The organism is Vibrio sp. 14N.309.X.WAT.E.F5, assembly GCF_030397615.1.
Lineage (GTDB): Bacteria > Pseudomonadota > Gammaproteobacteria > Enterobacterales > Vibrionaceae > Vibrio > Vibrio lentus.
The window spans coordinates 1-57,671 of record NZ_JAPNXR010000022.1; the positions used below are offsets into that span (position 1 = coordinate 1).

The 57,671-nt window shown below is 44.6% G+C and carries 33 protein-coding genes and 1 pseudogene (1 of these 34 running past the window's edge); 10 read left to right on the top strand and 24 right to left on the bottom strand.

The window, feature by feature from the left end:
* Positions 1-248: 248 nt before the first annotated feature.
* Entirely contained in the window at positions 249-2,534 is a 2,286-nt protein-coding gene (locus tag OW495_RS19210; protein ID WP_289887810.1) for a glycoside hydrolase family 9 protein, read from the bottom strand.
* Between the two features lie 299 nt (positions 2,535-2,833).
* Here OW495_RS19210 and OW495_RS19215 point away from each other — a divergent pair, with 299 nt between their 5' ends.
* Entirely contained in the window at positions 2,834-3,091 is a 258-nt protein-coding gene (locus tag OW495_RS19215) for a hypothetical protein (RefSeq protein ID WP_016788617.1), read from the top strand.
* Between the two features lie 108 nt (positions 3,092-3,199).
* Here OW495_RS19215 and OW495_RS19220 read toward each other — a convergent pair whose 3' ends face one another.
* The 5 genes from OW495_RS19220 to OW495_RS19240 form a co-directional block, all read right to left on the bottom strand.
* A complete protein-coding gene (locus OW495_RS19220) occupies positions 3,200-3,772 on the bottom strand; it encodes a copper-binding protein (RefSeq protein ID WP_289887811.1) in 573 nt (190 codons plus the stop codon).
* A gap of 103 nt (positions 3,773-3,875) precedes the next feature.
* On the bottom strand, positions 3,876-7,019 hold the full coding sequence (locus OW495_RS19225) for an efflux RND transporter permease subunit (protein WP_289887813.1): 3,144 nt from the start codon (positions 7,017-7,019) through the stop codon (positions 3,876-3,878).
* Entirely contained in the window at positions 7,016-8,764 is a 1,749-nt protein-coding gene (locus tag OW495_RS19230) for an efflux RND transporter periplasmic adaptor subunit (RefSeq protein ID WP_289887815.1), read from the bottom strand. The genes OW495_RS19225 and OW495_RS19230 overlap by 4 nt, the downstream gene beginning before the upstream one ends.
* A 3-nt stretch (positions 8,765-8,767) precedes the next feature.
* Positions 8,768-10,213 carry a TolC family protein gene (locus OW495_RS19235; protein WP_289887874.1) on the bottom strand — a complete coding sequence of 482 codons (1,446 nt, stop codon included), beginning with the start codon at positions 10,211-10,213 and terminating at the stop codon, positions 8,768-8,770.
* Between the two features lie 99 nt (positions 10,214-10,312).
* Complete coding sequence (locus OW495_RS19240) at positions 10,313-10,864, bottom strand: hypothetical protein (protein ID WP_289887816.1); 552 nt, start codon at positions 10,862-10,864, stop codon at positions 10,313-10,315.
* A 233-nt stretch (positions 10,865-11,097) separates the two neighbouring features.
* Between OW495_RS19240 and OW495_RS19245 the strand changes: the two genes are divergently transcribed.
* Positions 11,098-23,514: a VCBS domain-containing protein gene (locus OW495_RS19245; protein WP_102300004.1), complete on the top strand. Its 12,417-nt coding sequence runs from the start codon at positions 11,098-11,100 to the stop codon at positions 23,512-23,514.
* A gap of 254 nt (positions 23,515-23,768) precedes the next feature.
* On the opposite strand, the gene OW495_RS19250 is transcribed toward OW495_RS19245, so the two are convergent.
* The 9 genes from OW495_RS19250 to OW495_RS19290 form a co-directional block, all read right to left on the bottom strand.
* Entirely contained in the window at positions 23,769-25,082 is a 1,314-nt protein-coding gene (locus OW495_RS19250) for an HlyD family type I secretion periplasmic adaptor subunit (protein WP_048614198.1), read from the bottom strand.
* A complete protein-coding gene (locus OW495_RS19255) occupies positions 25,075-27,327 on the bottom strand; it encodes an ABC transporter transmembrane domain-containing protein (RefSeq protein WP_289887817.1) in 2,253 nt (750 codons plus the stop codon). The genes OW495_RS19250 and OW495_RS19255 overlap by 8 nt, the downstream gene beginning before the upstream one ends.
* Positions 27,324-28,970 (bottom strand): ABC transporter ATP-binding protein, encoded by a 1,647-nt coding sequence (locus tag OW495_RS19260; RefSeq protein ID WP_102340618.1) that lies wholly within the window; start codon positions 28,968-28,970, stop codon positions 27,324-27,326. The genes OW495_RS19255 and OW495_RS19260 overlap by 4 nt, the downstream gene beginning before the upstream one ends.
* A gap of 165 nt (positions 28,971-29,135) precedes the next feature.
* Positions 29,136-29,771 (bottom strand): CatB-related O-acetyltransferase, encoded by a 636-nt coding sequence (locus tag OW495_RS19265; RefSeq protein WP_099165615.1) that lies wholly within the window; start codon positions 29,769-29,771, stop codon positions 29,136-29,138.
* A 409-nt stretch (positions 29,772-30,180) separates the two neighbouring features.
* A complete protein-coding gene (locus OW495_RS19270) occupies positions 30,181-31,293 on the bottom strand; it encodes an NADH:flavin oxidoreductase (protein ID WP_099165616.1) in 1,113 nt (370 codons plus the stop codon).
* Positions 31,294-31,552: 259 nt separating this feature from the next.
* Positions 31,553-32,188, bottom strand: coding sequence for an SDR family NAD(P)-dependent oxidoreductase (locus OW495_RS19275; protein WP_289887819.1), 636 nt, complete (start codon positions 32,186-32,188; stop codon positions 31,553-31,555).
* A gap of 390 nt (positions 32,189-32,578) precedes the next feature.
* Positions 32,579-33,259 carry a DUF3313 family protein gene (locus tag OW495_RS19280; protein WP_102578980.1) on the bottom strand — a complete coding sequence of 227 codons (681 nt, stop codon included), beginning with the start codon at positions 33,257-33,259 and terminating at the stop codon, positions 32,579-32,581.
* A 226-nt stretch (positions 33,260-33,485) separates the two neighbouring features.
* Complete coding sequence (locus OW495_RS19285) at positions 33,486-36,527, bottom strand: efflux RND transporter permease subunit (RefSeq protein ID WP_076666630.1); 3,042 nt, start codon at positions 36,525-36,527, stop codon at positions 33,486-33,488.
* Between the two features lie 9 nt (positions 36,528-36,536).
* On the bottom strand, positions 36,537-37,676 hold the full coding sequence (locus tag OW495_RS19290) for an efflux RND transporter periplasmic adaptor subunit (protein WP_065104679.1): 1,140 nt from the start codon (positions 37,674-37,676) through the stop codon (positions 36,537-36,539).
* 245 nt (positions 37,677-37,921) lie between these two features.
* Here OW495_RS19290 and OW495_RS19295 point away from each other — a divergent pair, with 245 nt between their 5' ends.
* The 3 genes from OW495_RS19295 to OW495_RS19305 all read left to right on the top strand — a co-directional run bounded on the left by OW495_RS19295 (position 37,922) and on the right by OW495_RS19305 (position 41,808).
* The gene (locus OW495_RS19295; protein WP_017109456.1) at positions 37,922-38,194 is read left to right on the top strand and encodes a hypothetical protein; all 273 of its coding nucleotides are present in this window, start codon (positions 37,922-37,924) and stop codon (positions 38,192-38,194) included.
* Between the two features lie 109 nt (positions 38,195-38,303).
* Entirely contained in the window at positions 38,304-40,022 is a 1,719-nt protein-coding gene (aspT, locus tag OW495_RS19300) for an aspartate-alanine antiporter (protein WP_065104677.1), read from the top strand.
* Positions 40,023-40,194: 172 nt separating this feature from the next.
* On the top strand, positions 40,195-41,808 hold the full coding sequence (locus tag OW495_RS19305; protein WP_076666632.1) for a bifunctional aspartate transaminase/aspartate 4-decarboxylase: 1,614 nt from the start codon (positions 40,195-40,197) through the stop codon (positions 41,806-41,808).
* Between the two features lie 88 nt (positions 41,809-41,896).
* Here OW495_RS19305 and OW495_RS19310 read toward each other — a convergent pair whose 3' ends face one another.
* The 7 genes from OW495_RS19310 to OW495_RS19340 form a co-directional block, all read right to left on the bottom strand.
* On the bottom strand, positions 41,897-42,586 hold the full coding sequence (locus OW495_RS19310) for a hypothetical protein (RefSeq protein WP_076666634.1): 690 nt from the start codon (positions 42,584-42,586) through the stop codon (positions 41,897-41,899).
* Complete coding sequence (locus OW495_RS19315; protein WP_289887824.1) at positions 42,586-43,761, bottom strand: outer membrane protein transport protein; 1,176 nt, start codon at positions 43,759-43,761, stop codon at positions 42,586-42,588. The genes OW495_RS19310 and OW495_RS19315 overlap by 1 nt, the downstream gene beginning before the upstream one ends.
* 93 nt (positions 43,762-43,854) lie before the next feature.
* Positions 43,855-44,667, bottom strand: a complete 813-nt coding sequence (locus tag OW495_RS19320) for a crotonase/enoyl-CoA hydratase family protein (RefSeq protein ID WP_076666637.1) — start codon at positions 44,665-44,667, stop codon at positions 43,855-43,857.
* A gap of 222 nt (positions 44,668-44,889) precedes the next feature.
* Entirely contained in the window at positions 44,890-46,884 is a 1,995-nt protein-coding gene (gene fhuB / locus OW495_RS19325) for a Fe(3+)-hydroxamate ABC transporter permease FhuB (protein ID WP_076666639.1), read from the bottom strand.
* Between the two features lie 2 nt (positions 46,885-46,886).
* Positions 46,887-47,837 (bottom strand): iron-siderophore ABC transporter substrate-binding protein, encoded by a 951-nt coding sequence (locus OW495_RS19330; RefSeq protein WP_076666641.1) that lies wholly within the window; start codon positions 47,835-47,837, stop codon positions 46,887-46,889.
* 91 nt (positions 47,838-47,928) lie between these two features.
* Complete coding sequence (locus OW495_RS19335) at positions 47,929-50,052, bottom strand: TonB-dependent siderophore receptor (protein ID WP_076653996.1); 2,124 nt, start codon at positions 50,050-50,052, stop codon at positions 47,929-47,931.
* A gap of 206 nt (positions 50,053-50,258) precedes the next feature.
* Complete coding sequence (locus tag OW495_RS19340) at positions 50,259-51,167, bottom strand: AraC family transcriptional regulator (RefSeq protein WP_076666643.1); 909 nt, start codon at positions 51,165-51,167, stop codon at positions 50,259-50,261.
* A gap of 219 nt (positions 51,168-51,386) precedes the next feature.
* Here OW495_RS19340 and OW495_RS19345 point away from each other — a divergent pair, with 219 nt between their 5' ends.
* Both OW495_RS19345 and OW495_RS19350 read left to right on the top strand, forming a co-directional pair.
* Complete coding sequence (locus OW495_RS19345) at positions 51,387-52,148, top strand: siderophore ferric iron reductase (protein WP_076666645.1); 762 nt, start codon at positions 51,387-51,389, stop codon at positions 52,146-52,148.
* A gap of 76 nt (positions 52,149-52,224) precedes the next feature.
* Complete coding sequence (locus OW495_RS19350) at positions 52,225-53,010, top strand: ABC transporter ATP-binding protein (protein WP_076666647.1); 786 nt, start codon at positions 52,225-52,227, stop codon at positions 53,008-53,010.
* A gap of 101 nt (positions 53,011-53,111) precedes the next feature.
* Here the strand turns inward: OW495_RS19350 and OW495_RS19355 are convergent, their stop codons facing one another.
* Positions 53,112-54,305 (bottom strand): multidrug effflux MFS transporter, encoded by a 1,194-nt coding sequence (locus tag OW495_RS19355; protein ID WP_076666649.1) that lies wholly within the window; start codon positions 54,303-54,305, stop codon positions 53,112-53,114.
* A 314-nt stretch (positions 54,306-54,619) separates the two neighbouring features.
* Here OW495_RS19355 and OW495_RS19360 point away from each other — a divergent pair, with 314 nt between their 5' ends.
* The 3 genes and pseudogenes from OW495_RS19360 to OW495_RS19370 all read left to right on the top strand — a co-directional run.
* Entirely contained in the window at positions 54,620-55,711 is a 1,092-nt protein-coding gene (locus OW495_RS19360; RefSeq protein WP_289887834.1) for a PQQ-dependent sugar dehydrogenase, read from the top strand.
* A 494-nt stretch (positions 55,712-56,205) separates the two neighbouring features.
* Complete coding sequence (locus tag OW495_RS19365) at positions 56,206-56,415, top strand: cold-shock protein (protein WP_010430417.1); 210 nt, start codon at positions 56,206-56,208, stop codon at positions 56,413-56,415.
* A 68-nt stretch (positions 56,416-56,483) separates the two neighbouring features.
* Positions 56,484-57,067: pseudogene (locus OW495_RS19370) on the top strand (site-specific integrase); the annotation flags it as partial.
* Positions 57,068-57,221: 154 nt separating this feature from the next.
* Here OW495_RS19370 and OW495_RS19375 read toward each other — a convergent pair.
* On the bottom strand, positions 57,222-57,671 hold the 3' portion of the coding sequence (locus OW495_RS19375) for an AAA family ATPase (RefSeq protein WP_289887835.1). It continues 1,998 nt past the right edge of the window; only the last 450 of its 2,448 coding nucleotides appear in the window; its start codon lies off the right edge, out of view; its stop codon occupies positions 57,222-57,224.

Genomic DNA, 57,671 nt, shown 5'->3' on the forward strand with positions numbered 1-57,671 from the left:
CATCGTATAATGGCTATTACCTCAGCCTTCCAAGCTGATGATGCGGGTTCGATTCCCGCTGCACGCTCCAACTTCTGTTTAGTTTCAAATTTCTTTAGTTACAATACCCCCTTTAGATTCACCATCTCCTCTTAGCTTCAAAACCTAAACCAATTAAAACTGCGCACTTCATTGTGTGATTTTTATATTAAAAAAGAGTAATACCAAATGATATTACTCTTTGAATATTCTTAATTTAATTGATTACCTCAATCAAGCTCCCCTTCATCTAAAGCAGAAGTAACCCATACTAGCGGCGCATTCCAGTTGATGGTTATCTCGTTCAACGTCCAAGCTCCAATATTATCGCTGTAACACGTTTGTCCAACACACTTGCCTTTCATCACAGCGGCAATAGGATCACTAAAACTTACCGAATTTGGGCCTCCAATTAACGCACCCGGTGCTGGTTTTGGTGAACTTTCATCAGCAGCGTAAGCCCAGAATCGATGATGAGGATTCTCAGCAGGTTTCGTTCCATAACCAGTAACATAAGAGATATTCATCGGGTTACCTCCGAGGATATAATCCATCGCACTAGCCGCCGCTTTGATGTATCGAACATCATCAGAAAAATCGTGAGCGTAAATCAAAAAGATACTTCGGTTTACAAGGTTGGAGTTTGAGCCCCACGAATACTCTTCGACGGTATAAGGAATGTTGTAGCCTTCATTGGCAACTTGCTTGGTATAAGATTCTGCCGTTTTAATGATGTTCTTACGTGCTTGTTCAATAACTTGGCTGTCCAATGAGTTAGGTACCACGGCTAAACTCACGGTGCCCGCAGGCGCTATATACTGCCAATACATATCACCATCCGCATTGATGTTCCCCTTCGGCACTTCAAGATAGTGTGGAGAATCAATCAATATTTTTTTGTAAGCCTCATCATTGGTTGTGATAAATAGCTCGGCCGCTGCCCAGTATCGCTCATCACTCAATTCGATATCATCATACGGCCCAGAACCGGTAAAGTTGTCGTAAGCATAGATATCTTGATGTTGATTTGCTGCGTTCCACGCTTTGGTCGCTGAATCCAAACATAACTGCGAGAAATCACTATCGATATCTTTCCAAATACGTGCACACTGAGCGCCGATTGCCGCCAGATTCAATGAAGCCGCGGTAGTAGGATAACCAACATAACGTTTCTGAGTATCTTTGTGTGGCGGTAATGGCATGCCAGTCCAAGACTCATCCGCGATCTTGTGGAATGCCAGCCCTCTCGCGTTAATCTCGGTAAGTTTTAGCTGTTTACTGGCAGACTGATTACCGACAGGAACGGCGATAGGCGTGTCAGAATCAACTTGCATCGCTAACATGAACTCTATGTTCCAGCGAGCTTCAGACAACAGCGGGTTAACGCCATTGGTTGCTTCAGGGATTTTTACTTTACTCTCTGAAAAAGGAAGTGATTTGTTCTCTAAGAACTTACCTCGCTCGTATAAGTTCAGAAGTGTCCATGTTGAGATGCCACTGTTCACCGTGTATTTACCATGATCGCCTGCATCGTACCAACCACCGGTTGCATCAATAGTCAGGTCGCAGCCAGGCCATTTATTTCCCCAACTATCAACTTTATCAAAACATGTTGCAGTATCGGACATGTGACCACCGGGCCTCGCAAGCTCCTCACGTTGAACAAACTCTGGCTTTATTTCAATGCCACTGCGATTTTGATAGAAGTAAGACAACGCATCGAGCTTCAACTTACTAAAAACATCATTTCGAATATCGAATGGATAGCTGACATCGTCGTCGACCTTGACCGTTAAACCTTTCATCGTGTCTGTATATTTTGAAAGGTTTACTCGGTGAATGTGCTCACCCGACGCTTTATTCAAACCGAATACTTCTGTTTTACCGAGATCAAGACTGATCCCTGATTGAGAGACTAATGTCCATTTCAAAGGTGTCGTCGAGATGTTTTCAACAAAGATATATTTATCGGATTTCGGTAAGAAACCTACTTGATTGGCTCGAATAGGCATCTTAGTCGCTACTTTGACAAATGGTTTACCTACGACAGAAACATTGTCTACACAGATGATACCTTCCTTCTGAGCGCCTAGCTGAAACTGGAACTCCGTATCGGCATCACTATCAAGCTCTTGTAAAAAATCAAACGTATAGTTTTGCTTGTCTTCGGATACACCTACTTCGGTTAGAAAATAGTGCGTATAGGGAGGCCCTTCATGTTGAATCAAGGCTTTCATCTCAGTATCAATATTCGCATATGCATCGAACGATACCTGATAGTTTTGACCTTGCTCTAAACCAATACCACTGTGACCTAAAATCACATCCCAAGAATTCTTTCCTGGGTTTTTTATATCAATACACGCTTCATTACTTTCTGTTGCTATGTTGGCGCCAGCATTCCACCAACCATCCATATTGCCTTTAAAGTGACTATTCCTAATCTGCTCTTCAGCATAAGTTGCTCCAGAAGATAAAATCATGACAACCGCGAGAGATAACGTTCCTTTTTGCATCATTATTCCTTAAATATGTTTCATATCTCCAAGGAAACTAGCGAAATAGATTCAATAATAGAGCGTTAACATTCGCAAAAAATGGACTCGTAAAAATAAATATTATGATTTCTTGTGACGTTTAACACTAAGGAACAAGCTCATGAATCAATTGCATGGATAGACAAAACGATATTGTGCTAGTGCTTCTCAATTAAACTCAGATTTCATAAAAGTGAGGGTTTAATAATCTTGGTCAATATCCGAAAAAACAGTTGTGTTAATGTGCGCGCATTAGCAACAACCAAAAATAATTAAAAATGTTTAAAAGCAATGAGTTAACAATAAACATCGAAGCAATCAATGTCGCACTGTCAAAAGTCGAAAATGCGAACAAAATTCAGCTTAATACGTTGAAAGGTTATGTGAGCAGCGAACCAGAACAGGCCGTGCTTGCGTTTCGTTCTTTGAATGAAGTGGAATCGATCGACGACAAGCTTAAGAAGATTATGTCAGAGCTACCACACCTCAGTGGCGAAGCTCACCACCTACTGGAAACATCGATCCTATTACAGTAGTGGCCAAGAAAGATAAGTCTCAACTAGCGTGATGAGCTAAGACTTATCTTTTAGCTTTCTGTTTTTAGTACTTTTCTAGCAGCTATTTCTCGCTCTATTAGATAATGCCTAAAGCGTTATCGACTTCGCCATGCCCGCTTCCGCATGTCCTGGAATATTGCAGGCAAATTCGACTTGATTATCACCGTGGAAATGCCAAAGCATCTGCTTCGCTTTGCCCGGCTTAACTGTAACTGTGCTACCCGAATCATGGGCGTGATTACCCATGTTTTTCATCATTTCACGGTGCTCTAATTGCTCTGAAGCAGAACCAATCGAGAATTCATGATCAATCTTGCCTGTGTTCATCACAACGAACTGCACCACGTCGTTCGGCTCAATATCAACCTTATTCTTAAATGTAATTTTCATATCATCACTTAGTAGGACATGAACCACTTTATCCGGCTTTGCGCCTTGAGCTGGCATCCCAACTTCTGACATACCTTCCATGTCCATCATCTTCGAATGGTCCATCTTTCCATCCTTCATCATGCTGTGATCCATTTTTGAATGATTCATCTCTCCACTCTTCATCATCGAGTGATCCATATTTGAGTGGTCCATATTCGAATGGTCCATTTCAGCAAAAGCCGTTGCAGTAGTTAACATCAGTGCAATCGCAATAAGTGTCTTTTTCATGATCGTTCCTTAGCTTAATTCTGTTTTTTTGTTAGTTTCACATGTTCATGTGGTGCGCCCTTACTCACTCTTTTTTGGCAAGTAAGGGCTAATAATCAATAAGTTATTTGTTTGTCTCGTTTTGGTTATGCGTAATCTCACGCTGTTTCCAGAGCTTAAAGATTGCAGGCAACACCAGTAGGGTAAGCAACAGTGCAGACGCCATTCCGCCTATCATCGGCGCAGCAATTCGCTGCATCACTTCAGAGCCCGTTCCCTCGCCATACATAATTGGAATGAGGCCAATGATCACGGTAAGTACTGTCATCATCACAGGGCGAACACGCAGTCCTGCTCCCTCACGAATCGCATCCGTTAAGTCTTCACTCTGAAGTGCTTGCTGGTTCTGCTCCGCATCCAATTTTTTGTAGTGCCATGCTTGGTTTAGGTAGACCAACATGATCACACCTATCTCAACAGCTACCCCGGCAAGGGCGATAAAGCCCACACCCACCGCAATGGAGAAGTTGTAATTGAGGACATGCATCAGCCATAGGCCACCAACCATTGCGAGTGGCAATGTCAGCATAATCATCATCACCTCACCGACACGGCGGAAGCTTAAGTAGAGCAACAACATGATGATGGCGATGGTGATTGGCACAACGACACTTAAACGTTCTTTGGCGCGCTCCATGTATTCGTATTGACCAGACCACGCCAGTGAATAACCCGCAGGTAAGACGATTTGATCTGTAACGACTTTTTGCGCCTCTGCCACATAAGAACCAAGGTCGCGCCCTTCGATGTCAACGAACACCCAGCCATTAGGACGCGCGTTCTCCGTCTTAATCATTGGTGGCCCATCTTCATAGCGAATATCCGCGACATCAGACAAAGCAATTCGCGCTCCATTTGGTGTCACTAACGGCAGGTTCTGCAACTTAACGACAGAATCACGATAGCTTTGTGGATAACGAACATTGATTGGATAACGCTCTAGCCCCTCAACCGTTTCGCCCACGTTCATGCCACCAACCGCCGTCGAGATAACCTGTTGCACTTCTTTAATGCTCAAGCCATATCGCGCAGCAGAACGACGTTTGATGTCTATCGTGACATAACGACCACCCGCAACACGCTCGGCGTATACAGAAGCTGTACCACTAACGTTGTTAAGAATAGGTTCAAGTTGAGAGCCAATATCTTCTATCACGCTCAGATCCGGGCCAGCGATTTTGATACCAATTGGCGTTTTGATACCGGTCGCTAACATGTCGATACGCGTTTTGATTGGCATGACCCAAGCGTTGGTCAAACCGGGGAATTGAATCAGTTCATCAAACTCTTTTCGTAGTGACTCAGTAGTGACACCGTCACGCCACTCATCTCGCGGCTTAAGCTGAATCACGGTTTCAATCATGGTTAACGGTGCAGGATCGGTTGCAGTCTCTGCTCGACCAATTTTGCCCCACGTGGTTTCGACTTCTGGAATGGTTTTGATGAGCTTATTGGTTTGTTGCAGCAACTCACGTGCCTTACCTATTGAGATGCCCGGATACGTGGTTGGCATGTACATCAGATCCCCTTCGTCCAAAGGAGGGATGAATTCACTACCAAGCTTACTGGTCGGGTAATAAGCAGACGCCATTAAGCCAAGAGCGATAACAATCATCACCTTGGGATACTTTAGGCTGAGGTTTAGAAGCGGTTTGTACATCGCCACTAGGCTACGGTTTACTGGGTTTTTGTGTTCAGGTAGCACGTTGCCGCGAATGAAGTAACCCATTAACACAGGCACAAGCGTGATAGCCAAACCGGCTGCTGCGGCCATCGCATACGTCTTGGTAAACGCAAGTGGCGAGAACATCTTGCCCTCTTGCCCTTCGAGCGCGAACACAGGCACAAAGCTCAAGGTAATGATGATGAGTGAGAAGAACAGCGGTGCGCCAACTTCTTCTGCCGCTTTACCAATCACCTGCCAACGGTTCTTATCGGTCAGAGGAGTTCGTTCTATGTGCTTATGAACGTTCTCTATCATCACTATGGCACCATCCACCATGGCGCCAATCGCAATCGCTATTCCGCCAAGAGACATGATGTTGGCGTTAATACCCTGCCAATGCATTACGATAAACGCACCCAAGATACCAACTGGCAGACTTAGCGCGATAACCAACGACGAGCGGATATGGAACAGGAACAGCGCACACACGATCGCAACCACGATGAACTCTTCAGCCAGCTTCTTCCATAGGTTTTCAACGGCTGAATCAATCAAAGTCGAACGGTCATAAGTCGCGACAATTTCGACACCATCAGGTAAACCCGCTTGCAGTTCAGCGAGTTTGGATTTAACCGAGTCGATCACTTCACTGGCATTTTCACCAAAGCGCATCACGATAACGCCACCAACGGCTTCACCTTCACCATTCAGCTCAGAGATACCACGACGCATTTGTGGTCCAAGGTTAATGTCGGCAATGTCACCTAATAGCAGCGGAGTACCTTTGTCGGTCACTTTTAACGGCAGAGATTGAATGTCTTCAATGCTTGTGAGGTAACCGGTTGTACGAACCATATGCTCGGCTTCGGCAATCTCAACAACAGACGCCCCTGTTTCTTGATTACCATCTTGGATTGCTTTGTTGACCTGTTGAAGCGTTAGGTCATAAGCACGTAGCTTGGCCGGATCAATCTGTACTTGATACTGCTTCACCATGCCGCCAACGGTCGCGACTTCAGACACACCATCTACGGTTTGTAGCTCGTACTTCAAGAACCAATCTTGCAGGCTACGGAGTTCCGCTAAGTCGTGCTGACCAGTTTTGTCTTGCAATACATAGCTGTAAACCCAACCCACACCGGTTGCATCTGGCCCTAATGTTGGCTTAGCACTTGATGGCAAATTAGGCGCCACTTGGCTTAAGTATTCCAACACGCGAGAACGCGCCCAATACATATCAGTATCATCATTGAAGATGATATATACATACGAATCGCCAAAGAACGAGTAGCCACGAACCGTTTCAGCACCCGGCACCGCTAACATGGCTGTGGTCAATGGATAGGTCACCTGATCCTCGACCACTTGTGGCGCTTGACCCGGATAACTGGTTTTGATGATCACCTGAACGTCTGACAAATCAGGAATGGCATCAACAGGTGTATTTTTAACACTGTATAAGCCACCAAATACGATGGCGACCGTGGCAACCAGAACCAAGAATCGGTTACTGATGGACCAACGAATGATTGCATTGATCATAATGTGCCCTCACCCGTGCTATTCGTCGATTCGAGAGATTTGAGAGATTTGAGCACATAATCAGAACCTTGCTTCGCCACTAGAAACCGAATGCTTTGACCCTCGGAAAACTCAGATAAATCAAGGTCATCACTTACTTGGAAGTTCATTTCACCCGCCTTCCAATCCCAGTCAGGCACTGGCTTGTGATTTACCGTGATCATTCCGAAGTCTGCCATCAGCATGGTGATATCTCCCTTTACCCACACTTCGCCCGTCATTTGATGATCGCTTACCTTGTAGTCAACGACTTGATACTGACCTGATTCCGTTTTGATCATTTCAAAATCAATAACTTGACCACGCTTAACGTCTCTCATATCTAAGCCTTCAGCGAAGGTGAAGTTCATCACCATGCCCGGCCAATCCCATTCTGGAACGGGTTGATGGTTAATCGTCACCATGCGGCTGCCTTGCATCACATCGGAAATTTCACCTTTCGCCCACACGGTTTCAGCCTCTTCCTCAACGCCATTGATGCGTGACAGATCAGCCGATTGACTCGATTCAGAATCCAACATGAAGTGTGCAGAAGTGACAATGTCCTCACCTTGCTGCAACCCTTGAATCACCTCTATTTTTTCGCCGGCTTCACGACCAACCTCAATACGCGCGGAACGGTATTTGCCAGCCCCCTCAGACAGCACAACTCGTGTCATGCCACCAGAATGAATCACCGACGATATTGGGATAGTAAGAACAGATTCATCACTGATCGGTTTCAGTGCAATGTTGGCGAACATGTTCGGCTTAAGCTCGCCATGCGGGTTAGAGAACTTCAAACGAACGCGCAAGGTTCGAGTTTTCGGGTCCAGAATTGGGTAGACATAATCTACGTTGCCCTGCCACTCCTTACCGGGAATCGCATCCAGTGTCATTTCGGCATTGCTGCCTGATGAGATCCAGTGTGCTTGGCGTTCAAAGACTTCAGCATCAACCCACACTTCATTTAGAGGCCCTGCACTGATGACCGCTTGAGCAGGCGAAAGATAACCACCCTCACGAATATTGAGGCTAGCGATAACGCCATCTGCGGGTGCTTTAATTTTTATGGTTTGCGAGGCTTTACCTCGGCGAGTGATCGAACGAATCTGCGCTTTATCTACACCTAGGGTGACCAAGCGTTCAGTAGAGCCCTTGACCAATCCTTTACGACCTGTTTTATAAGCACTCAATAACTCTTCTTGTGCCTTTACAAGTTCTGGCGAGTAAAGCGTGAACAGTACATCACCTTTATTCACTTTCTCGCCGACAGCGTTGATATAAAGCTTCTCAACCCAGCCAGCTGCTCTTACGTTGGTTTGCCACAATGTACTTTCATCGAACGCCACATAACCCACGGTTTCAATACGAGGAGACAGCGCTTCGAAGTTAACTTTGGCTGTTTTGACACCCAGATTATTTTCCACCGACGAATCAATGAACACGGTACCGGGCTCATCTTTAACGCCACTTGAGTCATCCGCGTAAACAGGGATTAAATCCATCCCCATAGGTGACTGACCCGGCTTGTCTCGCTGATAATTTGGGTCCATAGGCGCAACCCAATACAGAGGTTGATTGCTTTCGTCAGCTTTGGATTCCGCTCCTTTCATGCCTGCCATCGCTGACATGTTATGTGCTGACCCAACGACAAAGTGATTCACACCAAAACCCAATGCACCACCGACCAACAAAGCGATAGTCGCTACTTTTACTGTATTCATTGTCTATTCCTTTATTGATTGGCTGTTGTTTTGAGTTGCGCTTGTGTTGAGTTGCAGTTCATTAACTTGATAGTCAAAGCCACTGACCAACGATGCCAGTTTGCTATTTACGATGTTGAGATCAGTGATTAAGCGTCGTTGTTCAAGCTGGAGTGCCAGTTCATCCGCTGTCGCTGCAATAACATCGTTAAACTGTGCGGTGTTGTTTTGATAACCTCTTTCCACCGCACTAATTCGTGCGGATGTCTGAGGTAACAAGGTGCTTTGATAGCGTTCTAAACGCTGGGTGAGGTTCGCCTTATCCACCAATAACGCATTCACTTGCGCGTTCATTTGGGAAAGTAAGGTGTCTTTTTGGGATTTAGCGGCGCCAACTTGGTACTGAGCCGCAGACAAATTCTTGTCTTGTCGGTTCCCCGTAAACAAAGGGATATCGACTGTTAGATAAGCGCTGACAAGATCAGAAGCCGGTTCGCCCGCCATGTTGTTCGCTTGTCGATGGGCATACATTACTTCGACACCGAACTGAGGTGTATACGCTTGCTCGGCTAGCTCAACTTGAGTTTGATTGGATGAGATGGTCGCATCTGTGATCTTAACGAGCGGATGCTCCATCAACAGTTGATAGTGCTTGGTTGAATCGATATTGGTCGCTAATTTGCTTTCCAACAACGACCAATCAATTTGGTTAGTCGCATGAAGCCTCCCCTGAGGTTCTAGAGTCTGAGGATCCACAGCCTGAGAGTTAATAGCTTGAGATCCTAACCATTCAGAACCTAGCCACTCAGACAGTTGTGAAATTAAACGGCGTTGAACTTGTTGGTTGGCTTGCAGTTTCTCATCAAGTTTACTGACTTGAAGTTGAGCATTAAGCAAGTCTTGAGCCTCACTTTTACCAATCGAGTAGTTGGTCTGCACATAGTTTTCTAGCTCAACCAATAAGCGTCGGTTCTCATTTATGATGCTTTCTGCAACTTGTTGGTAACCCAATTCAAGCCAAAGCTGCGTCATGCTATTTGCGACGGTCAGTTCGCGAGCCTGCACTTGAAGAGCCAAACCATCCGCTTGCTGCCCCGCTTTTTTCTGCTGTAGATCCAGCGTATCGCCACGTTCAAATTGCTGCATCAGACCAACCGAAATATTGGTCATCGGGTCTTCATCAAACTGGAAGCTATCGACTGGCAGACCACCAAATCCGACTTTTAGTTTCAGATCCATCAAGGTTGCGCTGGCAATACCGGTTTCTCGCATCGCTTGTGACTGAGCAAAGTACTGTTTGCGGTTACCGTCTTGGCTTAAGGCTATCTCAATCAGTGTATTGAGTTGCTGTGACGAGCTTTGCTGAACGGTAGAAGTTAATTCAGCTGTCGCTAATGCAGTGCTTGAAAACAAGACAGCAGCAACCACTAAGCTCGTGTTCATTACAAACACAGAGGTTGTTGGTTTTATATTCACAATGAATGTCCATATCTAGCGTTAAATAACGCGTATAAAAGATTGGCGCATCAGATTTATGAGTCTGATATCGCTATGTTTTTAGATATAGATTTATGCGGAAGGTGGGCGTAGCAAAGATTGAGCGCGTGCGACTTTCTGGCCAATAGTGACCGGCTGAAAACGAGCTAATGAAGAAGAAATTTGGTAGTTGGCTTGGATCGCCTGAATTGTGTGTGATGCTGTAGAACAAACAGAATAGCAACAGATATGAGCAGAATCCGAACCGCCACAACAGTTGTTGCCCATCACATGTTCACCGTGAGCATCCATTGATTCTTGATGCGAAGCCATCTTTTCATCAGCAGATAGCTCAGCATAAATGACGTGTTCATCATGAACAGACGGATCGCTATTAGGAGTGCTTGCATGAACATGATCGTTCATATCGGAATCGCTAACGGTCACATGACAACCAGCAGCAAATTCATAAGCGGCATCAGGATCGCTCGGCGAATCGATGTGCTGGCAGATAGATTTATTCGACATCATCTGCGTTGCCATGATATCGGCCATCATGGCTGAAGAGCTTGAGGCATAGCTAGACATCAACATCGCGATGATGCTGAAAACAGTAATCCAAGTTGTTCGGAGTGTGTTTGTCATAGCTAACCTTTAAATTTATACGGCAACTATAAACATTCCCCTTAGGGTAAGGTCAATGCCATTGTGCCGATATTTGCCTGACCGTTGAAAAAGTATTCATCCTCTCTTTCATCAAAATGAGATAATTCTTCGACTTTGCAGTTTTTTCTTTAAAAATTATCCAATTAGCTAGCGAAACCTCTATCTGTGTATTTTACTTAAGACAGTGCAACCACGATTCACGGATGATAAAAATGGCTAACAAAAAAAACGTCGAAACAAACAAGAAAAATACAGAAATCAAAAATAAGAAAAGTAACGAGATAGAACAAAAGAAACCAACACAAAAAAAGAAGCGCAGACTGCATTCACATCTAAAAGTGAATATCCCACTTTTTCAGTCACTCATGATGATTTTGCCATCATTGGCTAAACACGCTGCTGCAGAAAGTATAGACAATTCCAGCGACGCAGCAGATCAAGTAACCGCAAATAACGTGACCGAAAAAGATGTCACCGATGACCATAACAAGGCGGACTCATCAGCGGTTGCTCTCCAAGAAGCTCAGACGAGTGACAACGACGTAAACTCAACCTTAAGTGCAAGTCATGCCGCCCATGGTTCGAGCTCTCACTTGGTTCCTTCTCATCATTTATCGACGCTTTCTCACCCGCAAGTCCATTACATTCCTTCGGTATCGATGCCGACTATCTCCTCAGGAAGTAACGGTCAGCCGACTCATTCGAATGCGCCTACGACGCCCGCTTTACCCGTCACCTTTATGCCAGAAGTCATAAAAGGTACGTACGGAGAGCTTCATGTTGATGCAAATGGTCAATACACATTCGTATTGAATCCAAATTCTCCTCAATACATCCTGTTAAATCAGCACCAACCAGGTACTGACCATTTTGCGTTACATCTATCTAATGGCTCGAGCATCATTGTCCAGATACCAGTAACAGGTAAGCAAGACACTCCAAGTATTTCTGGAGACTTAACAGGTGTCGTAACAGAAGATCACAATATTGATTCACAAGGCTTGTTACATGCGAACGGAAAAATCGATGTCATAGACCCTGACCAAAATGAAAGTTCGGTTACACCGGAAGTTATCTCGGGTAAATATGGTTCATTAACTATCGATGCTGATGGACATTGGCAGTATCAAGTTGATAACTCGCTCTCTAATGTTCAAGCTTTAACCGCAGCCACTTCAATGCACGAAAGCTTCACTATTCACACCAAAGATGGCACACCGCAAACGATCGATATGACGATTGGCGGAAACGACGACAATGCCGTAATTACGGGTGTGGATGCTGGCACGTTAACTGAAGATTTAACGACACAAGTTCAAGGGCAGCTTTCGGTAACGGACTCTGATCTTGGAGAGGACCACTTTCAAGCCTCACAAGTGACTGGTAATTTCGGTACGCTAAGCATAACCAAAGACGGTGCGTGGACATACAGCTTAAACAACAATAACCCAGTAGTTCAAAGACTTGGCCAAGGTTCAACTGCGACAGACATCGTCACTGTTCACTCAGCTGATGGTACAGCGCATCAAGTTATGGTTACGATCAATGGCACCAACGACCATGCAGTAATCACGAGTAGTACAGCAAATTCACCAAGTTCGTTTTTCGCTATCGGGACAAGTAATGGCTCAAGCCAAGTTACTGAAGATAAAGACCTAACGGTTTCAGGCCAACTCAACATCACCGATATCGACTCAAAAGAGGCGCATTTTTCTAATTCCGACCTCAAGGGGACACTGGGTACTTTACACCTTAAAGACAATGGCGATTGGACCTACGATCTAGATAATAAAAATCCACAAGTTCAGGCTCTTGGTCAAGGCTCTGCGACAACAGACATCATAACCATCCACTCCGCCGACGGCACTCCTCATCAAATTGCAATTACCGTTAACGGCACCAATGATAAAGCCGTGATAAGCGGAACCAGTGCCGGCGTGGTAACCGAAGAGTCCCAACTTCAGACCTCGGGCATACTGACTGTTACGGATGTGGATACCGGTGAAGCGCACTTCGCTACTTCATCCACAGGAAGTACCGATATTGCAGGCTCGTTTGGTACGCTTCATCTGACCGATACTGGTTCTTGGACGTACGATCTTGATAACACTAACCCGACCGTTCAAGCATTAGGTAAAGGCTCGACAGCTACTGATACCATCACCGTTCATTCTGCTGATGGCACGCCGCATCAAGTGACTATCACAGTAAATGGCACTAACGACGCCGCTACTGTCAGCAGTGCAACCGTTGCTATCGATGAAACTGACAAAGCGGTAACCACCTCAGGCACACTAATCAGTACCGACGTAGATAATCCAGATAACACTTTCACACCTGATTCGATTACCGGAGCTAACGGTGACCTGACTATTGATGCTAATGGACATTGGGCGTTCACCGCCAACAGTGCATTTAATCAATTGAACGTTGGCGATAAAGTCGAAGAGACCTTTACTGTGTCGTCTGTTGATGGCACACCTTCGACCATTAAAGTCACGATTAACGGCACTAATGACGCCGCTACTGTCAGCAGTGCGACCGTTGCTATCGATGAGACAGACAAAGTGGTAACGACATCAGGAACATTGACTAGTACCGATGTTGATAATCCAGATAATACCTTCACGCCGGATTCTATTTCAGGCACCAACGGTGACCTGACTATTGATGCCAATGGTCATTGGATGTTCACCGCGAACAGTGCGTTTAACCAATTAAACGTCGGCGACAAAGTCGAAGAAACCTTCACGGTGTCGTCTGTTGATGGCACAGCGTCAACGATCAAAGTGACAATTAATGGCACCAATGACAAAGCCGTGATAAGCGGAACAAGTGCTGGCGTGGTCACCGAAGAATCTCAACTTCAAACCTCTGGCTCACTGACTGTGACTGATGTTGATGCCGGTCAAGCACACTTCTCCAATACCGATATTGCTGGGACTTTGGGCATCTTACACCTCACTAATTCGGGGACATGGACTTACGACTTAGATAACACCAACCCAACCGTTCAAGCGTTAGGCAAAGGAACAACCGCTACCGATACCATTACTGTTCATTCTGCTGACGGCACACCACATCAAATTACTATTACGGTTAATGGCACTAACGACAAGGCCATCATTGGCGGGACAAACTCTGGTGCAGTGACTGAAGAATCTCAACTTCAGACGTCAGGTACACTGACTGTCACTGACGTAGATACTGGTGAAGCACACTTCTCCAACACTGATATTGCAGGCACATTAGGCACTTTACATTTAACTGATACCGGCACTTGGACTTACGATTTAGATAATACGAATCCACAAGTTCAAGCCTTAGGTAAAGGCGCGACAGCGACTGATACTATTACTGTCAACTCAGCAGATGGTACACCGCATCAAATTACCATTACGGTGAATGGGACTAATGATACGGCTGTAATTGGTGGGACTTCTGCAGGCGCAGTGACCGAAGAAACGCAGTTACAAACCTCAGGCTCGCTGACTATTACAGATACCGATACCGGTGAAGCACACTTCTCAAATACTGATATTAAAGGCTCGCTTGGGACATTGCATTTAACCGATGCTGGGCAGTGGACTTACGATTTAGATAACACAAACCCAACGGTGCAAGCCCTAGGTAAAGGCGCTGCAACAACCGATACCATTACAGTTACTTCAGCAGATGGTACAACTCACCAAGTGACCATTGCCGTTAATGGAACTAATGACAAGGCTGTTATTACTGGTACAAATACGGGAGCAGTTACCGAAGATCAAGATTTAACAAATCAGTTGAATGTTCACCCAAACTACATGCTTACACAAGGCAAGCTATTCATTAGCGATGTAGATACGAATGAAGCTACATTTCCGATGCAATCTGGCATTGTTGGCGACCACGGGATCGGCTCATTTACACTTATACCAAGTGGCATTTGGCTATTTTCCGCAGATTCAAAACAAGCGGCTGTTCAGGCTTTAGGTGTTGGTGAAACTTTAACAGAGTCGACAAGAATAACCTCGGTTGATGGCACACAGAAAACTATTTTGGTAACCATCAATGGTACCAATGATGCACCTGTTATCACCCCTGTTGCGACGCAAACGGTAACCGAGGATGGCAGTAAAACCATTACCTTCCATGCAACGGATATTGATACGACGGATACGTTGACCCCGAGTGTGTCAGCGACACACGGTAGTGCCTCGCTGAATGCGCAAGGTGAAATCGTGTTTACGCCTGATGCTAATTACAATGGTCCTGCTTCAGTTGTTCTTTCAGTGACTGATGGGCATACGACAACCAGTCAAACTATCAATGTTGATGTAACACCGGCAAACGATGCGCCTGTTATTAATCCGATTGTGCCAGTGAGCGCCACTGAAGATGGTGCAGTAGTCACAGGTCAACTCACCTCAACGGATATTGATACGGGTGATACTGCAACCTTCACAACCACATCAACACAGGGTGGATTTACACTCAATACAGATGGTAGCTACAACCTAGACCCAACAGATGCAAGCTTCCAACACCTTAAAGCAGGTGAGATAAGCACGTTCACTATCCCTGTTACCGTGACCGATTCTGCAGGTGCAACAGATACTAAAGATTTAGTGATTACGGTGACGGGCACGAATGATACGCCGGTCATTAGTGGTGTAGATACGGGGGCATTAAAAGAAGATGTGAGCGCTAATCCTCAGAGTAATGAACTGACTGCGACAGGTAAGTTAGATATTGTCGATATAGATACAGGTGAAGGTAGTTTTGTATCCCATGGATTTAACAAAACGGCCCTACAAGGTCATTATGGTAAATTGGAGATCAGTCAAGATGGGAGCTGGAGTTACTCTGCCGATAATTCTCAAACAGCGATTCAATCCTTAGGCGAAGGTGAGCAGTTAACAGATACAATTAAAGTGACTTCGAAAGACGGTACAACGCATGATGTCGTGGTAACCATCAATGGCACTAATGATAAAGCCGTGATTGGCGGATCTAATACTGGCGCAGTAACAGAAGAATCTCAACTTCAGACCTCAGGCACACTGACTGTCACCGATGTCGATACAGGCGAAGCACACTTTGCGAATACTGATATCCAAGGCTCCTTAGGTACATTACATCTAACAGATAATGGCGCTTGGACCTACGACTTAGATAACACTAACCCAGCAGTTCAAGCGTTAGGTAATGGCGCAACCGCTACTGATACCATTACCGTTCATTCAGCCGATGGCACACCTCACCAGGTCACCATTACAGTAAACGGCACTAATGATAATGCTGTGGTAGGTGGAGTAGATACTGCAAGTGTCACTGAGAAAGCGGCTGGAGATAATATGTCACCAGATCATGCTCAATCGGGTATGGCGACACTTCGAGTTAGTACACTAAACGCTAATGGACATTTATCTGTGATTGATCCTGACTCTGGTCAGTCTGGCTTTGCTGATAATAATGTGGGGTATAACTATCACGGTACATATGGTGACTTAATTTTAAATCCAAATGGCGATTGGAATTACTATGCCGATGCTGGAAGTCTCACTCACATTGGTGGAAGGCCCACGACCAGAGGCTCCGCTATCGATAAGTTAGGTGAGGGTGAAACACTCACAGACACTATCACCGTTCACACAAAAGATGGAACACCACATAATATAGTCATCACTATCAATGGTAGTAACGACAGGCCTTATTGCTCTTCAGAAGTACAACTCAACGCAGGTACTGAAGATACGAGACAAACCATTACAGCTGCACAACTGTTACAAAACTCAATAGATGTCGATAAAAATGACTCTGGACTGCTTACAGTAGCAAACCTTCATCCAGATCACGGCTCGATTTTAGATAACCAAAATGGTACATACACTTTCACACCAGAAAAAGACTATAACGGTAAAGTTCATTTCACCTATGATGTCAAAGATGCACATGGCGGTGTCACTCATACTGGAGCTACCAGCAGTTTAAGTGCAGTTGCTGATAAAGCGGTTATAAGCGGTAGTGATACCGGAACGATTATTGAAGATCATAATGTGGGTCACAGTTCATTACAGCCTGTCGTTGCATCGGGTTTGCTGAGTGTGACAGATCCTGATGCAGGGCAAGACCATTTTCAGGTCAATCTGTTATTAGGAGAACAGGCGATTCACGATCCCTTTGGTGGTTTTTTACGCATTACACCAAGTGGCGCTTGGGGATATGAAGTAGCCAATAGTCGCTTGCAATCATTAGCTGAAGGTGAAGTAGAAAAAGTTGTATATCGTGTTTATTCTGCAGACAACACTGCTCACGATATAACAATAACGGTGACAGGCACCAATGATCAACCGACCATAGCTGCGACGACACTTGCACATGGCACTGAAGATACACATTACCAAATGCAATCTAGTCAGTTTGGATTCAGTGATATCGACACAGGCGATACGCTACATTCCATAGCAATCACAGATCTACCACCAGCAACACAAGGTAAGTTTGTGCTTGATGGACACGATGTTACAGCGGGGCAACACATCTCTACAGCTGACATCACTAAACTTCAGTTCGTTCCTGCGCAAGATTTTAATGGCGATGTTCAGTTTAAATATACTGTTAACGATGGGCATACCGACTCTGCAGAGGCTACCAACACACTTCATATTGATGCGGTTGGGGATAAAGCCGTTATTACCGGTGTTGATACCGGCGATGTTCATGAAAACAGAAACCCTGATATGTCGCCAGACTTTGCCCAGTCAGGTATGGCGCATTTAACTAATAGTATGATTCATGTTGAGGGGCAACTAACAATCATCGATCCAGATACCGGCGAGAATAGTTTTGATTCTAAAGGTATTGGTTATACCTATCATGGAAAATATGGCCATTTGATTCTTAATACAGATGGTAAATGGTTTTATGGTGTTGCGACCGGCACTGCTGATGTAAATGGTGGATTAACAACAAATGTAGGATCGACGATTGATCAACTTGGTGCAAATGAGACACTCACTGATACGATAACGATACAAAGTAAAGACGGTACTACTCATGATATTGTTATCACCATTCATGGCGACAACGACCGTCCATACTGCTCTTCAGAAGTGCAGCTCAACAGCGGTAAAGAAGACCTCGCGCAAACCATCACGGCCACCGAACTCTTAGCAAACACTATAGACGTGGATAGCAACGACCTAGGCAAACTCACCGTTGCGAATCTTCACGCTGATCATGGTTCTATTCTAGATAATCAAGACGGAACATACACTTTTACCCCAACCAAAGACTATAACGGTCAGATTAATTTTAGCTATGATGTGACAGATGCGCATGGCGGAACGACTCATACAGGGGCGTCTACCACACTCACCGCTACCCCAGACGGCGCCATCATTTCAGAAGTAACAACTGACCACATCACTGAAGATGGTTCACACAGCAGCCACAATGCAGGGGTTACAACTGAGCTCGCGAATGGAAGACTACAAGTTGTGGATCCAGATAGCGGGGAGAATAAATTCCAATACAGCCAGTTTGGTGAATCAGCAGTTCACGATCCGTTTGGTGGCATGTTACGTATTGATAGCATGGGCAATTGGGGGTACAGCGTTAATAATGCCAATTTGCAACACCTTGCTCAAGGGCAAACTGAAACCGTTATCTACCGTGTTCATAGTTATGATGGAACGGCATACGAGTTGCACATAGACGTTGTAGGCACCAATGATGCGCCAACCGTTACCCAAGTTGCGCTAAGTAACGGCACTGAAGACACGCATTATCAAATGCAAGCGAGTCAGTTTGGATTTACGGATGTTGATAGTGGCGATACGCTACATTCAGTTGCAATCACAGATCTACCACCAGCAACACAAGGTAAATTTGTGCTTGATGGACACGATGTTACAGCGGGGCAACACATCCCTACAGCTGACATCAGTAAACTTCAGTTCGTTCCTGCGCAAGATTTTAATGGCGATGTTCAGTTTAAATATACTGTTAACGATGGGCATGATGACTCACAAGAGGCTATTAACACTCTTCATATTGATGCGGTTGGTGACACAGCAGTAATCACTGGAACGACAACTGGCGATGTCGATGAAGGGCATGGTACCTATCATGATCGGTCACCAAACTACGCACAGCTTGGGATGGCTAAATTAACCAATGACCCTTTATATACTGATGGCAAGTTAGAGATTATTGACCCAGACACTGGCGAAGCACAATTTGATACAAAAGGCATAGGCTACTCCTACCATGGCACTTATGGTCAATTAATACTAAATGCCGATGGTAATTGGCATTATAAGGTTACCGTTGGTAGTAACCAACAAAACGTAGCCACAAAGATCGATCAATTAGGCGATGGGCAAGAATTAACAGATACGATTACCATTTATTCTAAAGATGGTACTGCGCAAGACATAGTCATTACCATTCATGGTGATAATGATAGACCTTATATCAGTTCTGAAGTAACACTTTCCACAGGCACAGAAGATACAGCTCTTATTTTCACCAAAGCTGATTTATTAGCCAATACTGTCGACGTGGATGCCAATGACGCAGGTAAGCTTTCCATTGAGAATCTGTTAGTCGATCACGGCTCTGTAGTCGATAACAAAGACGGCACCTACACTTTTACTCCAACCAAAGACTACAACGGCCAAGTGCACTTCACTTATGACGTGACAGATGCTCATGGTGGAACGACTCATACAGGCGCAAACACGTCTCTTGCTGCTGTTAATGATGTCGCAACATTTACTGGTGATTCAGGCAGCATAAGAGAAGATACAAACATTCACCACAACGTGCATACCACGGGGTCAGCAACCATTCCAGATGCCCTTGTTTGTAATGGACACCTGGTTATTTCTGATGTTGACGGACAAGGTGAAGCAACACTAGATCTCAAAGGGCAATCGCAAATATCACAGGATGGAACCTATGGCCATTTCACGGTCACTAGTCGTGGTATTTGGGTATATACAGCAGACAACAATAGTACACCTATTCAAGACTTAGATAATGGACAAACACTCACAGATAGCATTGAAGTCACATCAAAAGACGGTACCAAGCATTCCATTACCGTCACAATTAATGGGACCACCGATGATCCTGTTCTCCACAGCCTCAGTGATTCAGGTGTTCAACATAGTGGTCCAATCGAAGGGAATCTACTTACTGGCTCTGGGACGGATCAAGGATTGAGTGGTGCAGCAACAGACACAGATTCCAACGCACATCTGGTGTTGCAAGATATTCAAATAAATGACCCCGTATCAGGTTATGTCGCGGTAAGGCCGGGGCAACCACATACTATGGCCGGTATCGGTACACTCGCGATCGAAGCGAATGGTCATTATACCTTCACCCCGGAAGCTGGTTTTACAGGTAAAGTGCCAAGTATGGTTTATCGTGTCGGTGATGATGGGGGTAACTCAATAGGAGACTCTTCTCAAAACTCTCTCTCTATTGAAGTCACCCCACCTCTACAGCATACACCTACAGTCACAGGGCAAACCGTTTCTACAAATGAAGACATCACCAGAACTGTTGCTACCAGTGACTTTGGTTACAGTGATCAAGATGGCGACGCCCTGCAGTTCGTGACTATTAGCAGCATACCGAGTCATGGATTATTACTCCTAAACGGCAAAGCGGTAACCACCAACCAGCAAATCACAAAAGCGGATTTAGATGCAGGCCATTTAACCTTCACGCCAATCAGTAATGAAAACGGTGCCAACTATGCGCAATTTACATTTACTGCAAATGATGGCCATCAAAACTCAGCAAGTGCAACGATGATAGTGGATGTCAATGCCGTCAATGATGCGCCTATCGTTGGATCGAGTTTTATTAGTTCTTTAGAAGATAAACCTCATGCGTTCACCACTGCTGACTTTAAATATTCTGATATTGATGGCGATGCGCTAAACCATCTCACGATTACCAATGTCGCCCACGGCGTGTTAACCCTGAATGGCGTCACTGTGAATATTGGTGATGACGTCAGCGCATCCGACGTTTCATCACTCATCTTCACCCCAACTCACAACTATTTTAGTTCTGGTGTCAGCGGGCTGGGTGCGGTGCAATTTACCGCAAACGATGGCCAAGCTGATTCAAAAGAAGGGTCAATATTCATTAACATTGCTAATGCCGCCGACCCAGCAACATTCGGAGGCGATTCCACAGGGGTAGCTCAAGAAGACATGACACTTCAAGCGTCAGGTACGTTGACATCTAGCGATCCAGATGGAACTACAGGCTTTATTGCCGTTCAAGGTGGTGCTGGGATAGTAGGAAGTAAAGGTTATGGGCATGCACACATTGATAGTAATGGTCACTGGACTTACGACCTTTACAACAAACACCCAATCGTTCAACAGCTTGGCGAAGGTCAGACAGACACTGAAACCATTACGGTTCAATCTGCAGATGGTACGCACCATGACATCGTGGTAGCTATTACCGGAACCAATGACGCACCGATTCTCGGCGTTAACCAGACATCATCAACAGCAGGTACATTAACAGAGACAGATGTAGACGTTAATGACACTCATATGTTCTCTGTCGTCAGCTCAACAGGGCAATTCGGTTCATTGTCGGTCGATCCAAATACTGGTGACTACGTCTACACACCAAATACGTCTATCACAGGAATGAGTTATAACTCTGCCACCAACTCCTATCATGGTGTCGATGTATTCGAAGTAAAAGTCAGTGACGGCCATACGGAAGATTCGAAATTCATCACCTTTGATGCCTCGGGACATGTCACCATGTCACCAACGGGTAGCTTAGTCACCTCGACGACTGTTCTGCACCAACCTGTGGTAACTACGACGCAACCAACCTTGCCTTCAGGCACTAACGTCGCGCCAACGAACACCGTTACTCTGGATCTCGCGTCAACAAGCGATTCAGGTTCATCGCAAACTGACAACCTGACCAACGACACTACCCCAACGATTACCGGACACACTGATATTCCATTCTCGAAAGTCACTATTTACGATGGTTCCACACCAGTTGGACACTCGGTATCTGATGCCTCTGGCCAATATAGTGTTGCCGTAAGCAGCTTATCGGAGGGCGATCATAATCTATCCGCCAAAGCATTGGCTCCTTCGTCAGTGCTACCGGCTACATCTTCGCTTCTTTCCGTCCATATAGATACACAAGTACACGTCGGTATTCAAACAGACCCAATTACCGCCGACAATGTGATTAATGCTCAAGAATCCAACAGCTCCATTGACATCACCGGATCCGTTTCTGGCGATTATAATGCAGGCGACATTGTGACTTTAGATGTAAATGGGACACAGCATACTGGCGTGGTCGATGCAAAAGGACACTATTCAATTGCCGTACCTGGCAGTGAACTCATTGCCGATGCTGACCAAAAAATAGAGGCATCAGTAGCGATAACAGATACCGCAGGTAATAGCGCTCATGCCACTGCAGATGTTACTTACCAAGTCGATACACAGGTTAGCGTTCCTACGATTACCTTTGAAAACGCAGGGGCAGACAACTTATACAGCAAAGCTGAAATCGCCCGAGGACAAGCAAACACGATCACAGCAACCGTTACGCCTCCTGGTGATGCCAAAATCGGTGAGCATCTTGTCGTTAATGGTCAGGATCATGTATTAGATGCTCATGCTCTACAGCACGGAATACAAATTGAAGTTCATCCGGGTTCTAATGTACAAGCAACAATGACTGACGAACACGGTAATACCGCAGGTAGTCAAGGTTTTGCTGCAAGCGCTATTCCTGAACCGATCATTGTCAGACCGCCATCGGGAAGCCACCAAGTGTCTGGCACACTTGGGGTACCACCACTATTACCATCGTTAACTCCGGTACCAACAGCACAAAGCGGTTGGCGAATCCATTTACCTAATGGACAATATGTCACTAGCCACCATGGGCAATATGGAACATTAACCATTGATCCTCAAACCGGCCACTTACATTACCAAGAGCAAGCTCAGGTTCATACGGGCCCACATGGCAGCGCTTCAGGTATCGGTCAACATGAAGATAAATTTGAAGTAGCATTGCAAGGATCAAATCAAGATGAAGTGGTCGCCCATGTGAACATCCAGATACTCAGTCATGGGCCAGGAAATAGTGGAAAGCTGACAGTTGGAACTGAAGTGGTTGATATGACGATCACACCTTTAGTCCATACATCGCACCCTGCTCCACCGCCACCGCCTCCTGTTCAACATGACGAGCCAGACATGGCTTCGCAAGCCGACTTTACGGTCACACTAAGCGATGATAGCAATCTAGATTTAACCCAGCAGACCCATCAAGAACCCGATCAGAAAAGCAGTCACCATGGTGCAGCCGCTTATCTGGATGCATTGGGCATTAAACCCGATGCGACATCGACAACGGTTCACGATCAACCTGCGGATATGGATATCGTACTTGCACAAGTCGACCAACCAGATGCAGCAACACATGACCAAGCGCACTTGGATATGTCAGACGCGCTGGAACACCATGATGCAAACATCAACCATAACCAAGATGATGAGCACCACCACCACAACGATATCGATGGGTTACCGGACATTGATCCTAACTCATAACTTCAAGTGTAAGGTGCCTAATGCCTAATGCCTAATGCCTAATGCTTAGTGCTTAGTGCTTAGTGCTTAGTGCTAGTAACTTACCGCTTAAACTCTAGGCAAGCAAAATCGGGAGCATTAATTGCTCCCGATTGTTTCTCTCTAAAGAACATACAAACTTGCAAAAACGACAATCAAAAAGGGAGCACATGATGTGCTCCCTTTTTATTATTTGCTGTTGTTATTCGTATACTCTCATCGACTAGTTAACGTAGCTACCTTTCACCAAATGCGACGCTCACGTTCGTGTAAATTGGCTTCCACAGGTATTGGAAAACGGACTTCTCACCGGTTGTAATATCTACCTCGCCCGTCATACCTGGCAAGATAGAAAAGCTCTCCGGATTATCACGGAAATAGGGAACATCCACCGAGACGACTACTTCATAATAGATTTCACCGCGTTCACTTTGACTTGTGGTCGGTGAAATACTCTCCACCGCCCCTTTTAGCGCCCCAAAGCGGCTGTAATCAAACGCATCAATCTTGATACGAGTCGGCTGCCCTACACTCACAAAACCAATATCTCTTGGTGACAAACGAGCTTTAAAGTCGGCTTTCCCGCCAACAGGAACAATTTCAACCACTGTCCCACCCGGCTGAATAACACCTCCGTTCTGTGTACTTGGCAGGCTTTGCACCAAACCTTGTAGCGGCGACACTAACATGGTGTTGGTCAGTTTCGCTTGGCTTGAACGTACTCTGGCGTTCAGGGCTGACAAGTCAGAGACGGCTTTAGAACGATCATCGCTCACTTTAGCTTTCGCCTCGGCCAGAAGTTGTATAATTTTTTGGTCATTACTGTCAGCTTGTCTAATCAATACCGACTTCTTGCCACGAGCTTCTTCAATTTTCTGCTCAATACTGGCCAGTTTTTGACGCATTTCAAGCACACGTAAGCGTGAAATGTTACCCGACTTATAACCCTTTTCTAGTATGTTCAACTCTTGCTTAGTCGCATTTAACTCTTTCTCATAACTCGGCAAGGCCTTTTCTACGCTACGAAGCTGCTCTGCAATTTGCTCGCTCTCTTTCTCAAGCACCACACGCTTTTGGAAGTAGAGGGCTTTTTGCGCGTTTAGCTGCGCTTTTTGTTGGCTGACGATCTCTGGGTAATCGACCTCAAACTCAGCAAGATTAGGCTCACGTTGCTCAAGCAGCGCATTCATACGCTCCACACTGGCTAGAAGCGTCACTTGTTGGGACTTTAGCTCTTCAAGGGCGGTACGCTGGAAAGTGGCATCAAACTCAACAAGCGGCTGGCCTTTCTCAACCAACTGCCCTTCTTTAACGAGAATTTGCTTTAACTTCCCGCCAATCGCGCTTTGTAATACTTGCTTCTCGCCTTCTGGAATCACAGCACCTTTGGCTTTGGCAATTTCATCAACTTGGGTGACGACAGACCAAGTGGCAAAAGCAATAACACATAAGGCAACCGACCATGTGGCCAGCGCCAATGTACGAGCCGTATTTTGTGATTCAACAAGTTCACCGTAGCGCTTGCCCTTCTCGATAGATTGTTTAGTCATTAGCGACTCCTTGCTTAGACTTTGATTGTTCTTGTTGGGCTGCATTTTGTTGAGCAGACGCCTCTTGAGTTGACGGCTGTAGCTCTTGAGATAACGGTTGCTCAGATAACTGCGGTTCTTGAGAAGCTTTAGGCTCTGAAGGCTGTTCCTGCTTCGAAGACTGTTCCGGCTCTAATGGGCCTGCATAAACCACTGCACCTTCATTTAATACCACCACTTTATCGGCAAGCTTGATTAAATCCGGATCGTGGGACGTGTAAATCACCGTTGCTTTTCCTTTTTTCGACTGCACAAATTCACCAAATATACGTTTAGCATTTGGGTGAGCATCAGGCACAGGATTATCCATTAAGAACATTGGGTAGTCATAAACCAGCGCTTTCGCGTCAATGAGGATCTGCGCGACGCTGCCAGACAACATGTCAAAAAGGCTGTCCGGCTGAATACTGCTGATGGAAGTATCGAGCCCACCTGATAATGTCTCGAACCAACGCTTTCCGCCGACCATTTCAATTGCAGAGATCATTTTCTGATCTTCGACTTTGTGACCGTCGTTTAGCCACTCTCGAATACTCAGCGTAAGCAAATCAGGATATGCGGCTCGAATGAAACACCAGTGGCGATAAAGCTGCGGATCGTATTGAACGAGGTTAACGCCTTCAAGCTCAACCATGCCATTTTGGATAGGCTGCAAGCCAGACAGCACTTCAATTAATGTTGATTTACCGCTCCCAGAAGGGCCGGTAATCGCGACAATTTCACCGGCTTCAATATCAAAACTCACACCATTCAAGGCCGGGCGACTCTGTTTGGGATAGCGCAGTGTCACTTGCTCTAATTTCAAGTTAGGCGCTACCACAGGTAACGGGTGATGCTGGTAACTGAATTCACGCTCAGACGGCTGAGACAAAATACGGTTCACTTGCAGCTTGGATTGATTAAAGCTATTAAAACGCATCGCGCTGTTTGCCAACACCTGAGCTGGGCCAGTCACCTTAGATATCAACATCATTGAAGCAATCAAACCACCAGGGGTCATCACTTGTTCAAAAATAAGTCCTATTCCTAACCCCATCACGGCGAGTGTCGACCCCACACCAATGAAGTAGTAAATCGAGGTGTACCGACTCTGGAGAACCGATTGATTAAAGGTCACTGTAGACGCAAGAAGATTGGCCTTTTTGAAACGTTGAATCCAGTGCTCTGAGAATCCAGCACTGCGAATAAAGGCAAGCTTGGATGACAGCTCATTAGTCATGTTTTGACGATTCGTACCTGCCACTGTCGATTGCATCGAGCGCTTGCTGCTAGAGCGTATCGAGCGTTTTGCTAGCAAGTAATAAAGGATTAAAGAGACGACTGGAACCAGTACCAACCATCCGCCTAAAACACCTATCGCAAGTACAAAAATAAGAATGAATGGTAGATCAAACAGCGCATTTCCTAATGGCCCCGATAGCACACCTGAAATACGCTCTGACAACATCACTTGGTTTTGCTGACTAGAAGAAGCTGTTTGCTGATTTTGAGCATAGCTATTACGAAGCAGACGCTGCACGAGGGATTGAGAGATCTCACGACTTACTCGGTTGGAAACTGAAGCAAACACTCGGCTACGTAATGTTCTCAACCAACCCATCATCACAAACAACAACGCTGCGCCAATGGCGATACCTTGCAGCTCATGCCCTGCATCACCGCCAATCACATGGTCATAAATCGACATCGTGATGAAAGGAACGGCAAGCGCAAATAAGTTAGTGATAAAACTGACTAGCAGCAATTTAGGAATAATGGGGCGAAACGCATGTAGCCGTTCGCCAACCCAATCAGGAGAAGCCTTCTCTAGTGGTGGACCTTCGATAACGATGCAAAACTGAGGGACATCGGTGATGTCGTCATTGGCATTAAAGGCAACAAATTGTTTGGATTCTAAATGACCAGAGACAAGCTCATTTTCACCAAGCACCAGCAAGACCAATTTATGTTCACCAACGTCATCTAGGTTGGCAACCAAGCGATAAGGCAGTGCAAGCCTGTCGAACAAGGCAAACATATCGTCGATTGATTCAATGCCATTTTCATCGACCCATTGATGTGCGAACAACTGGATATTAGCATTAACTTCCAACTGCTTAAGAACGGAAAGGCTCACGGTTTCTAAATGGTTCATCACCTCTTGTCGACCGCTGGTATCTGCACGGTTGTTCGTACCTGAAGGGTTACCAATATCTAAACGATTCATACGACGGCCTCCTGATTGCTCTCGCTGTCGACCGTAATAGCTCGACTTTCCACTGTAATGATTCGATTAGCCAATTCGCGAAGCTTCGAATGGTAGCTCACCATCAGTATCGTGCGTCCTGCCGTTACTTCTTCTTCCAACACCTTAGCTAGATTCCCAAGGGCGTCTAAATCAAGTGAAGAATCCGGCCTTTCCAACATGATTATGGGTTTATCACTTGCCAATTGAGCCGCGATATTGAGCATTTTCACGTTACCCATACTCAACAAAGAAGCACTCGTATGGCCAATTTGTGTCTCTAGTCCATCGGGTAATCGAGTAATCTCTTTGGTTAAACCCAAACGCTTTGCATAGTCACTGGCGCTTTGCGTTTTCTCAGGGTCAAACCCGCACAAATTGTCGAGAATAGTACCCGACACCAACTGCCCTTTAACGCCACAGTAGGCCACAATATTGGTTACGGATGCGATTGAAACTGCAGCTCCGTTAATGAAACACTCACCCGCTTTTAGATCATCAATACCTGCAATCGACGACAATAAATGACTGTTAGTGTGGCGATCCTCACTCTCTAACAATACCAACTCACCTTTATTCAGTGTGACATCTGCATGAGAGAGTTCACCGTATCTTTCAACGGTCGCTTGCTTGATTTCCAACGTCTCAAAGTCAGATAAGTGGTTCTCAGCTTGCTCAGAATCTGGAGAGTCCGATAGTGACAAGTCACTCAATTTTTCTATTGCCTGATTAGCACTGTGTATTGAATTAAGCTTAATTCGAACTCCCACCAAAGCACTTAAAGGTGCGACGGCTCTGCCCGATAAGATAGAACATGCCGCCAAGCCACCAGTAGTTAACTGACCATCCAACACCCATAAGCTGCCCGTGATCACGAGTAAAACTGACGTGGCTAATGCAGCAAGCTGAATACACTCTTGGGCGAAGGCGTTCTGTTCTTCTTCTCTCGCTTTAGACTGAGAGCGAACATTATTGAGGGATTTAAACTGATTGAAGATTCGAGACTCAACAGCCTGACGTTTGATTCCTTGAATGGTTTGGCTTAACAAAATCAAAAACGCTTTTCGCTCCTGCTCATCTTGGGAAGCTTCTTCACTTAGACTTTTAACGCGAATAGAAGATAACCAAACAATTCCGAGAGTAATCAGCCAAACTGCCAAAGGTATCGCCACCAGCTCACCGCCGATGTAAGCCACCAAGCCCAAGAAGATCAATGCAAAAGGCAAATCAATAAAGCCTGCAATCACACCGCCGGAATACCAATCTTTGACTTTTGATACTGAGCCCAGCCCCTCTTCCACGCCGCCAACACCAATGTGGCGAAGATGGCCTGATGAAGCCGTTGTTACTCTTTCAACCAAGGTTTGATAGGTCGCTTTCTCTGTATTGCTGGCCGCGGCTGACAAAAGCCAAGTACGCACAAACCGGATCAATGCTTCCATGGCAACAGCCAACGCTGCACCCGCCAACAACAAAGTGGCAGTACCGTAACTTTGGTTAGGTAAAATACGATCGTAAATTTGTAAAACCGTTAACGGAACGGCGAGAGAGAGAAGATTTATGAGTAAAGAAGGCAGTAGGACTTTCCCCACCACCCCTTTGTTTTTCATTGAACTTGCGGGCATACACAATCCTTATCCATGCTTATGAAATAAGATTGGTACACCATGTTGAGTATTGCAAGGTAACGAACTGATTTAACGTGTTTTTCAATATAAATATGACACAGATCTTTCTACACAAATCTGTGGCTATACCCGTACCTTAAAAACGCTCCTTACAAGCGCTCCTTACAAACAATTGTCATAATCCGTTATCGCCTGCTTTAGCTTTGAAAAGTCTGAGTTACATAAATACGGTTTCAGCGCTTCAAATTTATCTGAGGGCCACTCGTATATTTTGAATGACATGAGTTCGTCAATAACGGACTCATCAAAGCGGTATTTGACGACTTTAGCTGGAGAACCACCGACAATGCTGTAGGGTGCGACGTCTTTAGTCACCACACTATTCGCTGCAACTACAGCGCCTTCGCCAATAGTAACACCGGGCATGATCATCGCTCGCATGCCTAGCCAAACACCATCTTTGATATGAGTATCACCTTTACCTATGTAGGCGTCTTCAATCACATCCATAAATGGATACAAACAGAACCAATCGACTCGGTGGGTATGGTTACCGCCCATCAGAATCACGACCTCAGCCCCGATACAAACATAGTCACCGATGTACAGTTCATCGATTTCCCAGCGAGGTTCCCACTGACGGCTGACTTCATCACCATGAAGATAACGGACGACTGATCCTTCAAACCCGTTGTCCCAGCAATCGCTGTAGTAACTGTGTTGACCTTTGATATGAATATTGGGGTTGCTGACTACTTCATGCAGCAATTCGAATTTAGACCAATGCTTGTTTTGCATTTTTACCTCTGATTAATCTTTATTAGTTAAATATCAATATATTCGACAATACAGATTCAACGTGCACAGCTTCGCTGACGTAGTAGCACTGGGTGCCCTAATACATCAATAGTGTAGTCACAGTTGAAATGATCGTAATGTCGCAGAAACTAAAGAGACGTCAGTGGATTCGAGGTTGCTTTAAGAGGGGAAGTAATTTCACAGTAGACTCGGTTTGTTAACGATAACTCGGTTAAAAAATTTACGGGCGCATTGTACCTGTTTATGCGCACCAAATTGACAGAGGAATGTGATTAATAAGGTTTCAAATATCGCTTTGTAGAATACAAGCTTGAGTCTGTGATTAACACCGACTCAAACTTAGACTCGCTTATAAATTTAGGCTTACGCTTGGAGCTAGGCTTAGCGACTACATACGAGCAAGCTGTGCTTTTCTGTCTTTATTCACGACACAGAAGTTGCCACGTTTAGTTCGGCATTTTGAACATCTTTCGCACTCAACAGGGCTTCTGTCCCCTTCTTTCCAACGCTTAACCAAATGTGGTTCAGAAAGCAGCGGTCTTGAAAGCGCGAAGTATTCAATGCCCGTGTTGTTTGCGATGGCTTCAATGGCATCGAAATCCGTCAATCCACCCACAGTGATCACCGGAATGTTAACGTCTTGGCTGATAGCATGACCATATTCGTGAAAATAACCTTCAGCTTGAATGGTGAATCCATCGTGAGATTCGCCAATCATGGTGTCGGCTTTACCATGGATGTTGCCTGACACCACGATGCCATCAACACCCACGTCTTCTAACTTTTTGCACACGAGACGTGTTTCATCGAAGGTAACACCACCGTCAAAGAATTCAGAGGCCGTGAGCTTAACTAAAATTGGGAAGTCGTCGCCCACCAGCTTACGTGTCGCAGTATAGATCTCTAACAGAAATCTCATACGATTCTCTAGACTACCGCCGTATTCATCTTCACGTTGGTTGTAATAAGGGCTTAGAAATTGGTTAATCAGGTAAGTGTGAGCAGCATGAATCTCAACACCATCAAAGCCTGATTTTTGTGCTCTCAAAGACGCTTGAGCAAAGGCATCAACAATGTAGTCAATTTCCTCTTTGGTCATCGCTTTACCTAGTGTTTGAGTTCCTTTCTCTGGAACCTCACTTGGTGCGTAGATCACTCGTTCGCCAAGATCATGCGTGGTCTTTGTGCCACCGTATGCCAATTGCATCACGATTTTAGAGTCGTTGTCATGAACCAATTGAGTGAGCTTTTGATACTCTTTGATAAACGAGTCGTTATACATACCCATCATGCCTGCATTAGGCTTCTCTTCTTCCACGATGTTGGCATAGCCCGTCACGATCAGACCGACTTCACCTTGAGCCAACTCTTCATAGATAGCGTAAAGCTTGTCTGTCATATGGCCATCTTCTGTTGCCATATTTTCCCACGTCGCGCTTCGCATAAAGCGGTTCTTCAATGTCATGGTGCCGATGCGGGTTTCTGTAAACAAAGTGCTCAAGTCTTATCCTCATTAAATCTTTATTATGTTTGCCCATTTTAAAAGACAAAAGAGAACCACTTCTTTTTTACAAAGTGACTCTCTTTTGTCCATTACTGAACGGGCGTTGATTTATGCGGATAGTACAGAGAATAAGACGAGGAAAACTTAATCTAGATTAAGGTAGGGTCACACTAGTATAAGAAAAAGCCGTTCATTATCTGTGAACGGCTTTATGAATCATCTAACTGCTTTATCAGCCAGCGAACAAGGAGGTGTTCTAACCGTATGTCACCGTCGGATCCACACACTGGTAAACTTGACCGATGCTCGCGCTGTTGGCTAACAAGGTTTCGATAAGGCGCGCCACTTCTTGTCGGTATATCACGCCATGCACTTCGACTTGTTGTGATAATTCTCCGTTACCTGTGGTTTTACCATCCAACAAGCCACCCGGTCGCAAGATTGTGTAATCTAAAGTACTGGACGTTAGCCAAGATTCGGCCAGTGTTTTTTCACGAACCGCAGCACCAAACCCTCTCTTCGAGCGTTCAGATAGGTACTGCCACGAATCACCGCAACCTAATGATGTCACCAACAAAAATCGAGCAATGCCGTTTTGCTCCAACGCATTAATAAGATAACGATGACCAATGTAGTCAACCGGAACCTCAGCGTTAAAGCTACCCATGCTGGAGACCACGAGTGCAGATTTCGGTAACTCAGCCACAGTGCGCTCTACTTGTTCTTGGATTGTTGCATCACAACGCAGTGTTTTAATACCCAGCTCTTGCAAGCGAGCATTTTTGTCTGGATTTCTCGCGACCGCCACGACGTCATGACCTTGTAGATGGAAGTGCTCGACGATTGCCGCACCTAAACCACTTCCCGCTCCCCATACAACAACTGTACTCATAAACACCTCAAAATAATCATGTACTTGCTGATTCTAGCCGGACAATCTAATCGGTTCTTTCATTAAGATCAATAAATGAGAATAAGTCTCAATATTAAAAATGACATTTATCACAGCTCATCGAGGACTTAGTACCGGTGGTGATGAAAAAGAACAAGTTTCGCCTTCAGTAACAACTAAATCTTCGCTCTATCTATGCTGATATGAAAACAGACCGCTAATCATCGGCGGTCTGTTTTGTTTTCGATACAGGCTGTTTGAGATGCGATTCGCTACAGAAGCGATTTATTGAAGCAAGCTTAGCGACCAACAGTTACAAAGCGTTGATCAGTAGAAGACCGACACCAATACGTTCACTGTTGTAACTGTAATCAAGCTATCTCGATAGCCTTAGTCTTCTTTTTTATTTAAGTAAGCGACCTCGAAAGCGAAGTCGACCGCTTGCTGAGTAATTTGATCAATATTCTTATCCAACATGGCTACGGTAATCTCAGATTTTTCATTCTCTAGAACACCGTTATCATTTACGACAAAGATGCGGCGGCCAATCAGCTCAGCAGATTCGTGATCTTTCAGATCAACACTCGCTAGCATGCGAATAGAGCGATCTCGTGTACCCGCTGCGTATTTAACAGCACCAATCACAGTACCCACTGGAATAAACTCGGTCACTCGCATGTCTTCTGGAATGTCCTCAATGCCATACAGCATCACGCTAATATCGAGCACCTTATTGTCCAAAATTACGTTCGAGTAACCTTGTAATTTATGTGCCAGCTTTTCATCCATTTTTTTGACAAGTTCAGATTTGAATTGCGTTTGTACTTCTTTCGATACTCGGTTATCTATGCCCGCTTTTTTGATGCCTACCGTTTCAAATTTAAACTGGTTGAAATAATGCGTGCCGCTGTCTTTCGCAATCCATGACATCCCCGCCATATCGTCATCAAACTGGCTATCAACGAAGTAATGCTCTGAGTCTACGCTTTGAATTTCTTGTTTATTTGGCATCGTGCTTGAACAGCCAACAGTGAACAAAGCAAGTAGTGGGAATAAGTAATGTAGTTTCATGTGAACCTCTAATTTTCTGAATTTTGAGTGCACGAATCCCTAAGCGATAGGGCTCATAAATTAAATTCGTGCAGATTAAATGTGTATTAGTTAAATTTCGTTCAGCAGTGAAGCGCGATTGTGGCGCTATTCACTGTTGAGTCGTTGTTTGCTTACGTTTAACGGTTGCTTATATCTAAACGGTGATTTTCACAACACGGTTTAGACATAAGCGTTAACTATTGAATTAGGCTTCTTGTCCTCGGTGATCCGCAGCCAAGTAGGTGTAGATGGTTGGCACAACGAACAAGGTGAACAATGTACCCACCGACATGCCGACCGTAATCACCAAGCCAATCGAGAATCGACTTTGTGCGCCTGCGCCCGATGCCACTAGCAGTGGAACAACACCAACCACCATCGCTGCCGTTGTCATCAACACTGGTCGCATTCGAACCGTTGCCGAACGGATGGCAGCTTCACGACGACTGCATTTCAGCTCCTGCTGCATCTGGTTCGCGAACTCCACAATCAAGATACCGTGCTTACTGATCAATCCGATTAAGGTAACCAAGCCCACCTCGGTGTATATGTTGAGCGTATCAATGCCTAAGTAGAGCGGCATCAAAGCACCAAAAATCGATAATGGAACACTGGTTAATACCACCAATGGGTCACGCAAGCTTTCGAACTGCGCAGCCAGTACCAAGTAGATGATCACCAAAGCTAGGAAGAACGTTGTTACCAACGAAGAACCTTCTTGTAAGAACTGACGAAGCTGACCAGATGTATCTGTGCTGTACGACGTAGGCAGAATCTTCGCGGCTCCCTCTTCCATTACTTTGTACGCTTCACCAATACTGACACCCGGCATCATTTTCGCTTCAATCATTGCACTGTTTAGCTGCTGGAATTGATCCACTTTTGATGGCTGAACAGATTCGCTAATTTCAATTAACGAAGCCAGCGGTACCATCTCACCGGTATTCGATCGTACGTGATAGTTCTTCAAATCATCCCAAGAGTTACGATTCTCGTTCGGAACTTGAGTGATTACCTGATAGCTACGCTGATCCATCGAGAAGTAGTTGACGAACCCTTCACTGATGAAGCGAGACAATACCGTACCGATATCTTGCGCACTCACGTTCATTTGCGCGGCTTTGTCGCGGTCGATCTCTATCTCTACCTGTGGTTTGTTGAAGTTAAGGTCATTTTGAACATAGATAAACTTACCGCTCTTCTGTGCGTACTCTTTCAATTTCTCTGCGTACTGGTAAAGATCCTGATACGAACCCGTTGGTGTCTTCAGTACCATCTGGAATGGCAAGCCCTGTGGCGTTCCTGGTAGATCCGGTGGAGAGAAGGTATACACCTGCAAGCCCGGTAATACAGAACTCTGTTTCTCGAAGCGTTGCATCACCTCTTTCGCCGTTGCTTCGCGTGAATCCCAATCTTTCAATACACCTAGGCCAAAGAAAGCGTTGTTGTGCATATAGCCGTTATCCAACATGGTCATTTGTACTTCATCATTATCTGAAATCGCTTCAGTCAATGCTGGTGTAAAGTGACGTATATAGTCCGTGTTCGCTTGTGCTGGCCCTTGCCCCATTACAATCATTACGCCCTGATCTTCTTCAGGAGCAAGCTCTGATGCGGTATTCATAAACATGAACACTAGGCTTACCAATAACGTGCCAACAACAGGCCAAATGTACACTCGGTTATTCAGTACATGCTCTAGAACTTTACGGTATTGCTCGGTTACACCTGCAATAACTGCATCGATTTTCTTAACCAGTTTTCCATCTAAAACAGACTTGTTTAGGATTTTTGAACACATCATTGGTGTCAGTGTTAAAGCAATAAACCCAGAGATCAGAACCGAACCCGCCAAGGTAAACGCAAACTCAGTAAACAGCTTGCCGGTTAAGCCACCCATGAAACCGATTGGTGCGTATACCGCCGCCAATGTAATGGTCATCGCAATAATCGACCCCGCGATCTCACGTGCGCTGTCCATGGCTGCTTTAACTGGGCTCGTGCCATCCTCTAGGTGACGGAATGTGTTCTCCACCACCACAATGGCATCATCAACCACCAAAGAAATTGCTAATACCATCGCCAATAGCGTCAGCAAGTTGATGCTGAAACCCATGCTTAACATGAAGAACATTGACCCAATCAGTGACAGTGGAATCGTTACGAGTGGAATTAACATTGCTCGCATTGAACCTAGGAACGCAAAGATAACAATCACAACAATCAGAGCCGCTTCCATCAGCGTTTTTGCTACTTCATCAATCGATGTCTCGATGAACTTGGTCGAGTCATAAATAACATTGGCTTTGATACCGTCAGGTAAACTTGCTTTTATCTGTGGCAGTAATTCATAGATCCCCTGCACTACCGTTAATGGGTTAGACGTCGCCGTGTTACTGATCGCGGTTGCAACCGTTGTGACACCGTTAAACAAAACATCTGAATCATAATTTGTCGCCCCTAACTCGACGGTCGCCACATCTTTTAAATGCACCAATTGGCCATCGTGTGTCTTCAACGACATGTTTTTAAAGTCAGCAACGGAGCTAGAGTCTGTGTGTGCGTTAATATCAACTTCGATATAAGGGCTCTGCAATTTACCCGCCGCACTCACAATGTTGTTTGAACGCAGAGCATTTTGTACGTCAGTCGCTGTTAAACCATACGAAGCAAGCTTTTGAGGTTTCAGCCAAATACGCATCGCAAAGTCTTCTTGACCTAAAATATCAACCTTCGACACCCCTTCTACCGTTGAAAAGGTCGGTTTCACAACTCGGCTTACGTAATCTGATACCTGTTCAGTTTTCAACGTGTCACTCGAGAATGAGACATATAAGATCGGTGATTGCGATGTCGACTTAAGGATACTCGGGTCTAGAACGCCAGAAGGAAGCTTGTACTTCACTTGCTGTACCAGAGACAGAATTTCAGTCAACGCACCGTCCGACGGATAACCCAGCTTCAAATACACGGTAATCACGGACTTACCCAAGGCACTATCCGATGTCATGTAATCAATGCCTGCTGTTTGAGCGATCTCGGCCTGAAGCGGCTGCGTTACATAACCTTGTACACTGGATGCACTAGCACCTGGGTAACTTGTTGTGATCGTAATAACGCCGGTTTCAATTTCTGGGTATTGGCGAACTTGTAGAGAGGTAAAGGCTTTTAAACCCAAGACCAACAACACAAGGCTCAATACCGTCGCCAAAACGGGGCGTTTGATAAATACATCAGTAAATGTCATGGGAGTATCCTAGTTACTTTTCTTGGTATCGGTAACGAGTGGTCGTTGATTATTAACCAGCACCAAACCGCCATTTTTAAGTTGGTGCTGATTCGACGTCACCACTACATCCCCTTCTGTTAATCCAGAAAGGATCCCTACATACCCGTCTTGTTTTGGGCCAACCTCAACGGTGCGTTGCACCACCTTATACTCATAAAAAGGTGTATCACTTGAGTGCTGACTTACAGCCTTAGTTGCTAGGTCCAAAACGAATACTGTATCGCCAGACAATGTGTAGCTGATCGCCACTGAAGGCACACTGATCACGGTGTTTGATTCTGATGTCGTTAATGTCGCATCGACATACATGCCCGATTCCAACGGCACTGGTTCTGTGGTCACCGCGCGCAGTTCGATGTTATGTGTACTCGCGTCTGAACTCGGCTCAATCGCTGAAATCGTTGCATGAAACTCTTCATCGTTAGCGGCATCAGATTCAAACTGTAACGTCTGCCCTACTTGAACGTCGTGAAGGTAAAGCTCCGAAATAGAGAAATCGACAAACTGTTTAGAGCTATCTTCTAGGTCTACAATCTCGGTGCTTGAATTAATAAAATCACCCACATCAATTTTTCTAATTCCCACATTGCCAGAAAATGGTGCTTTCACTTTCATGTATTCAATCTGAGTAGCAATGTAATCAAGCTTTGCAGATTCCGAATTAAATTGAGCAGTAAGCTTATCAACCGAATTTTGAGATACGCTATTATTTCTTAATAGCTTTTTGTTTCTCACTAATTCAACTCTTGCTAATTCCAACTTCGACAACTGGCTTTTATAATTAGATTTCAATAGAGCATCATCAAGCTGTATCAACACGTCACCTTTATTTACATACTGCCCCGAATTAAAAAGCACTTCTTTTACTTGCCCTGACATTTGGCTCGAAACATTAACTGATTGGTTGGCATGAATATTACCAATCACCTGTAAACTTTCATTCCACACTTCTTTATTTACTTTCTGTGTTGTTACTGAAGTCGCTGGTAATTTAAAACTTGCTAGTTTTTCTTTGATAACTTCGCCTTTCACATAATGAAAGCCAAAGACAAAAGATAACAATATAAATAGAGCTGACCCGACGATAACGCCTTTATATTTACTCATGTGTTCACCTCGTGTTTAAAGTCCGGCCATTCTAACGTTCACCACCTCCAATAAATAAAACTCCCATAACATCGTATTCAGCCTATATAAAATAAAAATAAAACCAATAAATACAATGGCTTAATTAAAAATAATCAAGTAAAAATCATTTCCATTCTTTATGTCGATTTTATTACCACGTGATTTATCTTAGCCACAAACAGATATAATTCTCCTCGTTCCTTAAACAACTAACCGAGATAAATATGTCTAATCAAGCACACCATACAAAAGTAGCGATTAAAGAAAAAATGAAACGCGTATATGGAGAAGATGTCGACCATAAACATAATAAAGACCATTTAGAATATAGAGAGCATCAACCATCTCATTCTGGTCACCCTCATGGCGGAGAACCTGAAGGTCACAAACATTTAGTTAATCATCATCCAGATGGTCACCACAATAAGCACCATAAAGATAAAACGCACGCACATAAGAAATCATCACGCTTACACCATAAAAAGCAAAGTTCTTAAGCACTATGATTGTCTAAGTGGCGTTAATAATGAAACGCCACTTTAAATAAAACATATCTAAAAATTGGAACGTCGAGTTATTAACATGATGTTCCATCAAGGATTTACTATGTCATTTATAATTGAACAATTAAGAGACTATCCATTCATAGCTCTTTTTCTCTCATTAGGTCTTGGTTACCTAATTGGCAAAATCAAAATAGGTAAATTTGAACTTGGCGGTATTGCTGGTTCACTTCTGGTAGCCGTTGCACTTGGACAAATTGGTGGAATCGCAATTTCTAATGAAGTGAAAAGTATCTTCTTTGCTTTATTTATTTTTATGGTGGGTTACAACGGCGGTCCGCAGTTTTTCTCATCATTCCGCCTTTCATCGTTAACCCGTTTATTCGCATCCTTTGTGATGACGTTTATCGGATTAATCACGGTCGTTCTTCTCGCTAAATGGGCAGGGCTAGACAAAGGCTTAGCAGCTGGTCTGGCGGCTGGTGGCTTAACACAATCGGCGATCATTGGTACTGCGGGTAACGCGATTGACCAACTAAACCTGGCTCCAGATGTAACCTCAACGCTTAAAACAAACGTGGCTGTTGGTTACTCAATCACTTACATCTTCGGCTCACTGGGCCCAATTTTGATGATGTCTCTTATCCCTATGGTTATGGGCTGGAACATCACCAAAGAAGCGAAAAAACTCGCTGAACAGATGGGCTCTGGCAGCAAGCAATTAAACGAAGGTGAGTTTACTGCTTTAAACCGAGTATCTTCACGCGCTTACCAAGTAACTGCGAACTCAATGTTTATTGGCAAAAGTGTGGTTGAACTAGAAGAAGCCTTCAATGCTGATCTCACCATCGAAGCGATCTATCGCATCAACGAAAATACCGATTCCACTTTAGATATTGCAAGCAACCCTATCTTAGCGGCAGGCGACAAAGTTTATCTCACGGGGTTAACTCAAGCCTTTCCCAAAGTGACGTCACTTGGTGTTGAACTGGGGGAATTCAGCGAAGAAAACAACGTAGTTCATACACAACAAAAAGTCGTACTCACCAATAAGAAATTGGCCGGTATTACTCTGCGTAGGCTTCACGACGAAACCAATGCACGTATTCGCCGCGGTGTTTATATCGCTCAACTGTCACGTATGGGACACGACATCTCAACACTGCCTGAAACAGAGTTGCACTTAGGTGACGAGATTACCCTTGTCGGTCAAAAAGAAGACCTGGCTAAAGTAGTCAAAAAAATCGGTTACAACAGCCCGCTCGGGAGTGTAACTGACTTCGTAACCATGTCGTTCGGTATGGTACTGGGTTACCTCATCGGCGAAATCGGCTTCACCATTGGTGGCTCTCATATCGCTCTGGGTTCAGGTTTAGGTTGTCTGGTTTCCGGTCTGCTTGTGGGTTATCTAAGAATGCGCACTCCACGCTTAGGCAGTATTAACCACGGCGCTGCTAATTTCATGCAGACATTTGGCCTAGCGGTATTTGTTGCGGTGGTTGGTATCAATGCAGGTGCTCCTGCGTTAACAGCCATCAAACAAAATGGCGTAACGCTGCTGTTACTTGGCGTGTTAGTGACCCTGATTCCTCAGATCCTAACGTTCCTATTCAACTACTACGTGTTGAAAATCAAAAACCCAGTTGAAGCCCTAGCGGTTGTAGCCGGTAGCCGCAGTGCAAACCCTGCATTCGCATCGCTACTAGAAAAAACACAAAACAGCACACCAGTGCCAAGTTTCACGATGACTTATGCGGTTGCCAATATCTTCCTCACCTTATGGGGTCCGATCATTATCAACCTAATTACCAAAATATCGTAATCAAAACCTGAACGCTGAATCAGACAATTGAACATTCAGATTATTAATCAATGGCTTAATACAGTCGCTAGCCTATCAGGCTAACGACTCAGAGAAGTTACCTAACTTATATATTCAAAATAATTGGATATTAACAAATTTAATTTTTAAATTAACGAGAAGAGAAATTACTATGAAACGCACAGATGAAAAACGCCTAGAAACACTAAGCCCATTTGAAATCAAAAACACACTGATCGACCTTGCGCAAAACACACATGAAAAATCGATGATCAATGCTGGTCGTGGTAACCCAAACTGGGTTGCAACAGCACCACGTGAAGCCTTCTTCCAATTAGGTATGTTTGCACTTGAAGAGTCAAAATCGAACTTCTCCGGGTATGAAGGCTTTGGTGGTATGGGAATTCAACAAGATATTAGCCTGCGCTTTCTTCAGTTTTGTGAAAAACATGAAGATCAAGAAGGTGTTCAGTTCTTGATCGAAGCTTTCCAATTCATCACCGAGCAGTACCAAGTAGACGGTGATGCACTTATTGATGAATGGGTTGAAGGTATTCTAGGTAACAATTACCCAGTGCCTGATCGTATGCTCAAGTATTCAGAACTTATTGCTCGTAAATACATCGAGCAAGAAATGGCAGGCTCTCAACCGCTACCTGCTGGCAAATTTGACTTGTTTGCAGTTGAAGGTGGTACCGCAGCAATGGTCTACATCTTCAATACATTGAAGAGCAACCGCTTATTAAACAAAGGCGACACGATTGCGATTGGCGCACCAATTTTTACGCCTTACATCGAGATGCCAGAGCTTGAAGATTATTCACTAAACAAAGTGGAAATCATGGCAACAGAAGAATCAGCATGGCAGATCCCTGATTCTGAATTAGAGAAATTAAACGATCCAAGCGTGAAAGCGTTCTTCTTAGTGAACCCTAGTAACCCAGCATCGGTAAGACTGAGTGACGAGACGCTCTTCAAGATCGCAGAAATTGCTAACCGTCGTCCTGAACTCATCTTACTGACTGATGATGTTTATGGCACCTTTGCAGATAACTTCACTTCATTAGCGATGCTTGCTCCGAAGAACACGATTCTTGTGTACTCGTACTCTAAGTATTTTGGTGCAACAGGTTGGCGTTTAGGCGTAATTGGCGTTCACGAAGACAATAACTTCGACCGTATGATTGCAGACCTTCCAGAGCAAACCAGAGACACATTAACAGCACGATACCAAGGCATTTCCCTTGAACCGAGTAAGATTAAATTTATTGACCGTTTGGTGGCTGACAGCCGTGCTGTTGCACTGAACCATACTGCTGGCCTTTCAACACCTCAGCAAATCCAAATGACGATGTTCTCGTTGTTGTCATTGATGCAAGGTGGTGAAGAATACAAGCGCTTGGCTAAGCAGATTGTACGTCGTCGATACAATACTTTGATGCAGAAAAACCTAGCAACGCCAACCATTGCTGAAGGCGATAAAACAGGTGCGTTTTATTATGTAGAGATTGACCTGAAAGAAATCGCTCAAACAATTCACAGCGAGGGCTTCTTCTCTTGGTTAGAAGAAACCTACGAACCGCTAGACTTCTTGGTTCGTCTTGCAGAAGAGCATGGTGTGATTGTAATGCCAGGGGCGGGCTTTGATGCACCAACTTGGTCGCTACGAGTCTCTCTTGCGAACCTAGAAGAAGCGCAATACTCAAACATCACAGATGCGATGAATACGGTAATGCAAAGCTACGTTGCTCGTTACGAAACACTGTGTTCTCAAGCAGCTAAGTAATAAAAGAGCAGTCGCTGAAAAGCAACTAACACAAAAATTAATAAAGGCCTCATGTTCAAATATTACGAACATGGGGCCTTAAATTTAGCTAGTTAAATTCGTAGGTATACGATGCACCGACACTGTTATTTTCACCGAAATCGTCCTCAGCAAAAATAGTGAAAAAGTTGAATGATTGAGCATCACTCAACTTGTAGCTCGCACCAACGCCAGCCCAATAGCCGGAGTAATCGTCAGAACCCATTGAACCACCACCGAAGCCCATGATAGACCACTCATCCGTGATAGTTTTCAAGCCAAAGGCACCAATATAACCACCATGTGTTGAACTCGGCATCAACACATAATCAGAACCTACATTCTCATCATCGAATACTGCCACTTCACCATCGTTATAGCTGTAGCCAGCCATCGGGAAGATTTGCCAACCGAACGGCTCAATATCAAAATAACTCAACGGAACAAATGTCCCGATACTGTAGTTATTCTTATAAGCATCGTTGTCGTATTCAGAGCGACTAAAGTTGAAGTTGACGATACCCAAAGGCAACAGCCATGAGCCGCCCACTCGCCACTCTTCGCCATCAGCGTTGACACGAGCATTGATCATTCGAGCTTCATCAAGCCCAATAGACCCCGAAAACTTAAGCTCTTCGTTATAAGCAACGCCGGCTTTGGTCACGATTTTAGTCGGATCATCTGGATGCTTCTCTTCAGCAAAAGCACCCGTTGAACCTAATGTTACTGCAGCAACAATGAATAGATTATGTTTTGTCATTAGAAAGTCGCGCTAACGCCAACGAAGTGGATACGGCCGTCGAAAGAGCCATCAACCATTAAACGATCCATTTCAACCGAACCCAAGTCCGCGTATTCGTAGAACACATCAATTAAAATATCATCCCAATACGTTGAAGCACCTACCGAATAGCGATACTGTTCGTCTACAGGGAGGTCAACCCACTGCATTGACGGGTCGTCCTGTGGCGATGTTTCGTAAGAGAAGCCCGCTTTTAGACGCCAGTCTGAGTTAAGTTGGTAGTCAGCTCCCAAAGCGAACTTCCACACATCATCCCAGTCGCGCTTAATTGGAATTCCGCCTACAGGGTTACCACCAACTGATGCACCAAAGTCTAATACTGTCTCGTCCCACGCGCTCCAACGGTGGAACTGAATGCTCGTCAATAGGTCAAGCTGTTGGTTCAAAGCGTAGCTAGCACTGACATCGACAATCTCAGGTAACGCAATATCCGTAGATAAAGAACGATTACTACCAGGTAAGGAGCCTTTTAACTCATTGTTAAACTCATGCTCTAGTTTCGAACGGTAACTTGCGCCTAATTTGAGCTTGTCTGTTGGTGTGTACATTACACCTAGGTTATAGCCGTAGGCCCAATCAGTGTCTTGTTTTGCCGTGAATGCCGACGTTGTTTGTTGAAACGCAGCCCAACTGAATTGAACACCCGCGCCTACTGACCACTGGTCATTCAGCTTATAACTGAGTGATGGGTTCACTTGCATTGCAGTTAGAGTAATATCTTCTAGAAGTGCAGCACCCGCCCATTCACTACCGTAATCTAGGCTAGAACCACCGACAGCGCCAAGTGCGATGCCAAGGTGCAGTTTGTCTGTTACTTGATGCGCGTGGAAGGCACCAAATGAAGGAAGCACTGAGTGCCCTTTACCATCACCGCTAGAGTCTTGGTTATCTTGATATTGCATCTCAAGATCAAATGCCATGGTATTGATGGTCGTTTTGCTTTCGCCCATATGAGACATGGTGGCAGGGTTCGTCCACATTGCAGCAGCAGAGCGAGTATAAACACCGTCCCCGGCGCCGGTAGTACCAGCATTGGCGACGACAGCTTCTTGTAAAAATAGACCACTTGCGAAAGCATTTAAACTTGTAAAAATTGCGGTGGCAGCTAGCGAGTAAGTAAAAGTTTTGTTCATCAGATTGCTCATTTAGCCTTAGACATTAAATTGCTCTAAGGTTACCGCAAAGCCCCATAAGCAAATGGAATATCCGTTATTCCTGTACAAAAGCTATTTGAACTTTCTCGCGACGTATGGACGTGGTTTGTCGCGGTTGATTTCACGTTGAGCAGCGATTGCTCTATTCTTGCCTAACCCTACCTTTATTTGATACCAGGTCTCGTAAAACACGGCCATGCCAGGGCTTGACCACCAAGTCTTGTTGTAGAGTTTCTTATTTGCAGCGACAACATCTGGCGACCGATTCGCACACTCAAGTGCCAACGCATAAGCTTCAGCGTAAGGGTCTTCGGCAATCTTGGTTACCAGTCCATAATCTTTTGCTGTTTCACTGTCGATCACCTTGGCCGTCATTGCCATTTCTAACGTATGATCCTTACGCATCAACTCACGAAATGCGATAGCGCCTCCCATGTCTGGAATCAACCCCCACTTCGCTTCTAAGATAGAGAAATTTGCGTCTGGGCTAGCAATTCTAAAATCACCACCGCTGACGAGTTGAAGCCCACCTCCCCAACAACGTCCGTGAATCGCAAAAATAACCGGACACGGAATATCTCGCCAAGCAAGAGAGAAATGTTGAGCAGCGTTTGGCAATGTCGGTAACCATTTAAACAAAAGCTTCATCGCGCCAGATTTACTGGTCAACAGAGACTTAATATCGAGCCCTGAGCAAAAATCAGCCCCATTACCTTTCACTATCACCGCGCGAATTTCAGTGTTCTTTTTTAGGTTCCTAATCATGTCATTGACGCCCTGAAACATCGCCATATCAATGGCGTTCAGTTTGTCAGGGCGATTTAATGCCACGGTCGCGATTTGGTTTTCATCAATGGAGCAAGTAATACGAGAGAGATCGGTCATGTGGGCTACTCAATTAAGTGGTCAGACCTTTAGGTTATACATTTTATTAACATATGCCAAACTTCACATTAAGAAGCGAGAGCTGTGTTGTTCATTTTATCGTCTACACAGTCTCAACACTCCACTCTTTTCCAACAGCCGAAAGCAAAAAAGCAGTGATAGATCGTTCTATCACTGCCTTAATATTCTGCTTAACATTTCATTAAATAGGTAACACTGTCTCTACGACCTTCGAGACTTTAACAGCAAGAATATGAAGTAACTGCCACCAATAATTGAAACTAAGGTGCCTGCTGCAAGCTGCGCTGGGAACACCACCACTTGCCCTAGCCAATCGGCGAATAGCATCAATGCTGCACCAATCAAAAACGACAAGATGATCTGCTCTCGAACCAAACGAGCCCCCACCATTGCAGCGATATGCGGAGCTAACAAGCCCACAAACGCGACAGGCCCCATGGTGGTTGTTACGACCGAACATAAGATCGCAACAATACACAACAGTGCCACGTAGGCGATATTGATATTCAGCCCTCTGGCACTCGCGAACTGTCGGCCAGTCGCAATTAAGGTCACCCAACGGCTCAGTAACAGAGCAACACCAATACAAGCCGTTATCACTACAGCCATTATAGTGGCTGACTCAGGCTCCACACGGTAAGTAGAGCCGGCTAACCAAGCCAATAATGTGTATTTCCCCTCACCCACTCGTGTTAAAGAGAATTGCACCAAAGCTTCCAAAACGGCGGTTAATGAAATACCTGTGAGAATCAAGATCGAAGGTGCAAACTGATGCTTCTTGCCAAGGAATAGCAATAAGCACAGTGCAATCGCACTGCCTAAGAAAGCAATCCAAGGGCTCAATGAGTGAATCGAATATCCCATAAACAAGCTGCTGAAAATCAAAGCTAGAACCGCACCTGCCGACACACCAAGAATGTCTGGGCTTGCGAGCGGGTTGTAGACCAGTCTTTGTAAAATCACACCAGCCACCGCCAAACCGCCACCAGCGAATATCGCCGTTAACATTCTCGGCCAACGAATAGACCATTCAAATGCGTCTGGGATAACAAAATAGCCCATATCAGAAGAAGGCTGAGATAATGCACTCAACGCAAGCAATCCAACAATCATCGTGCCCAACAAGAAAGAAGCCAAAGGCGAAATAGACTTTGGCCCTTTAGGCATCGAGAAAAACAGCTGATCTTGAGCCGATAATTGCTTTCTCGCAATAATGATCAACGCAGGAGCACCAATCACCGCGGTTGCCGTCCCTGTTGGAATCATATCCAAAGACCATTGTGCCAAGAAAATAGCCAAGCTGTCGGTGACACAGAGTAATAGCGCACCTAATACGCAGCTTGCGACGAGTTCAGATTTGGCCTTTAGAAAACCTAGATGCCTAGCAATATTAGGGGCAATCAAGCCGATAAAACTGATCACGCCTACCGAGGTAATCGACACTGAAGCCAACCAAACGCCAACCGCCATCAAGACAAAGAATGTTGCGCCAATATTGAGCCCGCGCGCCGCTGCCCCTTCAGTACCGATCGAAAGCAAAGTCAGAACTCTTGGCGCCAATAAGAATATGGCAAAAATCGGCAGTAACTTAGGCATCAACCACAGCACTTGTTCCCAGCCATTTTGTCCTAGGTCACCCGCTCCCCACACAAACAGATTCTGTGCGTACTGGTCGTTAAGCAGAATAATCGCCGTTGCAAATGCACCTAGCAACAAGTTGACTGCCATACCCGCCAATACAATTGGCAAGCCGCTCATGTTTTTGATTCCGACAATCGAAACAATCAGCCCCATCGCAAGCAGCGCACCAACTAGAGCAAACCAAACTGAATACTGAGCGACCAACATCGGCGCAACCACATTCAAAATGACCAGACCAAGCCACGCCCCTGACGACGTACCTAAGGTAAGCGGAGACATCATGCGATTCTGTGTCAGTTGTTGAAACAAGCTGCCGATGGTACCAAGTGTTCCGCCAACCAAAATCGCCATTACCAAACGAGGTAAGTTGACATAAATTAACGCCATCAGCTCGAATGATTCATCGACCATTGAGTTGAATGTAGCGATATCACTGATCTGTGAGACTTGTTGAAGCAACTCACCAATAGGGCCAAATTCCGACTGCCCTAACCATAAATGAACAAGGACAGCACAAAACAACGCAACCCCCATCATAAAACTACTGGATTTCATTACTACTCCGCTAGCGTCAGCAGCGATTGCGCCATAGCTTCAGCGTTATACAAAATCGACATGGCACCGCCGTAACTCCAACTTGCCGCTACTGGGCTAAATTGACCATTACGAACGAAAGGCATGCTCTTCCAAACCGGAGAACGGTCTAACTTGTCTTGATATGGGAAAGGTTCAAAGTAAAGCGCAATGCCACCCTTGACGTTCTTAAGCTCGGTCATACGCTTTTGACTGATGCCCCACTGACTCGCAGGAAGATCCATCGCATTTTCAAAACCAAGCTTTTCAAGTGCATATTGCGGAATCGAGTTATCGCCGTAGATAAACACCGAAGTAGTACTCGCAAAACGGAAAGAGGTGACTTTCGGCTTGTCGCCCGGATACGCTTTGTCTAACTCAGCTTTTAAAACCGCGATACGTTCATCCATCGCAGCAAGTTTATTGTTCGCTTGCTCTTCTTTGCCAAGCAATTGACCTATCTTCTTAAAGTTCTCAATGGCAGCCGCTGCATTGTTGTGCTGGTCACTGTACGTTTGGTAGTAAAGTACGGGCGCAATTTCAGAAAGTCGCTCCTGAAGATCTTTCTGAGGAGAAGCGATAAGAATCACATCAGGGTTTAGCTTCTTCAAAGCAGAAAAATTAGGCTCAGTTCGAGTGCCAATATCCGCCACACCTTCTGGAATGGCAGGTTGAACAACCCAATCGGTATAACCTGCAATATCGGGCACTGCGACTGGCGTAACGCCGAGTTCAATCACTTGTTCAGCAATATCCCAGTTCAGCGCCGCGACTCTAATCGGTTGGGTTTCAAGGGTTTTAACGCCCTCGCTATCTTCGACTTGATAATCCGCCATTACATTAAACGATAACGTACTCGCTAAGATGGATAACGCGAGTTTTGTATTCAAGTTCTTTGCTTTAGAAAAATGGGAAGCTATTGGTTTTAAGCTCATATCTTTGCCTACTCAATCTAAATTCTATATTTCTTCAAACGACAAAAGCAGCCTTAACTAGGCTGCTTTCAAATTGATAACCCTAACCTAGTTAGAATTCATAGTTCACGCTTAGCTCTACAGACTGCTCAGCACCGAACCAACAGTTCGATTGGTCGTAACACGCGTAATATTCTTCATTGAAAATATTGTTCACGGCTAGGTTGGCAGTCGCACCAGATAAAGTCTCGCTTGCGGCACCTAAGTCATAACCTACAGATAGATCAACCACAGTGTAAGACGGCACTTTGCCTTGTGTATTACTCGCATCCATTTGCATTTCGCCAACGTAACGAGCGCCTGCGCTTAGTCGAGAGCCGGCTAGCATCCCTGTAAATACATTGTAGTTAGCCCACAAGTTCGCAGTATGTTCAGGTACATAGATTGGTGTAGTGCCCTCTAGACCATTGCTCGTATCTTCTGTTATTTCCATATCCACGTAAGTGTAAGCTGCGGCAATATCAAAGTTCTCAGTAGCAAACCAACGACCAGACACTTCAGCACCTTGTGATACCACTTCACCGACTTGAATTCTTGGCCCATAAACATTACTAGGGTCAGTCATTAACATGTCTTGCTTAGTGATATGGAAGAGAGAAACCGTTGCTTCTTTCGACATATCATCAGACAGGTACTTCACACCAATCTCAGCTTGCTGCGCCATTTCAGGATCAAATTCATTGCCACTCTTATCAACACCCGGAGCTGGCTCGAAACTGGTCGCGTAACTCGCAAATGGAGATAGACCATTATCAAGCTCATATAAACCACCTAGACGATAAGTAAATTGCTTGTGATCGGATTCATGTGCGTAATAATCGCTTTCTGATTTGTAATGGTCAAAACGCGCACCGGCAATAAGCACTAATGCATCTAAACGAACTTGGTCCTGAAGGTATAAACCAAGCTGACTTGATGTGGTGTCATCAAGATATTCACCAGTTTTAGTCACGTCACTACGATCAAGGAGATCATTGTTAGGGTTCAACGGGTCGAAGCTATTGAAACCACTTCCGTTAGCACTATAAGACGAGTAATTAACATCTCCATCCATGTTTTGGTAATCAACACCAACTAACACATTGTGTTCTATCGATCCGGCTTTAATAACACCGCTCAGTTGGTTATCAATGACAAAACCTTTAAAGCTCTCGTCCGTTGAGTACAACGCTCGCGATAATTGATTTGGTGTGCTCGGATCATAACTAAGATGGTAGGTATTCTCTTGGTACAGAGATGCATCGGTATAACGAGCATTTTGTAAGAAGGTCCAATTATCATTGAAGTCGTGGTTAATTTTATAACCAACCATCAACACTTCACGTTCAAACTTGCTCCAGTTCTTATCCCCCATCGAAACCGATGGATCACTCGCTTTCAATACATCCAAAGGCATTGCTGAGTTAATGCCCATTGAAGGATCGTTTTGGTAGTAAAGGTTGAAATTAATTAGTGTTTTGTCGCTTACTTGCCAATCTACAGAAGGAGCAATTAAATAGCGCTCTTCTTCAGCGTTATCAACTTGGCTATCTTGTTTACGAGCAAGTGCTATTAAACGGTAGGAGAAATCGCTGTCACCAAATTGTCCCGTCGTATCAATTGAAGCTTCTTGTAGGTTTCGTGAGCCCGTTGCAACGCCAACCTTCGTTGACTGTTCAGTTTGTGGCGTTTTAGCGATCATGTTCACCATACCGCCCGGTGGCATTGCACCGTACAGTACTGATGTTGGACCTTTAAAAATCTCAACTTGTTGCATTGCGATAGGATCAATCTGTGGCTGCAAGTTCCAACCATTCAAGAACTGAAGCGAAAGGCCATCGTAGTAGTTAACGTTGTTGGTGTTAAAACCACGGATAGAGTAAGAATCAAACATGGCTACAGATCCACCACGGTTTTCAGTTACAACACCAGGTGCATAACGAAGGGCTTGGTTCAAAGATTGAACACCTCGTTGCTCTAACTGTTCTTCATCAATAACCGTAATACCTTGAGGCGTCTCTTCAGGCTCAAGTGCCGACTTAGTCGCTGTATTACGATAGGCTTTGCCCATGATAGTGACAGTTTCGATATTCGAGTCTGCCGCTGTAACGGTTTCTTCCGCCAACGCTTGCGCTGAAAACGCAGTGAGCAACGCTACTGCAAGTGATGAATACTTAAAACGAGTGTGAGTGGTCATGATTCCCTCGGTACCAATGCTTAATATAAATAATAATAAATCTCATTTGCATTGTATGTATCTAGAGATGGGATAATTAACAATTTGGTGCAAATTAAAAAAGAACTTGGCCTAATTTTAATGAAAACCGGCCAATTGATGATTAAAAACACAATTGACCTTATTCAGTGGGAGGTTTTACAGAAAGAGGTTTCGTGGGGATATGATTACGATTTAATAATAGGAACCCAGTACTCCATTTCAGCATCTGATGCATGGGCTTGATAGCCAAATGGGTACACTTCGAGTTCATAGCCATCGACACCACGATAACCAGAACTCGGCAGCCAGTTAAGCACAAACCAGCTCAAGGTATGTCGCAAGTTTTCAATCGGCCCACAATGTTTAACCACAGCGTAGGTTTGCTTAGGGATGGTCAACACCTTCAATTTATCGGATATGATACTTGGTAATTGCGGGATGGAAATTCCGTCGTGAAGCTCAACACCAGCCCAATAGTGGATGTTGGTGCCATCAAAACAAGACTGAGTAAGATCAACGACGCCAATAAACTGAAGTATATTATCGTTTGGAATCGTAACTTCCTGTTCCAAGCGAGACCAAAGTTGAGGGACTTTCTCTGCAAAATCTTGTGTTAGTGAAAACAAGCCGCTGATTTCTGATGTCATGCCTTTAACAAGAAACGACTCTTTTTCATCAATGCGAACCTCAACAAAACTCAGAGCGCCTTTCTCTTCTGTACTCACGGTTTCAGATACTTGTATCGGCTTTCTTAGCCCAACTCTTTTGCCCGCTTTTCTATATTGGCTTGGGCTTGCCCCAAACATCTGCTTAAAGGAACGACTAAAACTAATTTCTGAGTTGAATCCAAGACCAAGTGCAACATCAATGACACGCTCTCTTCCATCAAGTAGCTCTTCGGCAGCCTGACTCAGCTTTAGCTCTCTCACATAGTTAGCCACAGTAAGCCCGGTTTCAGCTTGAAACACTCTTTGCAGTTGCCAGCGAGACCAACAGCTTTGTTTCGCAATATCTTCTAGCGATAATGTCGAGCTTAAGTTCGCATGGATATAAGCCAGAACGCGGCTGATACGATCAAATGCTGGTGTGTTCATATTCAAGCTTTCATATTCTCTATAGTAAGTAGCAAAAGATTAGGTTCACCAATAGTTTTATCATTTAAAAAGGCTTTTATCACTTAAAAATGTACAGCCTGCCCACACTTTATAAATCTCAAAAACGTCAAAAGCACCGAGTAGATGCTCCATTTTGTATGGTTATCCTCGATTATGTCCGTTATGATAACGCAACTGATTCTCATTTATTGATTTAAGATGCTTCCCCAACTGCACAATATTATCACTCGTCGGAAAGCCCCGTCTCTACATCAGAAAATCTTCGCTTACTCAAAAGAAGTTACCCCGTATTTAAGCGGAAGCTTTGGCGCACTTAATAGCAAGAGCATTGCGATAACAAATGAGAATAGCCATAAAGAACTCAAACGAGTTTACGATGGGCTTGCGCAAAGCCACCCTGAAGCAGGCAAAGCGTATTGGTTAACGCGTACGTGGGATCTCGTGTGCTGGCAGCCTATCTATGTGACCTTCATTTCTATCTATGGACTTCATTCACTGCCCGATATCAAGAACATCGGTCAGTTTAGATACAAAGAGTTCGTTACTGGCTATCGCTTTTTTAATGGTGATCATCAGCATGGTTCACCTGAAGAACTTATCCCACAGGCTGGTGAAGCCATTCTTACATTGACTGAATTTTATCGCAGCCAAATAAGTGAATGGACACGTATTCGCCCAGGATTTACCAATCATTTATTGGCCGATCTATTGTTAGGCAGTTTGATAAAACTTCAGCAGCACGAACCAAGCCTGACTAATGATTATATCACTGAGCAAGCTAAGCTTTGGTTAGAAGCATGCCAATTGCCTGAAAGTCATTTAGGCAGCCTTAAGGTCGATGCCCATTCAGGAATGCTAAAACTGATCAGAGTCAGTTGCTGCCTCGTTTATAAGTGCGATTCAAGAAAGTATTGCGACGATTGTCCTAGGCACCCTGACAACAAAAAAACGGCCAAATAACAACCACTATTTTAAAGACCAGTGCGACAAATTTGCTTTCATTAAGCATCGCTATTGGTCTCGATACAGGACCGACATGTTCCAGCTTTCAAACATCAACATCGTTCGAGACAACCGAACCATTCTCTCAGTTGACGATCTCACTATTCCGACCGATGAACTGACCGTAGTTCTTGGTCATAACGGTTCTGGTAAATCCACACTAGTAAACTTGCTATCAGGACAAATGTCACCGGATCACGGCACCGTTGAGTTCGAGGGATCTTCTCTTTCTTCACTCAAAAGCAAAGACTTAGCAAAAAAAATTGCCTATTTACCGCAAAAGCTTCCCGCTTCTGCAGGTTTAACCGTAGAAGAGTTAGTTCGTTTAGGGCGTTTCCCTTGGAGAGGCGCATTAGGCCGTTGGAACTCTGAAGATAAGTCGATCATTCAACAGGCAATGGAAAGAACCGGTGTCGCCGAGTTTTCACAGGCATTAGCGGATGATTTGTCAGGTGGTGAACGTCAACGCGCGTGGGTCTCTATGTTGCTGGCACAACAGTCACCAGTATTGATCCTCGACGAACCGACATCGGCACTGGATGTTCATCACCAGTTTCAACTTATGGGCCTGCTGTCTGAACTCAACAAAAAGGAAAACGTTGGGGTGATCGTCATCTTGCACGATTTGAACCTAGCGCTGCGTTACGCGACACACATTGTTGCGCTAAAAAAAGGGCAGATTGCATTTGAAGGCAGTGCCGACAAGTTGCTCGACGAACAAGCTTTGTCAGCACTGTATGAATCCCCTATTCGACTGATCGATCATCCAGTTCCAGCTAGCACAGCCGCAAGTGAGAAAGTTGCGGTGGTCTGCGAATAGCTCAGGCTTTCAAGCCAAGTACCATACCAAAAAACAAACACCCAACAAAAAAGGCCATTGAAATCGTAGAACTTCAATGGCCTTATTAGAATATCTACGCGCTAATTAAGCTGAGACTCTCTCGCTTCTTGGCTACTAAAGCCTCGTAAAATATTAAATAGAGTAATCAGTGTGAACACCATGATCACGATAGACAGGTGCCACGCTTCTCCTAACCCTAACTGAACCAGCCCCATACTCACCATAGAAGACACAACCATTTGACCTCCGCCAGACATCGCAGCTGCTGCGCCTGCGTTCTTCTTATAAGGCAACATCACTAATGCCTGAGCACAAGGTAGCGCAATACCATTACCAAGGATCATCAAGAACTGGCCAATCATTAGGTACAAAGGTTCAAGTGGACAGAAGAAAAGCCAAAATGCAGCAGAGATGTGTAAGACAGGTGTACAAAGTAGGGTTTTCTTATTCCCGAATATCGGACGAATACGGTTACACAGACTTGTACCACCAAGCATCCCTAATGCGGGAATGACCGCCCACATTGCGTATTCGTCTGACGTCATACCAATCTGATTTTGCATGATAAACGGCATCACTGACACAGTGGTGATCATCAAGCTAAAGTTAAGCCAGCCAATACTCGCAAAGCTCATAAAATAGCGAGAGGTTAACAACTCTTTGTATTGCGATATCATTTTCTTTGGCGAAGGAATAGCAGAGATCTGAGTGACGGTTTCCTTAAACTTGAATGCCAGCACAACCCAAGCTAATGAGACATAGCCAAGTAGCGATATGAACACCATGCTCCAGCCAAAATGGAAGTTAATAAAGCCGCCGATTACGGGCGCAATCAAAGGTGTAATAGACGCGACCATCGCAATGTAGGACATCGCCAAAGGCAAGTCTGCTCCACTGAATCTATCTCGTGTTGAAGCGCGAGCAAGTACAGCGCAGCAGCCAGTCCCTAAACCTTGAAGAAAACGTCCCATTACCATGCTAGTAAATGAATGGCTAAAGAAGATGATCATCAACAGCCCAAGCATGGCAATCAGCAAACCGGTTAGCAGTACTTTTTTACGTCCTAGCGCATCTGAAACTGGACCATAAATAAACTGAGATGGACCAAAACCTAACAAATAGACACTCACTAAGAGCTGAGCTTGCTCTAGCGAGACATCGAAGTCTTTCGCTATCCAAGGTAAAGAAGGAAACACCAACCCCATACTGAGTTGGCCGATACTGATGACCAAACACGCAAGTAGGATCGATTTAAAGTCAAATCGACGACTCATGATGTAAAGTATCCAATAGAACCGCTGTTTTGAGATCGAGTGGTTTGAGAATAGATAGCTTGAATATCTACCAGACAACGTAAAGACAGAGAAAATAACGAAAAAGTTGCAGGGTTAGTATTCATTGTGCTCCGAAAAATCGAATAGAGGATGGCAGGATAAACATACGTGAGCTTGTATAATCATACAATACTCGCTCAACTAAATATGTGAATAGTCACTTTTCATTTATCTTAACTATTTATTTGCCATAGCTACCTACTTGCCGGCCACAAACTAAACTAATACAACGTCATGACAATCAAGGGACTTCAATGAACACTCATCATCGTATTCTTTCCTGTGCTTTGGCACTCATCGTTTCAGGTCCAATGGCTTCAACTCCAGTATTTGCGTGGCAGGCAGAGAAGATCACTGACGGCCTCGAGATTCCATGGGGTCTCGCTTATATCGATGACGGTACTATGCTTCTCACAGAAAAAGCAGGCGTCATTAAACACGTTGATTTAAAGACAGGTGAGCAAAGCACACTGTTCAGGCTTCCCAATGTTTGGGCGAAAGGCCAAGGCGGTCTGTTGGATATCGCGCTCTCCCCTTTTGAACTTGGAAAGTTCTATGTCACTTACAGTAAAGACGTCGATGGTGAAGGCGTAACAACACTCGCTTCTGCCAGTTACACAAACAGTGAAGTGTCTAACTGGCAAGATGTATTTGTGTCTAAATCTAGAACGGATACAGGCCGTCACTTCGGTAGCCGCATCACCTTTGATGATAGCCATCTGTATTTTTCAATCGGTGATCGTGGTGACAGAGACAACGGCCAAAACACGCTGACTCATGCAGGCTCGATATTGAGATTGAATGCAGATGGAAGCACACCTAGCGACAACCCATTCACCGATAACGACAAGGTTCTCGACGAGATTTGGAGCTTTGGTCATCGCAATCCACAAGGGCTCTTTTACGACTTCCCCAATAAAAAGCTTTGGTCTATTGAACACGGGCCACGCGGTGGTGATGAAATTAACCTAATAAAAGCAGGTGCCAACTATGGGTGGCCTGTCACCTCACACGGAAAAGAGTATTGGGGCCCTATCAGCGTTGGCGAATCGGAAACCAAAGACGGCATTGAAGCGCCTAAGAAAGTCTATGTTCCTTCAATCGCTCCGGGCAGTTTGATCGTCTACCAAGGTGACAAATACCCTGAATTACAAGGCAAGCTGTTGGCAGGTGCACTTAAACTTACCCACATCAATATTGTGACAGTCAACGAACAAGGTGAGGCAATCAAAGAAGAACGTATTCTAGAGGACTTAGGTGAAAGAATAAGAGACATCGAAACCTCACCCCACGGCGACATTTTCTTCAGCACTGACAATGGCAATCTATATCGCCTGAAGAAGTAACAAGGTACGCAACCACACCGTAATTATAAGGTATGGTTGCGTCGGTTTATTTACCATTTAGTAGGACTCCAATCTAGCGAAACGTGTGCCGAACTCGCGGTTTGAAAACCTGACGTTGGTGGTGGTTATTTCAAAGGCCTCGACTTAGTGGTTACACGTATAAAGCCAGTGTAGTTACTCCAAATTTGTCATCAATTTTACCCACGTTTTTCACAAAAACGACAACAAATCACCATACTACTGTAACTCCATGATATTTAAGGAATGCAAAGTTTGACTGCCCCCAAATTTCTGCAACCTTTCGTTATGGATTCGATTGACTATCCCTTGATTTGATTTAGACTTCATCTCGGCTAGAAAGAAAGTTCTTTGTATATAAACATTTCGTTGGATTACTAGTAACCCCGTTGTGTTGTACGCAATAGCAATAAACTTTTCCACGCTATCAGTGCCACAATTGGCTCACTATAAAAATTAAATTTTAGGATATCATCATGTCTAACACAGTTACTGGTACAGTAAAATGGTTCAACGAAACTAAAGGCTTCGGCTTCATTCAACAAGAAAACGGTCCAGACGTATTCGCACACTTCTCTGCAATCACAGGCGACGGTTTCAAAACTCTTGCTGAAGGCCAAAAAGTTGAGTTCGTAGTATCTCAAGGTCAAAAAGGCCCACAAGCTGACAGCATCAAAGTACTTTAATTTAGTATTTTAAAGCTTTCTAAAAATAGCCAGCCTCTGCTGGCTATTTTTTTACCCGCTATTCTTAAATCTATTATTTACGTTCAGTATTCAAACGAGCGAAACCTGTATTCAACGTTGCCGCTAACGTGAACACATTCTTAGAAGCAACACCTATCCTCTATGAAATGAAACTCATCGGTAAGTCAGAGAAACGAACAAGACGCCCTACTCGATGCTTCTAGACTTCAGCATCTTGAGCTGTATGAGACTCAGCGAAGTGCGTGGTATTCAGTGGGAAGACTTAAACGAAGAACTTAGAACAGTGATCGTACGTGACCGAAAAGACCCACGAAAGAAAGAAGGTAACCATAGGGTCGTTCCTCTACTCGGTGAAGCATTCGATATTGTGATGAAACAAAAACGTAAAGGTGAGGTGATCTTCCCTTACAACCCTCGCTCAGTTGGTCGAGGCTTTGTTGAAGTGTGTCAAAAGGTTGGGATTGATAACCTACGCTATCATGACCTACGCCGTGAAGGTGCAAGCCGCTTGTTCGAAAAAGGCTTTACCATTGAGGAGGTTGCTCAAGTAACTGGTCATAGGAACCTAAATACCTTGTGGCAGGTTTATACCCAGCTGTTTCCGCATAAATTGCATGAACGTAAAATATAAAGAATATCCACTCAAAGGGAGCTGTTTGCGATCACAAACAACCTCCCTTCCCAATGATGTTCACACAAAACCTATCAAAGTTCTGCGCAAAAAAGGTAGAGGGACGAAGAGCCGCTCTGTGCCAGAATCAGTGCGCACTTCTCTCCAGCCATTGTTAATTTAACTCTCTGTTTCTCTTCTCGTTTTTCAAATTGATCGCCAAAGGATTTAAACCAGATGTTTGATATTTATAGGATACATAATTTGCAATTCTACTTTCATGGGTAGACATTATAATTTGATAACCCTTAAATTCCTCCCTTAATAATTGAATAAATGACGCCATATTAATATCATCCATACTTTGAATTGGGTCATCAATTAATAGCGTTTTTAACCCAGTAGGAAATACCTTATTCATAGCCAACATAAATGCAATAACAACTCCAGCTAGTTGGCCAGAACTCATTGTACTCCAAGCATCATGTTCAGCCCCGACACTTGAACAAAAGCGGTAATAACCATTGCTACTCAACTTATCTGGTGTTTCCAAAATAACACCACTGGCTGATACTCCTGATTCAATTCTTGTTTGCAATATCTTACTGCTAATATTGTAAAAAGG

What these genes read in the sequence shown, in the direction of transcription:
- OW495_RS19210 (WP_289887810.1), bottom strand. Translation starts at nt 2,534, where the DNA reads ATGCAAAAAGGAACGTTATCTCTCGCGGTTGTCATGATTTTATCTTCT.
- OW495_RS19215 (WP_016788617.1), top strand. Translation starts at nt 2,834, where the DNA reads ATGTTTAAAAGCAATGAGTTAACAATAAACATCGAAGCAATCAATGTC.
- OW495_RS19220 (WP_289887811.1), bottom strand. Translation starts at nt 3,772, where the DNA reads ATGAAAAAGACACTTATTGCGATTGCACTGATGTTAACTACTGCAACG.
- OW495_RS19225 (WP_289887813.1), bottom strand. Translation starts at nt 7,019, where the DNA reads ATGATCAATGCAATCATTCGTTGGTCCATCAGTAACCGATTCTTGGTT.
- OW495_RS19230 (WP_289887815.1), bottom strand. Translation starts at nt 8,764, where the DNA reads ATGAATACAGTAAAAGTAGCGACTATCGCTTTGTTGGTCGGTGGTGCA.
- OW495_RS19240 (WP_289887816.1), bottom strand. Translation starts at nt 10,864, where the DNA reads ATGACAAACACACTCCGAACAACTTGGATTACTGTTTTCAGCATCATC.
- OW495_RS19245 (WP_102300004.1), top strand. Translation starts at nt 11,098, where the DNA reads ATGGCTAACAAAAAAAACGTCGAAACAAACAAGAAAAATACAGAAATC.
- OW495_RS19250 (WP_048614198.1), bottom strand. Translation starts at nt 25,082, where the DNA reads ATGACTAAACAATCTATCGAGAAGGGCAAGCGCTACGGTGAACTTGTT.
- OW495_RS19255 (WP_289887817.1), bottom strand. Translation starts at nt 27,327, where the DNA reads ATGAATCGTTTAGATATTGGTAACCCTTCAGGTACGAACAACCGTGCA.
- OW495_RS19260 (WP_102340618.1), bottom strand. Translation starts at nt 28,970, where the DNA reads ATGCCCGCAAGTTCAATGAAAAACAAAGGGGTGGTGGGGAAAGTCCTA.
- OW495_RS19265 (WP_099165615.1), bottom strand. Translation starts at nt 29,771, where the DNA reads ATGCAAAACAAGCATTGGTCTAAATTCGAATTGCTGCATGAAGTAGTC.
- OW495_RS19275 (WP_289887819.1), bottom strand. Translation starts at nt 32,188, where the DNA reads ATGAGTACAGTTGTTGTATGGGGAGCGGGAAGTGGTTTAGGTGCGGCA.
- OW495_RS19280 (WP_102578980.1), bottom strand. Translation starts at nt 33,259, where the DNA reads ATGAAACTACATTACTTATTCCCACTACTTGCTTTGTTCACTGTTGGC.
- OW495_RS19285 (WP_076666630.1), bottom strand. Translation starts at nt 36,527, where the DNA reads ATGACATTTACTGATGTATTTATCAAACGCCCCGTTTTGGCGACGGTA.
- OW495_RS19290 (WP_065104679.1), bottom strand. Translation starts at nt 37,676, where the DNA reads ATGAGTAAATATAAAGGCGTTATCGTCGGGTCAGCTCTATTTATATTG.
- OW495_RS19295 (WP_017109456.1), top strand. Translation starts at nt 37,922, where the DNA reads ATGTCTAATCAAGCACACCATACAAAAGTAGCGATTAAAGAAAAAATG.
- aspT (WP_065104677.1), top strand. Translation starts at nt 38,304, where the DNA reads ATGTCATTTATAATTGAACAATTAAGAGACTATCCATTCATAGCTCTT.
- OW495_RS19305 (WP_076666632.1), top strand. Translation starts at nt 40,195, where the DNA reads ATGAAACGCACAGATGAAAAACGCCTAGAAACACTAAGCCCATTTGAA.
- OW495_RS19310 (WP_076666634.1), bottom strand. Translation starts at nt 42,586, where the DNA reads ATGACAAAACATAATCTATTCATTGTTGCTGCAGTAACATTAGGTTCA.
- OW495_RS19315 (WP_289887824.1), bottom strand. Translation starts at nt 43,761, where the DNA reads ATGAACAAAACTTTTACTTACTCGCTAGCTGCCACCGCAATTTTTACA.
- OW495_RS19320 (WP_076666637.1), bottom strand. Translation starts at nt 44,667, where the DNA reads ATGACCGATCTCTCTCGTATTACTTGCTCCATTGATGAAAACCAAATC.
- fhuB (WP_076666639.1), bottom strand. Translation starts at nt 46,884, where the DNA reads ATGAAATCCAGTAGTTTTATGATGGGGGTTGCGTTGTTTTGTGCTGTC.
- OW495_RS19330 (WP_076666641.1), bottom strand. Translation starts at nt 47,837, where the DNA reads ATGAGCTTAAAACCAATAGCTTCCCATTTTTCTAAAGCAAAGAACTTG.
- OW495_RS19335 (WP_076653996.1), bottom strand. Translation starts at nt 50,052, where the DNA reads ATGACCACTCACACTCGTTTTAAGTATTCATCACTTGCAGTAGCGTTG.
- OW495_RS19340 (WP_076666643.1), bottom strand. Translation starts at nt 51,167, where the DNA reads ATGAACACACCAGCATTTGATCGTATCAGCCGCGTTCTGGCTTATATC.
- OW495_RS19345 (WP_076666645.1), top strand. Translation starts at nt 51,387, where the DNA reads ATGCTTCCCCAACTGCACAATATTATCACTCGTCGGAAAGCCCCGTCT.
- OW495_RS19350 (WP_076666647.1), top strand. Translation starts at nt 52,225, where the DNA reads ATGTTCCAGCTTTCAAACATCAACATCGTTCGAGACAACCGAACCATT.
- OW495_RS19355 (WP_076666649.1), bottom strand. Translation starts at nt 54,305, where the DNA reads ATGAGTCGTCGATTTGACTTTAAATCGATCCTACTTGCGTGTTTGGTC.
- OW495_RS19360 (WP_289887834.1), top strand. Translation starts at nt 54,620, where the DNA reads ATGAACACTCATCATCGTATTCTTTCCTGTGCTTTGGCACTCATCGTT.
- OW495_RS19365 (WP_010430417.1), top strand. Translation starts at nt 56,206, where the DNA reads ATGTCTAACACAGTTACTGGTACAGTAAAATGGTTCAACGAAACTAAA.